This window comes from Segatella copri (assembly GCF_003465495.1).
GTDB classification, from domain to species: Bacteria; Bacteroidota; Bacteroidia; order Bacteroidales; family Bacteroidaceae; genus Prevotella; species Prevotella copri_G.
This window is the reverse complement of the sequence record NZ_QSAV01000028.1, coordinates 1-50946: the sequence shown is the minus strand read 5'-3', so window position 1 is coordinate 50946 and position 50946 is coordinate 1. Positions and strand designations below refer to the sequence as shown.

The following is a 50946-nucleotide window of genomic DNA, read 5'->3' as shown; positions in this document are numbered from 1 at the left end:
AAGGTAACTATCGCGAAAAAAACTGAATACTGAATACTGAATAACCTCTTGGGCATCATACGCCCGGGTATAATGGCAGCATTTGGGGAAGATAGTACTAGTTTCTCCACTCCGTATAGGTTGTCCTACATGGAGTGGAGAATTTCGTATCGTGTGGAGTATCTTCTATGTCATGACCAGATCCAGGTCCTTTGTGAGCTTTTTCATCGCAGGGTTCTTCTCCATAAGAAGTTCCAGAACTTCATTCTTGGTCAGAACCTTGCCTACCTCTTCCTGGTCGGCAAGGCGGTAGGTGATGCTCAGTTCGCTGTTGTGAAGACCTAAGACGAAAGTCTTGAGAATGCGGTTCTTGATGTTCAAAACGTCGTCTAATAAGAGCTGGTTGTTGATGATAACCTCTATCTGCGGATAGTTGGTTATCTTCGGTACAATACTCTTCATGCGGTTGGCTAAGCCTATGAAATCCAGCTTGTTCTGCATTCTCATGCACATACTGAACCATGTTGCTTCCACCTGCTCCTGGGTGAACTCGTTCTGGTCGCCCGTGATGGTCGCTTTTTCCTCATTGGTATCATCATACGGACTGTGCAGGCGGCGCTGGTTCTCATCCCTCTTCTTCAGGTTAGAGAAAGTCATGCCTATGCCGCCCAGCTTGATATTCTTGAGTCGTGGCTTATGAGGCGATGCAGCATCAGTAGCAGCTCCGGCAGCGGCTGAGCCTTCTGGAGAGGCAGATGCGGCTGCGGTGGCAGATGTAGAATAAGATGCAGCATTAGAGGCTGCAGAAGCGGCTGCCGGTGCCCCTGACGAAGGCACAGCAGTAGCTGTAGCAGCAGACGTTCCCGGCTGTGAAGACCGGTTTTCGCTGCTGCCGGAAGGCTCAGAACCTGCACCCTGAGAGGCAAGCTTAGACTGAGCCAGGAGTTTCTGAAACAGGGATTTTAATCTATTGGGCGTACGCCCCGCACTAGGCACATCCTGATTCTCGGGCTGCGTAATCTGGCCTATCTGTATCAGGGTGAGCTCTACCAGTAATCGCTTGTTGCTGCTGGCGCGGTAATGGATATCGCACTGGTTCATCAGTTCCAGCGCCTTATATAAGAAAGGTGTAGGAGCCTTCTGGGCCTGAGCCTGGAACTTGGCTTTCTGGTAGTCGCTGGTTTCGAGCAGAGGCAGGGTCTGAGGGTCCTTCGCCATCATCACATTGCGTACATGCTGGGCAAGCCCCTGAATCATGTTGCCGCCATCGAAACCGCGGCTCAGAATGCCGTCGAGCGTTACCATCATCTCGGGCACCTTATTCTCCAAAGCCAGATCTACCAGACGGAAATAGTTGTCGCTGTCGAGCACGTTCAGGTCCTCGATTACCTTCTGGTAAGTGATGTTGCCCATGCAGAAGCTGGCAGCCTGGTCGAAGATAGAGAGGGCATCGCGCATACCTCCGTCAGCCTTTTCGGCTATCACGGCGAGCGCCTGCTCTTCATATTGTATGCCTTCCTTCTCGGCCACCATCTTCAGGTGGTTGATGGTATTGGCTACCGTCATTCGCTCGAAGTCGTAAATCTGGCATCGGCTCAGGATGGTAGGCAGAATCTTATGCTTCTCGGTAGTGGCGAGGATGAAGATGACATGCTGAGGCGGCTCTTCCAGCGTCTTGAGAAAGGCATTGAAGGCGGCTGTAGAAAGCATGTGGACCTCATCGATGATAAACACCTTATACTTGCCCACCTGAGGCGGGATGCGGGTCTGCTCCATCAGAACCTTAATCTGGTCAACACCGTTGTTGCTGGCGGCATCCAGCTCGAAGATGTTGTAGGAACGCTGCTCATTGAAGGCACGGCAGCTCTCACATTCGTTGCATGCCTCGCCGTCTTCGCGAGGGTGCTCGCAGTTGATTGCCTTCGCAAAAATGCGGGCACAAGTGGTCTTTCCCACACCTCTCGGACCGCAGAAAAGATAGGCGTGCGCCAGCTTGCCGCTCTTCACTGCATTCTTCAAAGTGGTGGTCAATGCACTCTGTCCGACAACCGAATCGAAGGTCATCGGACGGTACTTTCTTGCAGAAACTATATACTCTTCCATTATTTTTTCTTAATTGATGATGCAAAGATAACAAAAAAATATTATCTTTGCAAACAAATTCGGAAGAAATGAGTAAAAAACTTGGTATTATATGGAATTATCTCGCTCATTATAAGTATCTTATAGTGATTGTAGCGGGTGTTCTGGTAGTTGGTGTGGTTGACGACAACAGTGTAAGACAGCACATTAAGTACCAGATAGAGATAGCTACGCTCCGTTCGGAGATAGAAAAATATCGTGAGCAGTATGAAAACGACAAGCATACCCTGCGTGATATGCAGCATGGTGTGCGGGCATTTGAGAAGATAGCCCGCCAGCGTTATTTCATGAAGGCTGATGATGAAGACATCTTTGTATTGAGTTCGGATATTCCGGAAAAAACTAACGAACAAGACGAAAATGAAACAATTGAGTAAACTGGAAAGTGTTATTTTCTTGCTGGGCGGCGTGCTGATGGTTGTCGGTGCGGCTTGCTTCGCATTTGGTTTTTCACATCCGCAGCTGGTGCAGGTAACGAGCTGGGGGTTCCTGCTGGGCACCATACTCTTCAGTGTAATGCAGGCGATGCAGGTCTATGAGGGACCTTCGCTGGTTATCCACCGCCTGAAGCGGATGCAGTATGTGGCAGACATCTTCTTCGTGCTCTCAGGCATCTCGATGGTAGATACGGTGTATGCCTTCCTGCGCCGCTGGTTTGAGAATTATGAGACCTATATCACCTATTTCTATAATAAGTGGGTAGTCTTCCTTCTCATCGCAGCCCTGCTGGAACTGTATACCACGCATCGCATCTCTCATGAACTGAAGAAGGAAAACAATCAGTAATATAGAAAGGACGAGAAAAAAGCTTTCGGTGGGCAATAGGAGTGCAAACAAAACATAAATCTTGTAAGAATGAATTAAATTGCTGCAATTTATTTCGTCAGTTCAAATTAAGATTGTACTTTTGTTCACCGAAAGTGATATAGATAGCTTATGAATAGAATATTTTACGCATTCATTGCCTTGATGGCACTAGCATCTTGTGCCAACAGTTACGATATCTCGGGTACTTCTAACGTAAGTACTCTGGACGGACGCATGCTGTACCTTAAGATACTGGAAAACAACGATTTCAAGAACGTGGATTCTTGCGATGTAGTGCACGGACAGTTCCATTTTCAGGGTTCTGTCGACTCTATGAAGATGGCGAATATCTTCATGGATGATGACCCTGTGCTGCCGCTGGTGCTGGAGAGTGGAAGCATTACGGTGAAGCTCGATGATACACAGCAGGTGGTAAGCGGTACTCCTATGAACGATAAGCTCTTCGGCTTCTTCAAGAAATACCAGCAGATTCAGAATCAATTACGCGAACTGGTACACAAGCACGACCAGGCTATCATGAATGGTAGCGATATGGTGGCTGTCAACAAGCATCTGAACGAGGAATCCATCCGCCTCTCTGAACAGGAAGACAAGCTCATCACTTCGTTTGTTACCGACAACTTCAACAATGTGCTGGGACCGGGCGTCTTCTTCCTCGTTACAATGGGCAACCAGTATCCGATGCTCTCTCCTTGGATTGAGGATATCATGAGCAAGGCTACCGACTATTTCAAGAATGATCCTTATGTAAAGGACTATTATAAGAAAGCTCAAGAAAATCAGGAGATTATGAACGGTACCCGAGATGCGCAGGGCGGCATGCAGCCAGAGATGGAAGCGGCTCCACAGGTAAATCCTGATGCGGCTCCGGCACCTACAGCCAACGAACTGGCTGCGCCTACGATTCCTGAAAAACAGGAAGGTCAGGAGTAGAAACAGGGCTCTTTCAAGGTCTTGGGCATTAACATCTTGTAAAACTCTTCATTTTATAAGTTTAGTAATATGAAATTAATCAAGAATGGAACCATTATAAATGAGGGTCGCTCTTTTGTGGGCGACCTCTTGTTGGATGGTGAATTTATCAAGGAGATATATGAAGGCGAGGCACCCCGTGGCAATTACGATGAAGTCATCGATGCCTCGGGGTGTTTTGTTTTGCCGGGTGTGATTGATGATCATGTTCACTTCCGTGAGCCGGGACTTACGCAGAAGGCTGACATCGAGAGCGAAAGCCGTGCAGCTGCCTTTGGTGGTGTGACCAGCTATTTCGAGATGCCTAATACGGTGCCTCAGACTACCACTCTGGAGGCCTGGCAGGCAAAGCGGCAGCTGGGCGCAGAGAAGAGTCATGTGAACTACAGTTTCTTCTTTGGCGCTACCAATGATAATGTAAATGATTTTGAGCAGCTCGATACGCATCGTGTACCGGGCATCAAGCTCTTTATGGGTTCCAGTACGGGCAATATGCTGGTGGATAAATATGAGGCACTGCAGGCTATCTTCAAGAAGGCGAAAGAGTTGGATTTGCCGGTGATGACCCACTGTGAGGATACCGAAATCATTAACCGCAACATGCAGCTGGCTAAGCAGAAATGGGGTGAGGACCCTGCCGTAGAACATCATCCGGAAATACGCAGCGAGGAGGCTTGCTATGAAAGCAGCCGTCTGGCGGTGCAGCTGGCTAAGGAAAGCGGGGCGCATCTCCATATCGCCCACGTTACTACGGCTAAGGAACTGGAGTTCTTTGGTAAGGATGAAAATATTACAGGCGAGGCTGTTGTGGCTCATCTTATGTTCTCGGATAAAGATTACGCTGTGAAGGGCGCACGCATCAAATGCAACCCTGCTGTAAAGACCGTTGCTGACCGCGATGCTTTGTGTAAGTCGCTGAGTAATGGCAAGATAACTGTAGTAGGTACCGATCATGCTCCTCATCAGTTGAAGGATAAACAGGGCGGTTGTGCCAAGGCTTCATCAGGTATGCCGATGGTACAGTTCTCACTGGTAAGCATGCTGAAACTTGTTGACGAAAAGATAATCAGTATCGAGCGTCTGGTTGAACTGATGTGCCATAATCCAGCCCGTCTGTTCCATATCAGTCAGCGCGGTTTCCTGCGTCCGGGTTATAAGGCAGATGTCGTTGTGGTGCGCAAGGGAGAGCCTTGGAAGGTGACCGAAGAGGTGATTCAGAGCAAGTGTAAATGGAGCCCTGTAGAGGGTGACGAGTTTGCATGGAAAGTGGAACAGACTTTCTGTAACGGTCATCTTATCTATAACAAAGGCGTGTTTGATGCCGCTTGCAGAGGAGAGGAACTGGAGTTCAGAAACAATTCCTGAAAAGGGAAATCTTACGGGGATTGTAAAATAAAATATCGTATCGGATGCGAAGAATAGTATACAATATAAGCGAAATTGAGCCATATATCAACTGGCTATATTTCTATCATGCCTGGGGATTGAGCGGCAAACCTCGAGAGGAAAAGGAAAAAATGAAGGCTGAGGCGCTCGATATGCTCCATTCATGGGAAGGCGAATATCATACCTATGCCGTCTTCGGACTCTTCGAGGCGAACAGCGAGGGGGATGATATCTGGCTGGAAGGGCAGAAAGTCCGCTTCCCGATGCTCCGACAGCAGCATCCGGCGGCTCAGGGAGAACCCAATCTCTGTCTGGCTGATTTCATCCGTCCTCTGGGCAGCGGAATAACAGACCGGCTGGGTATCTTCTGCACGACGGTAGATGGCGGTCTGGAGAAGAAATATCGCTCGGACGACTACCTCAATATGATGGCACAGACACTCTGCGACCGGTTGGCTGAAGCCACGGCAGAGAAGTTGCACGAAGAGGTGAGACGCAGCATCTGGGGCTATGCTCCCGACGAGCAGCTGAGCATCGAAGACCAGCATCTGGAGCGCTATCAGGGCATCCGTCCGGCTATAGGATATCCTTCGCTGCCCGATACCAGTGCCAACTTCATCATCGACCAGCTCATCGATATGAGTCAGGTGGGCATCCGGCTCACCACAAGCGGAATGATGACGCCTCATGCCAGTGTTTCGGGGCTGATGTTTGCACATCCCAAGTCGCGGTATTTCGAACTGGGACGGATAGGAGACGACCAGCTTCGCGACTATGCACAGCGCAGAGGAGTGCCCGTGCAGGCAATGAAAACGTATCTTCAATCAAGTTTGATCAAGAAATGATAGCAAGAATATTGATACCCGTAGTGGTATTCACCCTGTTGCCGTATCTGTGGATATATAAAAGGTACGGCAAGTTACGGCTGAAGAGTCTCTGGCAGCGGGTGCTCTTCTGGTTGCCGGCTTTCGTGGTTATCGCCTACAGCGCATATATCACGATGCTGCCCAACTTCCTGCCACGCAATCCGGTGCTCATCGACATCTGGTTTGTGATGATGGCAGTATGTGCGGTTCCGCAGTTTGTCTTCAGCCTGTTCAGTGTCTTCGGTTGGTGCTGTATGAGGCTTCTCCACGGCCATCGCAACTGGGGCAAGCTCCTCGGACTGGTAGTGGGAGCGGTGGCGTTCTTCTGCTTTATCTACGGATTTACCGAAGGTTTTCCTAAGATGCAAGTCAAGCGTATCACCATCTATGTACCCAATCTGCCGAAGTCTTTCGAGGGCTATCGCATCGTTCAGTTCAGCGACATCCATCTCGGGTCATACTATGGCTGGCGTGGTCATCTGCCTCAGCGCGATATCGACAGTATTAATGCCGAAAAACCTGATCTGATTTGCTTTACGGGTGATTTACAGAATGTTACACCCGATGAACTGCCTGAGTATCAGGCGCTGCTCAGCAGTCTGAAAGCCAGAGATGGCGTGATGAGTGTGCTGGGCAATCACGATTACACCTATTATATGGATGTAGATGACGAGCAGGAGATAGCTGCGCTCGAGAAGCGGATGCAGGACTTCCAGCGGAGTTGCGGATGGCGCCTGCTGATGAATGAGCATGTGGCGGTGCATAGAGGCGCTGACAGCATCTATGTGGCTGGTACAGAGAACTATGACAAGCCAAAGCGCACTAACGTAAGGAAGGCGCTGTATGGCATCAGACCGGGCTCTTTCGTGCTGATGCTGCAGCATATTCCGAAGCAATGGCGCGAGACCTGGCCTTCTACTATCAATAAGGAGAAGGATGAGGATGGCGATGTGATAGGACCTGACAGGAAGGATTCGCTGGTCGTAGCACCGCAGCTTACGCTGAGCGGTCATACGCATGCGGGGCAGATCAGTATTCTGGGCTTGCGTCCGTCGATGTTTACTCCTTATGATTACGGTCTCTTCGAGGAGGAGGGTTGCCAGCTCTATACCACATCGGGTCTGGGCGGTACCGTTCCAATCCGCATCGGGGCTACGGCAGAAATCGTGGTCATCACACTCAAAAGAAAATGAGGGGTGTTGAGTGTTTAATGTTAAATATTGAGTGTTAAATTATTCATTCTTAATAAAAAATGAAGTACTTATATCGTCTGTATCAGCTTGTAATATGCTTGCCAATCCTCTTGTTGGCTAGCGTTTTAACCAGTGTAACTACAGTTTTGGGATGCATGCTGGGCAATGGCCATTTCTGGGGCTATTATCCTGGTAAGTATTGGTCCTGGCTTTGGGTCCGCATTCTCCTTCTGCCTGTAAAGGTGGAGGGACGTGAGCATCTCAAGAAGAACCAGAGTTATGTTTTCGTGGCCAATCATCAGGGTGCTTTCGATATCTTCCTGATTTACGGCTTCCTGGGCAGAAACTTCAAGTGGATGATGAAGAAGGGCTTGCGCAAAGTGCCTCTCATCGGTATCGCCTGTGAGTATGCGCACCACATCTTTGTAGACAAGAGCGGACCTTCTAAGATCCGTGCTTCTTATGACCGTGCTCGTGAGGTGCTTAAAGAGGGCATGTCGCTGGTGGTATTCCCAGAGGGTGCCCGTTCGTTTACGGGTCACATGGGCGTGTTCCGCCGCGGTGCTTTCATGCTTGCCGATGAACTGCAGTTGCCGGTATGTCCGCTTACCATCAATGGCAGTTTCGATGTGAAGCCTCGTATGAAGGACATCTACTGGGCTTTCTGGCATCCTCTGAAGCTCACTATTCATGAGCCTATCGAGCCGATAGGCAAGGGAGCTGACAATATCAAGAACCAGATGAACAAGAGCTATGAGGCGATCATGAACGGACTTGACAAGAAATATCAGGGTTTTGTAGAGAATCCGGACCAATAATTTCGGTTTTTCGCTTGTTATTTCAAAAATAAGTTGTAATTTTGCATCTGTATTACATTATTTAGTATCAGAATCATTAAAATTAGAAGAAGTTATGAGTGATAGCATAGTAATCATTCCTACATATAATGAGAAGGAAAACATCGAGAAAATCATCCGTGCTGTCTTCGGTCTCGAAAAGCAGTTTGATATCCTCGTTATCGATGACGGAAGTCCTGATGGTACTGCTGCCATTGTCAAGGGCTTGATGGCTAATGAGTTTGCCGGTCGTCTGCATATCCTGGAGCGTTCGGGTAAACTCGGTTTGGGTACTGCCTATATCATGGGCTTCAAATGGTCATTGAAGCAGGGCTATGACTTCATCTTCGAGATGGATGCCGACTTCAGTCATGATCCTAATGATTTGCCTCGTCTCTATGCGGCAACTCACGATGAGGGCTATGATGTGGCTGTAGGCTCAAGATATATTTCGGGTGTGAACGTGGTCAACTGGCCTATCGGACGCGTATTGATGAGCTATTTCGCTTCTAAATACGTACGTATCGTAACCGGATTTAAGGTGAATGATACCACAGCTGGATTCGTCTGCTACCGACGTAAGGTGTTGGAAACCATAGATTTGGATGCTATCCGCTTCAAGGGCTATGCTTTCCAGATAGAGATGAAATATACGGCTCATCGAATCGGTTTCAAGATCAAGGAGGTGCCTGTCATCTTTGTTAACCGTCGTGAAGGTGTGAGCAAGATGAGTGGTGGCATCTTCGGTGAGGCTTTCTTTGGCGTGATGCGACTGCGCCTGGATGGCTGGTTCAAGAAATATCCGAAGAAGGATTAATACTCTGTAATCACTACTCAGTAATCAGTAATCACTAATCAGTACTTGGATGGAAATCCAAAAGATAGAAAAAACATACGGGCGTTCGCCACAGGCGGATGCCCTCTTTGATTTGATGGGGAAGAAGTCGGTTCATTCCATTTTTCTCCAGGGTTTGCTGTGCTCTTCGGCTCCGATGTTCTTTGCTTCTCTGCAGGGGAAGATGAGGCGTTCGGTACTCTTCGTGCTGGATGATGCCGATGAAGCAGGCTATTTTTATCACGATCTCACTCAGATGATGGGGCAGGAGAAGGTCTTCTTCTTTCCTTCCAGCTATCGGCGTGCCGTGAAATACGGGCAGCGTGATGCAGCGAACGAAATCCTACGTACAGAGGTGCTGGCGCGCCTCTCTTCGGGAGGACATTTCCTGGTAGTCACTTATCCCGATGCACTGGCAGAACTCGTTGTGGCTAAGCAGAATCTGGATGAACGAATTCTGAAACTGGCTGTAGGCCAGCAGATTGCTCAGACCGATGTGGTTCATACCCTGCGCGATTTCGAACTCAAAGAAACCGATTATGTTTATGAACCGGGCCAGTTTGCCGTGCGTGGAAGCATCCTCGATGTTTATTCCTACAGCTGCGAATATCCGTTCCGTATCGACTTCTTCGGCGATGAGATTGACACCATCCGTACCTTTGATGTTGAGACCCAGCTCTCGCAGGTGAAGCGCACAGAGATAGAAATCGTGCCCGAACTCGCCCATATCGAGAGCAACAAGCAGTGTTTCCTCAATTTCCTCTCCGAAAGTACGCCAGTCGTGGCGAAAGACCTTTCTTTCGTTTGCGACCGCATCGGTCAGATCTATACTGAAGGCTTCTCATCGCAGAGTCTTACCGAGCAGCTGGAGGGAGCTACTGAGGTAGAGGCAGAGCGCATCAGACATGACATGAAGACCGAGCTCAACCTCGTTTCTCCGCTCGATTTCAAGAAGGCAGTAGCGGCTCATCTCCGTATCGAGTTCGGCAAGGTCGCTCCGTCAGAGAGTCCGGCTGTGATACCTTTCAATATCGCTCCACAGCCTCTTTTCCATAAGAATTTTAATTTGCTTTGCCAGACTCTGGAGGATTTCCTGCTCCAGGGTTACACCTTATATATATTGGCAGATAGCCAGAAGCAGCAACAGCGCCTGAAGGATATCTTTGAAAGCGAAGAGCTGAAGCACTACGCCATCCGTTTTACACCGGTAGACAAGACGCTTCATGAAGGCTTTACTGACCATGACAAGAAGTGCTGTTTCTTTACCGATCATCAGATTTTTGACCGTTTTCATAAATATAACCTGCGCTCAGATAAAGCGAGAGCCGGCAAGATGGCACTCACCATGAAGGAACTGCAGGAGATGGAAGTGGGAGATTTTATCGTGCATGTAGACTTCGGTATCGGCAAGTTCGGCGGTCTGGTTAGGGTTCCTACGGGCAACAGCTATCAGGAAATGATCCGCATCGTCTATACGAACAATGACAAGGTGGATGTTTCTATCCACTCGCTTTATAAAATCAGCAAATATCGCCGCAGCGATACCGGTACTCCGCCTCGCCTGTCTACACTGGGTACAGGTGCCTGGGATAAACTCAAGGACAAAGCTAAGAAGCGAATCAAGGACATTGCGCGCGACCTGATCAAACTCTATGCCCAGCGCCGACGGGAGAAGGGATTCGCCTTCAGTGCCGACAATTATCTGCAGCATACGCTGGAGGCTTCCTTCCTGTATGAAGATACGCCAGACCAGAATAAGGCTACTCAGGAGGTAAAGAAGGATATGGAGAGCGGCAGACCGATGGACCGTCTGGTTTGTGGCGATGTGGGCTTCGGCAAGACAGAGGTTGCCATCCGTGCAGCCTTCAAGGCAGCGTGCGACAGCAAGCAGGTTGCGGTGCTGGTGCCTACTACCGTTCTGGCTTTCCAGCACTATCAGACTTTCAAAAAGCGTCTGGAAGGCATGCCGGTAAGGGTAGACTATCTCAGTAGAGCCCGTACAACGAAGGAAACCAGAGAGGTGCTTGACGCCCTGAAAGAGGGTAAGATTGATATCCTCATAGGTACGCATAAGCTGATATCAAAGACCGTGAAATGGCATGACCTGGGACTGCTCGTCATCGATGAAGAGCAGAAGTTCGGTGTGTCTACCAAAGAGAAACTCCGTCAGCTCAAGGTAAATGTCGATACACTCACGATGAGTGCCACTCCGATTCCGCGAACCCTCCAGTTCTCTCTGATGGGCGCCCGGGATATGAGTATCATGCGCACTCCGCCACCTAACCGTTATCCGATTCATACCGAACTGGTAACGTTTAGTAGTGAAGTTATCTGCGATGCCATCAATTTCGAGATGAGCCGAAACGGACAGGTTTATTTCGTATGCGACAGAATATCCAAGCTTCCGGAGCTCAAGATGCTCATCGAGAAGCATATCCCAGACTGTAGGGTAGCAATCGGTCACGGACAGATGAAGCCTGAGGATTTGGAGAAAATCATCATGGGCTTTATCAATTACGATTATGATGTACTGCTTTCTACCACTATTGTAGAGAACGGTATCGACATTTCCAATGCCAATACGATTATCGTGAGCGATGCTCATCACTTCGGATTGAGTGACCTGCATCAGATGCGTGGACGCGTAGGAAGAAGCAACAAGAAGGCTTTCTGCTATCTGATGGCGCCACCTAAGAGTGCACTTACTCCTGAGGCGCGTCGCCGTCTGGAGGCTCTGGAGACGTTCAGCGAACTGGGTAGCGGCTTCAATCTCGCCATGCAGGACCTGGATATCCGCGGTGCGGGTAATCTGCTGGGCTCTGAGCAGAGCGGTTTTATGGAAGATCTGGGTTATGAAACCTACCAGAAGATTCTCTCTCAGGCTGTCACAGAGTTGAAGAACGAGGAGTTCTGTGATCTTTATCAGGAGAAGATGGATGAAGGTGCCCAGCTTACGGGTGATGATTTCGTTGACGATTGTGGCATAGAGAGCGATCTGGAGATGTATTTCCCTCAGACTTATGTGCCTGGTGACAGTGAGCGCATGCTTCTTTATCGTGAACTGGACCGCCTGGAGAGCGATGATGAAGTAGAAGCTTACCGCAAGCGTATGATAGACCGTTTTGGTCCTGTGCCTCATGAAGCAGACGAACTGATGCATGTGGTAGGTCTGCGTAGGGTAGGCAAGAAGCTAGGTTGCGAGAAGATTATTCTCAAGCAGGGCTATATGCAGATGCAGTTTGTAAGCAATGTAAACAGTCCGTTCTACAGAAGTCAGATGTTTAACCGCATACTCGCTTACGTTACCAGTCATATTCAAGATTGTGTTCTGAAAGAAAAATTCAACAAGCGAATGCTTCGCATCAATGATGTGAAGACAGTAGGGCAGGCTGTAAACCTGTTGAATCAGATATCGCAGATAGATTTAGGTAATGAAAAGTAATCAGTTTATTGCATAAAAAAAACATTGGAATCCCAATATCCCTATTGAGTTCCAATGTTTTATTTTTTGTATAAGTAAAAGATGATGATAAGCGTTTCACAACGCATGTTGAATTTTTCTGTTGCAAAGATACTATTTTTCATTATAATATTGGGTGTAATATTTGGTATTTTGTGGGGTAATATTTGATTAAATTTATAAAAATGACACTGAAAATACACTTATGTAACAAATAATACCTGTAGAATGAACTATTTTATTGGATAAAAATAAAAAATAGTGGAAAAACACATAAAAAAATTCTTTATTTCATTTTTTATTTGTACCTTTGTTCAGGCATACAACAATTTTAAACATATATATAAACATGAGACAGAAAAAGTACATCTTAAGCGAGCAGGAACTTCCTACTCAGTGGTACAACATTCAGGCAGATATGCCTAACAAGCCATTGCCACCATTGAACCCTCAGACACACCAGCCAATGAATGCTGATGATTTGTCACACGTATTTAATAAGGAGTGCTCAAAGCAGGAACTTGATACAGAGCACGCTTGGATTGATATTCCGGAAGATGTGCTGGAGAAGTACACCTTCTACCGTTCAACCCCTCTTGTACGTGCTTATGCCCTTGAGGAGGCACTCGGTACTCCGGCGCATATCTACTTCAAGAATGAGAGTACCAACCCGTTAGGTTCTCATAAAATTAATTCAGCGATTCCTCAGTGCTATTACTGTAAGCAGGAGGGTGATACCAACGTCACTACAGAGACTGGTGCAGGACAGTGGGGTGCAGCCCTCTCTTATGCAGCAAAACTCTACGGCCTGGAGGCAGCAGTTTATCAGGTAAAGATTACCATGCAGCAGAAACCATACCGTTCCAGCATCATGCGTACGTTTGGAGCCACAGTAGAGGGTTCTCCTTCCATGAGTACACGTGCCGGTAAGAATATCATCACACGTGATCCTCATCATCCTGGTTCGCTCGGTACAGCTATCAGTGAGGCTGTTGAGTTGGCTACAACCACACCGGGCTGTAAGTATACGCTGGGTTCTGTGCTCAATCATGTGGCACTTCACCAGACCATCATCGGTCTAGAGACAGAGAAACAGATGGCGATGGCAGGTGAGTATCCTGATCAGGTGATTGCTTGTTTCGGTGGTGGTAGTAACTTTGGTGGTATTGCCTTCCCATTCCTCCGTCACAACTTCACAGGCGAGCGCCATACTGAGTTTATTGCTGCAGAGCCAGAGAGCTGTCCTAAACTGACTCGCGGTAAGTTTGAGTATGATTTCGGTGATGAGGCTGGTTATACTCCATTGCTGCCAATGTTTACTTTGGGTCATGATTTCAAGCCAGCCAACATTCATGCCGGTGGTCTCCGTTATCATGGTGCGGGCATGATTATTTCCCAGCTTCTGAAGGATGGTTACCTGCATGGTGTAGATATCCCTCAGCTGGAGTCATTCAAGGCGGGTATGCTCTTTGCACAGACCGAGGGTATCATTCCTGCTCCAGAGAGCTGCCATGCGATTGCAGCCACTATACGTGAGGCTCTGAAGGCTAAGGAAGAGGGCAAGGAGAAGGTTATCCTGTTCTGTCTCTCAGGCCATGGTCTTATCGATATGCCGTCTTACGATAGCTATATTAATGGCGATTTGCACAATTATTCAGTAAGTGATGAAGAAATCCAGCAGTTCCTCAAGGATGTGCCAAAGGTTGACTAATTTTCAGTTAACAGTTAATAGTTAATAGTTTATAGTTTATAGCAAACAGTTGACAATTATTCTTTGAGATATATTGAAATAACAATATCACATTATAAAAGAAGCCAGGCTGCGAAAAGCAACCTGGCTTTTTATTTAGAGATTCTATTCTCTTTTTTTAGAAATTCTATTCTCAGTTCGAGACTTCTATCTTTCATTAGAAGTTCAACCACTCTTCGATAGCCTTAGCGATGACATCGAAGCTTGTGGTAGGCTCGAAGCGGGCTACAACCTGACCCTTCTTGTTAACGAGGAACTTGGTGAAGTTCCACTTGATATCGGCACTCTCCTTGTAGTTAGGATCAGCCTCGCTCAACATCTTGTCGAGAACAGGGTAGAGAGGGTGGCTCTCGTCCCAACCAGCAAAGCCCTTACATTCTTTCAGAAATTTGAAGAGAGGGGCAGCATCGTCTCCGTTTACCTTGATCTTCTTGTAGCGCTGGAACTCTGTGCCGTATGTAAGCTTGCAGAACTGATGAATGCTTTCATCTGTACCAGGGGCTTGCTGACCAAACTGGTTGCAAGGAAAATCAAGTATTTCGAAACCTTGAGAATGATAGGTCTCATAAAGTTTCTCCAGTTCCTCATACTGAGGTGTGAAACCACACTTTGTGGCGGTGTTAACGATGAGCAGCACTTCGTTGGCATACTCCTTGAGGGAAACATCTTTTCCCTTTCTGTCTTTAACAGAAAATTCGTAAACAGTTCTCATTTTTTTTATCTTTATGTATGTGTTATCTATATTTCCGATCTCAACTTATATGATCTAGAGTGCAAAGATACTACTTTTCTCTTAGAATACTTCAATAGTTTTTTTAAAAATTCTAAAAATCGAACAAAATCATAGATGAAGGAATGAGCGTAATATATATAATGTAGATAGTATCGCAGTTAAGAGTATATAGATTCCGTAGATAATTGGGTTTGTGAATAGAAAGGTGTGTAGATTATAAGACTACATAACGGCCTGCATGAAAGATGAAAAAATAAAAAATGCAGGATTTTCACAAACCCTGCATTCCTTTTTCTTTACCTCTTTTTCCTCAAAAAAACAAAGAAAAAGAGGTTTACGATTAATCTATCATTTAACTTTTCTAAGAACTTGTTGCAAAGGTACTACATTTTCTTGTAACACCAAACTTTTTCTCAGCTTTTTTTCAGTAAAAAGGGAAAATTAATCAAATACCCCCCATTTTTATACTTTTTTGCAATATTCGGTCAAAAAACTAAGCAAAACGGCTCAATTTTATGACTATTCTGCTTTTTTCCTTGCTTGAACGTTTTGCTGTGTACGATAACGAAGAAGGCTGTGCCCGACAACAACTGAAGATATGTTCTGTATATGTATTACTTTTTTATCTGTAATGATGCGGGCTATCCCTGCGTTCTGTTTCGGTATTCAGTAGGCACGATACCCGTTTCTTTCTTGAATACCTTCGAGAAATACTTAGGGTCGGTGAAACCTACTGCGAAGGCGATACTGGTCAGAGTATCGTCTGTCTTGCGCAACATCTCGCATGCCTTCTTGATACGTATATGGCGAACGAAGTCTACCGGTGTCATTCCGGTTATTGCTTTCACCTTATTATATAGTACGCTTCGGCTCATACCGATTTCGTTCGAGATGTCATCAATCTTGAGTCCCGGGTTGCCTGCATTGGCAACAACAAACCAGAAGACACGCATCATGGTTCTGTCTTGAATCTGTGCCGCTATAAATGCCAGCTCGCTGTTTGGATCAACCGCTTCGCTCTCGGCACTAGTTTCAGCCTGGTTAAGAGCAGGCAGAGAAGCTGCTGCAGGCAGTATTCGCAGGGCTGCTATGGCATCTTTATCGCCAGTTTCCTTCAGTTTTCTGATGACATCCATCTGAATGTTGCGGCGCTGGGTGAGGATAGCCTCTATTCTGCCGAGCAGATAAGTGGTAGAGAATGGCTTGGTAATATAGGCAACAATACCTTCATCAAAGCCTCGCTGCTGGTCTTCTACGCTTGCCTTGGCCGAGAGAATCATCACTGGGATGTTGTTGAGGGTGGTATCCTGCTTGATCTCGTGAATCATCGACAAACCATCCATCACAGGCATGGTAACGTCCGTGAGGATAAAGTCTGGTATCTCCTTGCGGACCATCACTAAACCAGCCTTTCCGTTCTCTGCGAGCAGCACGTTATAGGTAGGCGAGAGGATGCTGTAGAGGAACTTGCGCAGGTCGGCATTGTCTTCTACTACCAGTATCGTCTGGTCTTTTTGTTCCGCTTCTTCCTGTGCAGTTTCCTGTTCCTTGCCCATTTCTTCCAGGCGTTCAGCCTCTGCATCCTTTTCTTCTTTCTGTTTGTTGGTTTCTTCCAGATAGTCAGATGCATTGTGGTCGTCAATCTGGCCATTCGCTTTTTCTCTTTCTGCCAGGTCGTAATCTTCCTCGGTCAGACCGCTGTTCGTATGGAAGTCTGCCTTGTTGCCGTATCTCTGAACCTTGTCCAGCATTACCAGCATCTCGTTAGCATTGTCTGCTATCATTTTCAGCAGTTCCTTGCCCTTTCGGGTGATACCCGGCTCGGTATCCAGAATGGTTCTTACCGGGGCTCCGATGAGCGTTAGAGGGGTTCTCAGACGGTTGGCAGCATCGTTGTAGAATTCGTTCTTCAGCACGCTCATCTCGTGGGTTATGTTCTCGCGTTGGCGCTGGTTGTAGGTATAGAAGATTGCGCCTACGATACCGAAGAGCAGGAGCAGCATGAGAAACTTGCCCCAGATGCTTTCCCAGAAGGTAGGGCGCACTTCGATAGGCAGTTCTGCCACATACTTGCTCCATACACCATGCGAGTTGGTGGCTCTCACCTTGAGTACGTAATCGCCATGATTGATACGGTTGAAGCCGATGACATTGCTGCTTCCGTTCGATATCCACTCGCCTGGAGCTGTATAACCATCTATGCGATAGAGGTATCTGGTCTGATACTTGCGCTGATAGTCGAGTGATGCGAAGGTGATGGTCAGACTTCGCTTGTTGGCAGGAATCACCACTTTTTCCTTGTGCAGGATAGGTTCCGACTCCTTCTCTCCGCTATAATGGAGGGAACTGAAGATGACTTTAGGCTGGTAGTTGCTCTTCTTCAGCGTAGCCGGATTGAAGGTAATCAGTCCCATCGGGGTACCTACCGAGATGTTGTTGCTTGCCGGATCGTGGTAAGGACGGCTTTGCGAGAACGACATGTAGAAGTCGAAATCGTTAGGTCCGAACACATTGCACTGGCCCGTTTTCGGGTTTACGCAGTCGATACTCGATTCTCTGATTACCCAGATTCTTCCCTGGTTGTCTTCTACCATGCCCTGTACGATGCCTTCGTTAACATCGATGGCATGGAAGTATTTCATCTTCAGGTTGTCTTGCAGGAGCGATTTGCTCACAATCTCTTCCATCACGCCGCCCTGTTGCGAGATATACATCTTGCCGCTGGTGTGCTCCATGATATTGTTCATATCGTTTGCAGCCAGACTTGTTGTATCGTTCGGTATGTAGTAGGTCTTGTGGTATTTGATCTTTCTTGCGTTTGTAAAGGCATCACTGAAGGTGATGAGACCATCTGTAGTACCTACGAGAATGGTTCCCGTAGTGGTGCAGCAGATGCGGCGTACGCGGTCGTAGTGCTGCTTCTCCCAAGGCAGTCCGTTTCGTTTACTGATGAAGCTGATACTGCCGTCTGCTGCCTCATTTACCAGGGCGATACCGCCACCATAGGTACCTATCCAGATGCGTCCGGTGCGGTCGGCTACGATGTCGAATACCTTGTCGAATGGCAGTGAAGCGGGGTCGTTTGCATCGTAGGTAAAGTGTCTTACCTGCATTTTGTCTATCAGATATACACCGTTTCCGTTGGTTCCTATCCATGTTCTTCCCTTGATATCGAAGTGGATGGCGAAGATGCCCTTCTCGGCGAAGTTTACCTGCTGTGGCACAATCTGTCCGCTTGGCGAAAGGTATCCGATACGCTGGTAGGAGGCGTTGAGTACCTGGATTACTCCATTGTGATAGCCTGTCCAGATATGTCCGTCTGGTGATGCATTTACCGAGAACACTTCGTCTTCGCCCACATCCAGCTTGTTGATAATGTAAGGGTGATATTTGAAGACTACCTGTGTCAGGTCGTGAGAGCCTGTCAGCCAGAGGATTCCCTGGTCTGAGAGTACATATTTCGTAATCTTCGGTATGCGGTAGTTGCCCGATGAATTGCTTCTCAGCAGATAAGGCACCAGTTTTCCTGCCTTGCGGTCAAAATAACTGAAGGTTCCTCCTCTTGGCACTACCCAGAGGGTCTTGTTTTCGTCTTGTGTGATGAAATTGCTTTCGCAGGTTGTGCGGTCCATCGGGTCGTCCTGATCGGCAAAGAGCCACTGCTTCTGTCCGGTCTTCGGGTTGATGAGGGTTACTCCCATACCGTCTGTAAATGCCCATACCATACCGAAATCATCGGTATAAATCTTCTTTACCTCTGCCAGAGGCTGACTCGGGCTCTGTACGTTGATGATATCAAACTTGAAGGTGCGCGGGTTGTAGATGATAACACCCAGATTGGTTACCAGCAGGAGTTGGTAACCTGTATTTTTCAGTTGGTTGATACGGGTTACGCCTTCCGGCATCGGTATCATGGTGAGTCGGTTCTGCAGGTCATATTTTGCCAGTTTGCCGTCTTCAGTTGCCAGGAACTCATCTTCTCCCACCCCTCTGAGCCATTTGAAAGGCAGTTTGCTTGGAATTTTCGAATGATATATGTATGCGCCTTTGTCGGTAAGCACCCATTCTCTTCCGTGTATATCTTGATGGATGTACCATACATTTCCGCTTCTGAGTCCCTTTTCTCCTACTTTGATGAGTTCTATGTTCCGCTCTTCAAAGGTTCTTCCTGCTGATCGGATGATGTATTTTCCATCTTCTGAAGTAAACCATGTAGCTCCGTTTTTCATTGGGTATACCTGGCTCACGCGCAGGTCGATGTTGAACAGTTCGTTGAATTTCTGTCCAACAGCAAAGAACCGGCAGAAGTGGGTATCGTATACGTAGAGCTTGTGGTCGTATGTGATACACCACACGTTGTTGTTATAGGATGGTTCTATTTGGAGTATACGGTTGGTTGACAGGACGTCAATATCATCGGGGTTGTCTCTGAAAGTATGAAACTTGTAGCCGTCATAGAACGACAGTCCGTTCCAGGTACTGAACCACATGAGGTTGTCTTTACCTTGTTTGAGGTCTGAGATGGTATTGGCAGCGAGTCCGTCTGTGATAGAGAATTTTCTCACATCGCAGTAGGGTACAGCTGCTGTCATGATGGTAGAGAGCAGTCCTAATAGGGTAATATATAATTTTCTTTTCATCATTTTTATTCGTATACGTTTATTAATCGCAACAAAGGTAGTGAAAATAAATGAGATATTGTAGTTTTAGGTGTATTTTTTTATGTTATTGCATTAAATTATTCCACTTTTCATGTTATAGGGGTAATATTTGGTTGATTTGCTGGTGGTTCCTTCTTATGTTATGCCTAACAAAAAACTCCCCCGATAAATGAATATCGGAGGAGCAGTAGGGATATATTGTTTTGAATTTGATTACTTCTGAATCATCTTCTTTCCGTTCTTGATGACTACACCCTTGTAAGCCTTGGTTACCTTCTGGCCTGCGAGGTTGTAAACAGGAGCGTTCTTTGCAGCTTCGTCTGCTGTAATGTTAGTGATGCCGGTAGTTTTACCATTCAGAGAGATGAGAATGTTGTTTTTATCAAGCTCATAAGTAGTGTTAAACTTCTTAAGCTTACCATAAACAACAACTACGTCACCCACCTTGATGTCCTCTACAGAAGTGAATTTCTGACTCTCGAAAGAAAGACCACCGTAAACCTGCAATTCATTTCCTGTTGTACCATCGTCAGAAATGTTGTAAGAAAGGCTGCCGAATGTAGCATTTAACTCTTTACTAGCCTGAGATACAGTACCCTTAACATATACACTTTCGCTCAGACCTTCACCTGCATCAATCAGTTCCTTTGCCTTAGCAATGGTATAAGCGGTTTCTGCTGTATTTGTGATGTCCACGATTACAGGAGCATCGCCTACCTTATAATATGCAATCTTAGAAACCTGAATCAAACCATTACCTGTTCCAGCCTGGCAGTCAAAGATAAACTTATAGTAATTGTTTGCAGCAGAATTAGTTGGCTTGAAGATCAGGTCTCCATCTTCAATCGTTGCAGGGATTTCTTCAGTTACATTGTTACATTCTGCATCAGTTGCTACCTGCAACTTGATAGAATTGATTTTATCTTTAGTAATTTTGTCGATGGTCAGGACAATATTGCTGATTGGCTGATCAATAGCAGGTGAAGTGATGGAAGCTATAGATGCTACTTTCTTTCTTCCGCATCTGATGTATTTCCAACCCTGCCACTGGTATGTATTGAAATTCTCAATAGTCCAGACATCTTCTCCAATTGTAGCCTTCCAGGTTTTGTCATAACCATTTATTTCCTTGCCTTCAGTACCTTCATCAGGGAAAGTCAATACTTTGTAAGGAGTTGTTCCTGCAAACGTAACGCTAGCTACGAATGCCAGAACCAATGATAATGAATAGCGTAAAAATTTGTTCATAACTTAATAATTTTAAAGGTTTAACGTATAATTAATAAACTGTTGAAACTCATTTTGTGAGCGCATTCTTAGAATTTTCTTTGTTCTAAAAGTATGTTCTTTGAATAATTACTTATTTATGATGCAAAGATACGAAAAATATCGATACGATGTGTTAAGAAGGTGTTAAATCTTTGATACAGAGAAAGAAAGACCATCAAAACCGAAAGAAATACCACTCTGGGCAAAGAAAAATACATCAAAAAAGCAGTTGCTTTTGAAAGAATAGGGATTTCCCCCTCAGTTTGTATCCTTTTCCCCTTTGATGCAGACGAAAAATCCACTACCTTTGCATCGGGTTCAAGAAAGAATGCTGTTCTTCGAGAACTCAATAATTAGAAGATATAAGAATATAAATAACTTAACTGATAAATTGATATGAAAAAGTTTACTACTCTTCTCACAATGGCTTTCATAGCTTTGATGAGCATCTCATTCACTTCATGTGATGATGATTCTGATATTGCATACACCCTCGATGGTACCTGGAAGGGTAATATGTTGGTAGAATATGGTAATCAGAAGGCTCTCTACTCGGTAATCCGCTTCGACCAGAATGATGGCATCTATTCCGGTACAGGCTATTGGATCGATTACTTTAAGGGAAATTACTGGCATGGCAACAATTATATAGCAAACCATATTACCTGGACAGTACGTAACAGAAACATCTATATCACTCTTCTTGATGAGAATAGTGATGTTGTGATTTACGACTATGCTCTGGGCGACCGCAAGTTCTCCGGATATGTAGAGGCTGATAACGGCAACCGTGCTTATTTCGAGCTTTATCGCGATTCTTACAGCTATAACTGGCGCGATTATGACTGGGGCTACGATTGGGATTACGATGACGGTTGGGGCTACAGCAAGCAGCATTCGGGCTTGGAGAACACCCAGATTGTTTCTCGCGGAGCTAAGGATTCTGTAGAGTATGTTAAGGTGGCAGATGATAATCAGAAGCCTGTTCGCCGCTTTATAGTGAAGTAAGGCAATAAGGAATTTAGTTTGAAGAAAGGAAACAAGATATGAAAAAGTTTAATCGGATATGGATGTGGATGGCGATAGCCGCAGCATCTTTCTCATTCACCTCATGTGATGATGATGATTACTGGTATGATGACTATAATCATGGTGGCTGGGGATGGAACCAGGGCGACTGGAACAATGGTTCTAACGGCTCTCAGGATGATTACCTGCTGTCGGAGGCTCAGACTCTTACAGGCGACTGGAGAGGCTCTGTGATGCTCTCTGAACTTGCTGAGGACGGCCAGTCTCGCAATAACTACAGTTTCAATGCCGAGATGACGTTCTATCAGGCGGGTGATAAGGTTAACTCGCTCAGTGGTAATGGTGTAGAAGTGGATTATGCCGATGATGGAAGCAATGAATCCCAGACTCTGAAGTTTACCTGGTATATCGATAAGAATGGTGATATTTATATCCGTTATAATGATACGGGTGCTACCTATGTGATGGATGCAGGTGCTAAGCAGTATGGTTTCCATCTGGGTGATGAAAAGGGCCAGGATGTGTTCTATGGTTTTATGATAGGAACAGGTAAGGCTAAGGGTGATGTGATGCAAATCGATTTAGTGCGCTACGATCCGAGTGGAGCCCGTAAGAAGACCCGTTCTGCTGCAACCGATTCCGTAGCTCCTAGCTTCGGTAAGGCTACCGGCAGGGCATTCATGCCACATGCTATCAAGAAGTTGCCGAGAAGATGATGATATAAACAAAAGAAATCCGCTCACTCATTGATTTGAGAGAGCGGATTCTTTGTTTGTATATAGCCTTTTATTTAAAGCCCCAAAGTTTCTTGATGACTTCTGCATCTTCGTTTTCCACTTTCTTCTCGGTTTCATCAGGGAGATTACAGAAGAAGTCGATACCGGTTTTGTCTTCCAGCGTCTTGATGTTTACGACATAGTTGCCGAGCATATCGCCCTTTTCAAATGCCTTGTCCACGTGAGGGAACCAGTAGCCGAAAGCATTGTATTTAAAACTGTCAGTGTCTTTATTATATTTCTTTTCCAGGAATGCTACAAAGAAATATTTTGGCACAGGGATATATCCATCATGAGGTTGTTTTACGTACTCTGATGGTTTGATATGGCTTCTGTTTTTAACATATTCTATTACGTTTCCGTTTTCAATAGTGCCACCCTTCACTACGAATAGCGTATCTCTTCCTGAGATGTTTTGCTTTAAGTTTTGCTGTTCCATTGCAAACCAAATACCTTTAGATTGGTTAAAGGTAGAATATTGTGGCTGCATATTGGTGAAATAGAAAGTCTGTTTGTTTGATACAGCTGAAACTTGGCGCTCATGAGATGCTATCAGGTGTCCGCGATCATAACCTGAGTTTTTGTATGGTGTTTCTGCAAATTCTGTAATTCCAGGGTAATACTTAGCCAAGTCTGGGTCATTGATAAAATCTCCTAAACGTCCCACGTTACCTCCTTTGTTGCTTTCACAATAGAAGTAGCAAGTCCAGCGCTGTGCTTGAAGATTGTCATCCCATTCAGAACTGAAGTTAACTGCATTATCTGCCATGTGAGTAACCACGTAGCTTGAACCTCCTTTAATCTTAGGAAATTCCAAACCATTGATGGCATTCTTTACTACCTCAGGCATAATGGCTGTAGGCATATTCATATTTTGGTTAGCCTTGTTGGTAGATACTCCTGGAGTATTATCTCCCAAACTGCCATCACCTGTGCTTCCACCTCCGGTATTACCACCACCCGTATTACCGCCACCGGTAGTACCACCGTTTTCAGGATAATAGAACTGCAGGGTATCGTCAGTGCCGCAGGCAGAGAACGTCATCGCAGCAACGAGCGCGAAGATAAAAAACTTAGTATGCTTCATAATTCTCGATAATGTTTTGAAGTTAAAGATTTAGTGCTTTCTATATAATAATGTATGTAGAAATCGATTGCATGAGGATAGAATAGAGAAAAAAAGTGCATTCCTACGTATATGCAACTACGCTGGAATGCACTCAGTATCTTTGCGATAATAAATATATCCTTATAAAAAAGGTATATTATTACTTCTTCAAGTTACCGTAACGGTTCATGAAGCGGTCTACGCGACCCGCTGTATCAACGAGCTTGCTCTTACCTGTGTAGAATGGGTGAGATGTGCTAGAGATTTCAATCTTAACAACTGGATAAGTCTCGCCTTCGAACTCAACAGTGTCGTTAGTCTTGCATGTAGACTGAGAGAGGAACATATCGCCGTTAGACATATCCTTGAATACTACAGGACGATAATTCTCTGGATGAATACCTTTTTTCATTTTTCTTTTTTATTTTTATTGGGTTATTAAAATTAGACGTCATGGGGATGCTTGCTGCATCATTTCGTGTCCCTTATCGGGGCATGCCCATTATAGCCTGTTATCAATTTCAGGCTGCAAAGTTACGCTTTTTTCCTGAAACCACCAAATTTTTCCTCTTCTTTTTAAGAAATATTTGAGAATTAGCGCTTTACTCCGCATAAACTATCTTGATGGTCTTCACGCGAAGCTGTACACCACCGCCTGTTGTCTCTGTAAAGAGGTTGGTGTAGGTGACTGTGGTGCCTGAGAACTCGATGGTGGCTGTGGCATTGCCCACGTAGTTGGTGCCGTTGTAGCTGTCGCAGGTCATCACAATCTGCTTAATCTTCTTGATGCCCTTGAAGATGAGCTTGTTGTTGGCATATACGCGAACGCCCTTGGTTTTGGTGTAGAACTTAGGACCATTCTTCTGACCGTTGGCATCGAAGTTTACGGTGGAACCATCTGAGAACTTTACGGTTTCTACGGCTTCCTCGTTCACCAAACCTGCTGCGTTGAGATCCAGCTCTACGCTGGCACCCGTGGTTGTGGCTGCCGCATTGCTCAATGTAACGGTGGTGCCATCGATGGTCAAGCCCTCGCCTGTGGCTGGAGTATCAGGCTTAGATGGAGTATCAGGTGTTTCTCCTGTAGCCTCTTTTACTGAGAGATTTTTTACTTCCCATGTTCCAGATGAAGCTGCGCAGGTATAGTGGAGAGCGATAACTACATTCTTCTTGCCCTTGAAGGCTGAGAGATCGTGCTTGTAGGTTTCCCAGGTTTTCCAATCCACACCTTCCTTCATTGTGCCAGTAATGTCAGTCCACTTGGTTGTTGCTGGGTCACCGGTGTAATTGTCTGTGATGAGAACCTGATTCTTTACTCCCTCAACGGCTGCACCATCTCTGGTAACATAACGGAGTATGTAAGAGAATTCCAATGTCGCGCCTTTAGATGCAGAGAGGTCAATAGCCTTAGAAACAATGTAGCTTTCTGAAGGAGTTGTTGTCTTAGAGGCAATATCGTAACCTGTAGCCTTTGCATAGCCGTAAGAGTCGATACCCCATGCTGTACCCTTGATGGTCTTGGCTGTGAATGAACCGAAGCTCTTGCTGAAGGTTTCGTTGATGTAGCCGTCTCCCGGAGTTTCTGGAGTTGAACCGCCCATTGGCTTACCGTTGAGTGTTACAACATAGTTGCCCGTGTCATACTCTTTGGTGCCATTGAAGTTTTTCGCCTTTCCGCAAATCACCACCTCATCGCCTGGCTTGAGAGCATCCTCGCCTGAGAACTTGGTGCGGTTAGGACCAGCATAACCATTGTAAACATAGAACTGGTTATTAGTAGTACCATCGTCAGAGATATAATACTTCAAGCTACCATAAGTAGCATCAAAACTGCCTGCCTTAACTGATACCACCTTACCCTTGGTGTAAACTTCCTGGTCGGCACTTCCGCCATCCTCGATATACTTAACGATACCAGCCACATTGAATGGGTCGGCAGCAGTACCTGTACCCTTAGGCTCGCCAGCACTTGGAGCTTCAGGCTTGGTAGGCTGTGTGTAAGGTTCTGGCACATCCTCGCAGCTGCTGAATGTGAAGGCAGCCATTGCCGCCATCAAAACTGAAAATATATACTTTTTCATATTATTGTCTTTTTAAATATTGTTACTATTTTGATAATCAGTAATTACTTGATAGAGATGAGATTGCCACCCTTAATCTCTTTGGTGCCGTTATAATCAAGCAGGGTGCCTGATACAACCACCTTCTTGCCCGGTACAAGGATTTTCTTGGTTTCCTCTGTCCACTTTGCACCATCGATGTTGTAGCAACGGAATACCTCGAGAGTCTTGCCTTCTGTATCCTTACCGTCGTCAGAGATAACGAATGTACCGTTACCATACTGGCCTGTATCTACATCTTTCACCTTTACGATGATACCGGTAGCATAAACCTTAGCATCGCCTGCTGTACCGGCATTGATCTTCTCAAGTGCCTGAGCCACAGTGTAAGGCTTCTCCAATGTACCGCCTGTTTCTGATGCCTTCAGATCATCCGTGCTGCGAAGTACAATCTGCCAGGTGTCGCCGAATCGGGTGAAGATACCGGTGATATCGAATACACCCTGTGGAATCACCTCGTTGGCAAACTTAGAATAACCCGAGTTGCGCACTACCAGATTGTTTTTGTTGATTCTCTTGCCCGTTTCGGCATCAATCAGTTCCAGACTCGTATTGGTATCACCTGGTGCCCATACGTTTGTACCGTTGGCAGAAGCAAACTTCACCTTCTTCAGGGTCATCAGCTTGCCCACGTTAGCCTCCATATAGGCTGCATCAGTAAGCTTTGTCAGGTCAAACTCCTCTGGCACTACCGTGCTTGCATCAGCCTCGCCAGGGTTCAGAATCTTGAAGTGCTCGTTCCAGATGGCACGCTCTATCTTGCCCATACCCAGACTTCCGTCTGAGAGCTTGGTATTCACACCGCCAATCTGAGGCAACTTCTTGTAACTTCCGATATAGAGACCCTTCAGATTTACGAGAATCTCCTGACCAACAGGAAGATAACCCGACAGACCACTTCCGTTGATGGCAATAATGATAGCGCCGGATGCATCCTGTACGCTCACCTGGTTGTAGATATTGCCACTGACATCATTGCCCGTCACTACCGCCTTGATCATCATGTCTTTCTCAATCTGCTTGTAGCCATTGTCGCTGTTGATAACCGTAGCAAACTGGGTCTTCAAATCTGCTATGCTGATCACATTCTTCTCTCTCAGGCTGTTGTTGCCCCATGGAGATGCAGGCACCTTCTCGGTCAGGTCTGGGTCAGCATAACCGTCGCCCATACACGACCCCAGAGTCAGTGCCAGGAATGCCAATGCTATGAATTTTATCTTTTTCATTGTTCTTTCTTTTTATTGTTATAGAGAAACGGGATTGCTCCCTGTTCTTTATGTTAAAGAGAAACTGCTCTTTAGAATCTGTAAGATACCTGGAACATGCCGTTGGTACCCCAGGTGTAATACTTCTTAGGATTCTTAGAGAACTGGTAGAGGCGTGGATTCTTCACGTTGCCGTTAGCATCCAGTGTATAGCTTGAACGTGAGTTCTGCTCATATCCGCCAGTTACGATGGTCTGGTTGTTCAGCAGGTTGGTAATCATGAGGTTGAAGTTGAGAGAACCCTTCTTCAGTCTCACACTCTTGCCTATGCTCAGGTCAACCATCCATCCTCCGTGACCCTTCTCCTGAGCTACAGCATCCTCAGTCCAGCTCATACCGTCGAGTGTAGTAGGAGCAAAGATTTCAGGGAATGCCTTGTAGGCAGCCTGGCGGTTGGTCAGCACCTTCTCATATCTGTAGCTTGGAGAATAAGAGAGGTAGATGCGGTCGTAGTAGTTGGCATTGAGGTTGACGAACCATCCGTTTACGTGGGCATCGAGACCGATGCTTCCCACTGTGAGCGGTGTGCCACTCTCGCGCATATTCATCACGTAAGCCTTGTCCTGGTAAACCTCAGCACTCTTTGAGAGCATGTATACGGCGTTTACATTGTTGATGTTCTTCGCCTCGCTCATAGCGCCCAGAGTCTTCAGGTCGAGCCATGATGTAAGCTTGAACTTAGCGCCCACCTCTACACCATAGTATTCCTTCTTCAGTCCGGTCATGCTCACGTAGGTGAATGAATTCTCATCATCGTTGTAGAAGTTCTGCCATTCCGTAACGTTCTCCAGTCGGCTGTAGTATCCGCTCACGTTGGCACTCAGCCATGCGTTGCGATACAGGTAGCTGAATTCAGAGCTGAAGATGCGCTCGTTCTTGAGGTTAGTCACGAAGTCGTTGCTGATTTCAGGCGAGATGAAGGCTGTGCTTGCCATCGGCGCACGCAGCTCGTATCCGGCTCCGATGCTGAAGGCATGGCCTCTGCCCATATCCACGTTCAGGCTTCCCTTTACGCCACCGTCCAGGAAGTTGGCTGTGCCGCTCTTGCCCTGACTGTTGTTCGGTGCCATACCGTTGCGCATGTAGCCTCGGCGGTTCATTCCGGTATATCCGATACGTCCGCTCAGCATCGCCTTCATGTTGTAGAATTCGGCTGTATAGGTGCTCCATGCGTTTGCCTTGTTCACGTCGAGGCGATAGTCGTAACCGAACTTGTCGCCCTCGTAAACCAGCTTGCCTGTGTTGTTAGGACCGGCTGTGTTCAGGTCGTACTGCACACGTGGGTCGGTCTTAGGATAATCGCCCAGGGCATAGGTGTTGATGTTGTGGAAGATGGCACCGCCCAGCATGTCTTCCAGTGTCTGATAGTGCTGGTTGGTACTCTTTCCGAGCATGATACCCGTGGCCAGGTTCGATTTCTTGGTCAGCTTGGTGTTCAGAACGGATGACAGGGTCAGGGTCAGGTTGTCGTTGTGCTTAGCCTGAACATAGTAGAGCAGATCCTGTCCGTTCTTGGCTGCCTGCTGGTTGGCATAGTACAGGCGGTCCCAGTTAATCTGTCGGTTCTGCTTGCTTGCCTGCCAGTAATTTACGGCGTTGTTCCAGTTTTCCCAGGTATACATGTTGTTGCCGTTCTTGTAGTCGCCCCATACATAGTAGTTGGCAGATGGCATGTTCTTCCAGTAGTCTGGCTGCGGATTCTCTGCGTTGTTGTAGTTGAGCTTGGTGCTCTTGTACATAGAGTATTTTCCGAACACCGATGTGGTGAGCTTCATCTGGTCGTTGATTTCCCAGTCCCATGTAGCGATAGCCGAAGGGGCAAAGTCGTTCACTACGCGTGAGTTTCTCTTGTGTCCGTTCTGGTATCCCCAGTATGGGTTATACTGGTAGTCGTTCGCCAGCCAGTAAGCCTCGTCGGTGGATGCTCCCTGGGTGCTTCTTTCTGTAGGGTTACCCCATGTAGAGAAGCTCAGCGAGTGGCCGTTCATCCACTTCTTCTGTACACCGAAGAAATAGGAGAGGGCGTTGTAGATGGTTCCCTCTACGTATCCCTGGTTAGCCCAGCGGTAGGTGAGACCGGCTGTAATGGCCCATCCCTTCTCGTTGAATCCGCTGGAGTAGGAGTAGAGTCCGCGCAGGGTATAGTTGCGGTTGGCAACACCTACGCTTGCATACTGTCCTTCCTGCATGCTTCCGGCACGGAAATCATAGTTGTTGGAGCCTGCCATGCCCGTCATCGAATAGCCGTTGGCTTCGAAAGGCAGGGCGAAGTCTACGTTTCTGGAGAATCGGTTCAATCCGCCGATGTTGGAGAAACGGAACTGTCCGGTCTCCATATCGTTCATGGAAGCACCATTGATATAGACATCGTTGTACTTCTGGTTGAAGGCACGGTAGCGGAAACGTGCTGGCGAGAACCGGTAACCTGCCTGGCTCGCGTATACGTTGCTGGTAGAATTGAGGATGGTGACATTGGATGACATGTCATCGTCCTCGCCCAACTGTGCCTCGGAGAAGGTGAAAGCATTTTCGTCGAGTCCCTGGGCTATGTTCTGGTCAGTCTTTTCGTTCTGAGCCATAGCCAATGAACACGAGAAGAGCGCTAACATTGCTAAGTTTACTTTCTTCTGCATAGTTTATATGTGTTAAGTTTAACTGTCGGTGACAGCAGTCTTCTTTCGCAGTGATGATATATTTATAGTCCCGTTGGATTTTGTTTAGGTAAACTGTAAGGGGGACTTATCATGATTTCTGGTCTTGTGTCTTCTGTCCCGATCAAAAATATTTATCAGTGCTGCAAAGTAACAAAAAAAATTTTTAAAAGAGAAGTTATTTATGTTAAAAATGCATGAAAACTGAAAAATTATTCGTTTTTATGGAGATATTTCCGGTTTTTTAGGTATCTTTGCTGCGTATTTCCTTATGGAGTTAAGAAATACATATATAATAAGGTATACATTAATAATTAATATTGTATGAGAAAACATTTGCTCTTGCTGGCTGCCCTCCTCATGATAGGGCTGGGCGCTACAGCACAGAAAAAGAAGTCGCAGACTTCAGGCAACAGGCAGTTTCAAGTGTATGCTGTAGGTTTCTACAATCAGGAGAACCTCTTCGATACCTGTCATGATGCCGGTAAGAATGATTATGAGTATCTCCCTGCTAAGGGATGGAATGGTATGAAATATACCAATAAACTCAAGAATATGTCGCGCGCACTTGCCGATATGGGTACCGATGTGCTGCCTAACGTGGGCTGCGCCTTCATCGGTCTGGCTGAGGTTGAGAATGCCAACGTGCTTAAAGATCTCACCGCGCAGCCGCCCCTCAAGGCACGAAACATGCAGTTCTGCCATATCGAGGGTCCCGATAAGCGAGGCATCGACTGTGCGCTGCTCTATAATCCGGCACTCTTCACGGTGAAGAACACCCGATTGGTGCCTTACGTACAGGAACTCGCCAAGGATTCTGCCTACAAGACCCGTGGTTTCCTCACTGTTCGCGGTGAGCTGGCGGGCGAGGATGTGGCGGTTATCGTATGCCACTGGCCAAGCCGTTTCTCCGGTCCGTTCTATCGCGAGAGCGGAGCACGCCAGACCAAGGCTGTAAAAGACAGTTTGCTGAAGTTGAACCCAGCGATGAAAGTGTTCGTGATGGGCGATATGAACGATGATCCTACCGACGCCAGCATGCACAAGGTGCTGAAGGCGAAAGCTGAAATCAGCGAGGTAGGTGCCGATGATATGTATAACCCATGGTATAACATCCTGGCCAAGGAGGGTAAGGGAACCCTGTTCTACAGCGGTTCATGGAATCTCTTCGACCAGATTGTCATCACGCCTAATCTCCTGAACAAGGATAGTAAGAACAAGGACTATAGTTCTCTGAAGTTCTGGAAGAACCACATCTTCCGCCGCGATTACCTCATCCAGCAGGAAGGTCAGTACAAGGGTGCTCCTTTGCGTACCAAGGCAGGCGGCAGATGGCTTAACGGCTACAGCGATCACCTGCCGGTAGTGATGTACCTTGTGAAGGAAAAGAAGTAGAAAATGGTTGAGAATCATCCTTTTGAGCCGTGGCTGCCCGAAAATGCGCGGCTGCTGATGCTCGGCACGTTTCCGCCTGCAGAGAAGCGGTGGTGCATGCCCTGGTATTATCCCAACTTCCAAAATGATATGTGGAGGATATTCGGGATTATCTACTTCCAGGATAAGTTCCATTTTGTGGATGTAGAGAAGAAAACCTACCGCCTCGATGCTATTAAGAAATTTCTCAGGGAGAAGGGCGTCGCCATCTATGATACCGCACAGCAGGTGATACGCACCAAGAATACGGCATCCGACAAGGACCTGCAGATCGTGCAGCCCGCCGATCTCGACGGCATGCTCCGCCAGCTGCCCCATTGCAGGGCGGTGCTCACAGCCGGCCAGCTTGCCACGAAGGTATTTTCAGAACACTTCGGCATCAAGGAAAAGCCTGAAATGGGAGGCTATGCAGAATTCCAGTTCGAGGGCCGCAGACTCCGTCTGTACCGCATGCCCTCCAGTTCCCGTGCCTATCCTATGGCAGTGGAGAAGAAGGCTGAATTCTACCGCAAGATGTTTGATGAAATCTTATAGAAAGAAGAAAGAATATGAAAGATAAAGTGACCGTTATTGGCATTGCGGGAGGCACAGGCTCCGGCAAGACTACTGTGGTGAAGAAACTCGTAGAAGTGCTGCCGCCTCATTATGTGGCTGTGGTGCCCCTCGATTCATATTATAACGATACCTCGCAGATGACCGAGGAAGAACGTCATCAGATCAACTTCGACCACCCGTCGGCATTCGATTGGAAGCTTTTGCACCAGCAGCTCGCTGATCTGCGTGCTGGCAAGGCGATAGAGCAACCCACCTATAGTTATATCAAATGCAACCGTGAACCGGAAACGGTTCACGTTGACCCCAAACCGGTTGTGATTATCGAAGGCATCATGACGCTGGTGGACAAGAAGTTGAGAGACCTGATGGACCTGAAGGTGTTCGTGGATACCGATGCTGATGAGCGCCTGATACGCAACATTCAGCGTGATACCATCGACAGGGGTCGCACCGTATCGATGGTGGTAGACCGATACCTCAAGGTCCTGAAGCCGATGCACGAGCAGTTTATCGAACCCACCAAGCGCTATGCTGACATCATCATTCCGCAGGGTGGCGAAAACCTCAAGGGCATCGGCATCCTCTGCAAGTATGTAGAGGGACTGATAGAGAAATAAAAATATTTTTGCTCAAGCATTGCATTTCTTTAATGCAAAACAAAGTTTAATTAGGAAACAGGGCGGCCTTCTTCGTGAAAAGAGGTCCGCCCGCTTTGTTTTTATCCCAGTCTGGCTATTCAAGTAGTTCAGTTAGCTAACTCAAGTAGTTCAGTCAGCGAATTCAGCCGTCTCAATAAGCCTACGGATACGTCTGCGCTAGCCGACGCAGTAATATCCGTACCCCGACGCAGTAATATCTGTACCCCGACGCAGTAATATCTGTACCCCGACGCAGTAATATCTGTATCCCGACGCGGTAATATCTGTATCCCGACGCAGTAATATCTGTACCCCGACGCAGTAATATCCGTAACCCGGCGCAGTAATATCCGTGAGCCAGCGCAGCACAACGTGTGGTCCGTTTTCGTCAGGTCCCATAACCATATTCTGCAAAGATCTTCTTGCTTTTTGCAAGAAGATAAGCTGAAAAACGTGATAGATGAAGGCTATTAGTGATGGATAGCGTGATGGATATTGTAAACAATTTGTCCATCCATCACGCTTTCCTAAATAGATAATTCTCTTATTATCAGATGATTAACATTTTGAGAAGAGAAAAAGTGAGGGATGTGAGGGATAAAACTTAAAAGATTATTCCTCTTCCTCCTTCTCAAAAGCCTCTACGAAAGGCTGGTGGAAACCCTGGAAGATGCGGAGATACTCGGCTCGCACCTCATCACTCTCCTCAAAAAGATTCAACTCGCCACGCTTGTGAGCCTTCAGCATACTGCTGTAACGGCGAATCTTACGCTTGTAGTTCCTTGCCATCAACGCATCTGCCTGAACAGGATTCTGACTGACATACGAAAAGGCACAAAGCTGCTTCATGAACATGTCGAATACCGGATTGTCATGACTCCAGTCGTCCTCACTCAGCCAGAACCACTGGAAATGATACTTCTGCTCCAGTGCCATCAGATGCTGGCCCAGCTCGTCAATCTCCATGCCCTTCTGCATCTGCTCCTCAGCAAAAGCTACCAGAGATGCCGCATCTACATTCAACTCAACCTCGTGAGACAGCGTGGTGCCCTCAATCTGAATGCGCCAACGGTGATTCCTATTCTTGATGAGCGCAGAATTCGTGTTCATCAGCAACTCAGAAAGCTTGCCCTCGGTAGGAATCTGATCTACTACTGAAAGACGGTCGCGCTGGTTGCGAACCACCAGCTGATGGTCCTCATGGCGCAATACACACATGTAAACCAGCCTGTTGCTGTCGAGCTGAAGGGTGAAACGGTCGTTGTTGTCATCGCCCACAAATTCGTAGGTGTAGTCATCCACCTTATCCTGCGGAATGCTCAGCTCGCCATGCACCTTGTTGCCCTCGGCATCGTAGAGCGAGAAACCGATGTAAGGAATCTGAAGACGGAGGACAACCGGATTGCCGCCGTCCTCAGGAATCAGGGTAACAGCCAGTCCGTCATCGCCGAAATCATCCTTGCGGCATACGAATCCGTCATCCGTCTTCTCGGCCTTCTCCACCTTCACCTCGCCGTGGCGCCACCAGAAATCGAAGGTGATGGTCTGGTCGTCCTCAGCGGCTACACGGATGAAATCCTCGATGTCCTGACCCAGGTAAATCACCTTGGCAGGCTCAATCTCCTCATCGTCATCGCCCAGCGCTCGCACCCACATCTCGCCCGGAACAGGATCATCTTCCCATTCGGCATCAGCAGGGGCTGCAGTAGATTTGAAAACGAGGAAAACCATTCTTTCTTCTTCCCTCGTGCCATCTTCGCGGCACGTGAAGCACTTCGCCTCCTTAGGGATGAAGAATGGGGTTAACAGGTACGGGTTTTTGCATAATGCGGTATACTCTACCTCGGTCCATGCCGGGAGAGCGTGTGTATTTGTCTTGTCTGTCATATTCTCTTGTTGCATATAATTCTTGAGTTGGTCCTATTTCTTTTCATCATCCGGCGTGTGTGGCAGGACGAGGGGGATGTTGATCCCAAAAAACGGTTGCAAAGGTAATGCAAAATCGAGACACTACAAAATATATCACCTATTTTTTTAATTATTTTACGATTCAATATTTGGTGCTTCCAAAAAATAGTTGTAGTTTTGCATCTGAAATAATGAATAGAAAGATGAAAGTCAAGACAATACTCACACTGGCGCTAGCCGCCACAACCATCGCAGCATGTCATAGGGGAAAGAAACCACCACGTATGGACAATTCGAAACTCGCCATCAGCCTCTCGAAACCGGCTAAGGGCGACAGGGCTATCTACGGACTTGCCTGCCTGGGCTGCTCGGATACCGCGCTGGTGCTGCTGCCCAACGGAGGCGGCGACCCCGTAAGATACAACATTCTGGATGCCACTCGCAACCATCAGGTGTTTGGAGATATAGAGGTGGGCGACTGGGTTTGCGTGATGCCATGCGAGGAGAAGGATGAGAAGAACCGTGCCGACATGGTGATAGACCTGGACCAGCTGAAGGCCACCTGGACCTATCCGGTGATGCCGAAGCTGCGCGATGTATCGCATCTGAGCAAGCGCCAGCAGGCGAGAATCCTTGCCAATATGCCTGACAGCATCGTAGAAACCTATATGGTGCCGCGCCAGTATGGCTTCACCCTGAAGCGCATGAGCGAGGCGATGGCCGTGGGCAGGGTGATGATAAACAAGGATGTGGATGACGACAGTCCGGTAGAATATCCTGCCGTGCCTCAGTATACGGAATGGCATGCCTATAATGGTAAGCTGATTCTGGTGCAGGGCCACCGCGAGCTGGATGGCGTGGTGCTCAATGAGAAGACGAAGCGCGATACCTTCACCTTTGTATATATGAAGGGCGACAGTCTGGCTCTCTCTGATCGTGAGGGTCGCATCCAGGGTTTCCACCGCTCGCTCAATGCGATGAAGGCCAACGCCAAGGCCCATGCTGCAGCCGAGAAGCTGAACAGCAAGATGAAGAAGGAAATATTGAAGTAAATTACATAATAAATATAAAAAAAGAGGCGAATAGGACGATTTCTCAATTTTTTTGTCTAATTTTGCACCTTGGAATTTAATTCATACATCGAATATAAAGAAAAAGAACAAGAATAATGAAGAAGAAAATTCAGTTCAGTCTCGTTTATCGAGACATGTGGCAGAGCTCTGGTAAGTTCCAGCCACGCAAGGATCAGTTGGCTAAAATTGCCCCAGTTATCATCGAAATGGGATGCTTTAGCCGTGTAGAGACTAACGGCGGTGCCTTCGAACAGGTTAACCTCCTGGCAGGTGAAAACCCTAACGATGCCGTACGCGCATTCTGCAAACCTTTCAACGAGGTGGGTATCAAGACTCACATGCTCGACCGCGGATTGAACGCTCTTCGTATGTATCCTGTGCCTGACGACGTGCGCGCCCTTATGTATAAGGTAAAGGCTAAGCAGGGTACCAACATCACACGTATCTTCGACGGACTGAACGATGTGCGCAACATCATTCCTTCTATCAAGTGGGCTAAGGAGGGTGGCATGACTCCACAGTGTGCACTCTGTATCACCAACTCTCCTGTTCATACCCTGGAATATTACATGAACATCGCCGACCAGCTCATCGCTGCCGGTGCAGAGGAAATCTGTTTGAAGGATATGGCAGGTATCGGCCAGCCAGCATTCCTCGGCAAACTCACCAAGATGATTAAGGACAAGTATCCTGAGATCATCATCCAGTATCACGGCCACTCTGGTCCTGGTCTCTCTATGGCTTCTATCCTCGAGGTCTGCAACAATGGTGCCGACATCATCGATACAGCCATCGAGCCATTGTCATGGGGTAAGGTTCACCCAGACGTAATCTCAGTTATCAGCATGCTGAAGAACGAGGGCTTCGAGGTGCCTGAAATCAACATGAGCGCTTATATGAAGGCTCGTGCTATGACTCAGGAGTTCATCGACGAGTGGCTCGGCTACTTCATCAACCCAGGTAACAAGATCATGTCTTCATTGTTGCTCGGTTGCGGTCTCCCTGGCGGTATGATGGGTTCTATGATGGCAGACCTCGGCGGTATGCGTCAGACCATCAACAACATCCGCAAGAAGAAGGGTGAGGAAGAGTTGTCTATGGACGACCTGCTCATCAAACTCTTCGACGAGGTAGAGTATGTATGGCCACGCGTAGGTTATCCTCCATTGGTAACCCCATTCAGCCAGTATGTAAAGAACATCTCACTGATGAACCTCCTCACCATGGAGCAGGGCAAGGGTCGCTTCGTAATGATGGACGACTCTATGTGGGGTATGATTCTCGGTAAGAGCGGTAAGATTCCTGGAACTATCGACCCAGAACTCGTAGAGCTCGCCAAGAAGCAGGGCCGCGAGTTTACAGATGTTGATGCACACACATTGCTCACCAACGCCCTCGACGACTTCAAGAAGGAGATGGACGAGAACGGTTGGGATTACGGTCAGGACGACGAGGAACTCTTCGAGCTCGCTATGCACCCAGAGCAGTATCGCAACTACAAGAGCGGACAGGCAAAGAAGAACTTCCTGGCCGACCTTCAGAAGGCAAAGGATGCCAAGCTCGGTACAACCCTTACTCCTGCACAGCTTGCAGAGTTCAAGCACGCCAAGGCAGATGCCATCGTGGCACCAGTAGCCGGCCAGCTCTTCTGGGAATTCCAGGGCGAGGGCGAGTGCCAGCCAGCTGTAGAGCCATACATCGGCAAGGAATATAAGGAAGGTGATGCCTTCTGCTATATCCAGGCTCCTTGGGGCGAGTTTGAAACCATCCCAGCTGCATTGGGCGGCAAACTCGTAGAAATCAATGCCAAGCAGGGCAGCAAGGTGCGCAAGGGCGATGTTATCGCTTACATCGAGCGCGATGCTGAGTAAATATAATAGAAATGAATTATCAAGCTATTATTGATAAGTATTATCCTGAGGATAATGAGCTTCGGCATATCCTCATCACACATAGCCAATCTGTAGCGCGAAAAGCGCTACAGATTGTTTCGTATCATCCCGAATTGCAACTCGATGCCCAGTTTATCGAAGAAGCAGCTATGCTCCACGACCTCGGCATCTTCATGACCGATGCCCCAGGCATACAGTGTTTCGGCTCGCAGCCCTACATCTGCCATGGACGACTGGGAGCAGAAATCCTGCGCAAGGAAGGATATGAGCGACATGCCCGCGTATGTGAGCGCCATACCGGTGCAGGCATCACAGAGGCACAGATCATAGCACAGAACCTGCCCCTGCCACATCAGGATTTCCTGCCGGAAACCATGGAGGAGAAGGTGATTTGCTACGCTGATAAATTCTTCAGCAAAACTCACCTCGACCGGGAAAAAACAATTGAGAAAGCAGAAAAAAGTCTCATGAAGTTCGGAGAGGAAGGAGTAAAACGCTTCCAGCAATGGGAACGCATGTTTGAATAGAATTCTAATTTATTGAATGAGAAAACAATCGACGATAGCTATGCTGCTGCTCGCTGCCATCTCGTGTATGATGGTGGCTAATCCGGGTATGCCCGATTCGAAAAAGAAAAAGAAGAAGGAGAAGACGGAAACCGTGGACAGCGTGGGTGACAGTGTGTTCGTAGACTCGCTGGGCAACGAAATAAAGCCCAAGCTGAAACAGGCTGACGACACCACGCAGATGGACTCGCTGCAGAAAGCTATATGGAAACATAATAAAGTGGTGGATGACAGTATCCGCCTCGACAGTATCGCCAGAAAGAAACAGGGTGGAGTAGACGCACCGGTTAACTATCAGGCGGACGACTCTCTCGTATACGATGCCAAGAACAAGGTGGCATATCTCTACGGAAACTCCAACGTGAAGTATACCAACATGGACCTCAGTTCCGACCGCATCTCCATGGATATGGACAAGAGCAACGTGAAGGCGATGGGTACACCCGACAGTACGGCGGAGGGAGGCATCAAGGGCAAACCTGTCTTCAAGATGGGTAGCGATACCTATGATACCGACACCATCAAATTCAACTTCAAGAGCAAGAAGGCCCTTATTAATAATGTATATACAGAACAGCAAGACGGATTCCTGACCGGTATGAAGTCGAAACGCGACTCATCGGGAGTCATCTATCTGCAGCACGGAAGGTATACCACCTGCGATGATCCGCATCCCGACTTCTACATCTCGCTCTCCCGAGCCAAGGTAAGGCCGGGCAAGGATGTGGTATTCGGACCAGCCTATCTCGTGGTGTGCGATGTGCCTATGCCGCTTGCCATCCCTTACGGCTTCTTCCCGTTCACCAAGAGCTACAGCAGCGGTTTCATCATGCCAACCTATGGCGATGAAACGGCACGAGGATTCTATCTCAGAGATGGCGGATATTATTTCGCCATGAACGATAAATGGGACCTGAAGCTGCTGGGTGAGATTTATACCAAGGGATCGTGGGGACTCTCGGCAGCCAGCAACTACCGAAAGAGATACAAATACTCGGGTTCCTTCTTCTTCAGTTACCAGGATACGAAGAACGGCGACAAGGGAATGCCAGACTTTACCGAGCAGGAGAGCTTCAAACTGCAATGGAGCCACCGCCAGGACAGCAAGGCAAACCCATACAGTTCGCTTTCGGCAAGTGTGAACTTCGCCACATCGAGCTACGAACGCAACAACCTCAATTCGCTCTACAATCCGCAGACGATGACGCAGAGTACGAGAACCTCTTCCGTAAGCTGGAGCACCAACTTCTCGAGCATCGGAATGTCGCTCAGCTCTACCGCCAACCTCTCGCAGAATATGCGCGATTCATCCATCGCCATGACGCTGCCCGACCTGAACATCAGCATCTCCCGCTTCTATCCGTTCAGAAGAAAGAAGATGGTGGGCGATGAGAAATGGTACGAGAAGATAGCCATGAGCTATACGGGACACATCTCTAACAGCATCAATACCAAAGAGGATAAGCTGATGCACAGTTCACTCATCAAGGACTGGCGCAACGGATGGCAGCATCAGATACCGGTGAGCGCTACATTCACGCTCTTCAAATATCTCAACGTGAACCCATCGTTCAATTTCACCGACCGTATGTATACCAACAAGGTGGAGAGATCATGGGATGAAGCCAGCCAAACGGAGAAATGTGATACCATCTATGGTTTCAACAACGTGTATAACTGGAACATGAGTGTAGGTCTCTCTACCAAACTCTATGGTTTCTACATACCAAGCCGCAAGCTCTTCGGAGATAAGATACAGGCTGTGCGCCACGTGTTTACGCCTACGGTGAGTTTCAGTTATGCCCCAGACTTCGGAGCTTCACGCTACGGCTACTGGGACACCTACCAGAAGACCGATGCCGACGGAAACGTATCGCTGGTGAGCTACTCGAAGTATGCCAATGCCCTTTATGGTGCGCCGGGCAAGGGTAAGAGCGGTAATATCTCGTTTACCCTGGGCAACAACATCGAGATGAAGGTGAAGAGCGATAAGGACTCTACCGGATACAAGAAACTCAGTATCATCGATGCGTTCGACATCAACATGAGTTACAATACCGCAGCCAAGGTTCGCCCTTGGAGCGATATGAACATCAACCTCAGACTGAAGTGGTGGAAGAACTATACCTTCAACATGAACGCTGTGTTTGCCACCTATGCCTACGAGCTGGACGACCAGAACAATGTTTATGTGGGTACCCATACGGAGTGGGGCAAGGGCAGGTTCGGACGATTCCAGGGTATGTCGCAGAACTTCTCGTTCACACTGAACCCGGAGAAGCTGAAGAAACTCTTTGGCGGGGGCGATGATGAGGACGACAAGAAGGACAGCCAGCGCAATGATGATGACGATGAAGGTCTGGATACCGACATCGAGAGCAACGTAGACGACAGCATGGAGAAGGGTAAGACGGCAGCCAAGAAGGGCGGAAAGGCTGAAACGGATTCAGATGGTTATATGGCGTTTAAGATGCCATGGTCGCTGACCTTCGGTTATGGTGTAACGATGCGCGAGGATACGCGAAGAGAGAAGTTCAATGAGAAGACGATGCGCTATGCATACAAGTTTACCCAGACTCTGAACATGAGTGGTAACGTAAGAATCAGTGATGGCTGGAACATCAGTTTCTCATCCGGTTATGATTTTGACAACCACAAGATCAGTATGACCACCGCCAGTCTGGCTCGTGATCTTCACTGTTTTAACATGAGCTGTTCTGTGGTTCTCGCTCCATATACGAGCTACAACTTCACCTTCCGTTGTAACGCAGCCACCCTGACAGATGCGCTGAAATACGACAAGAGAAGCGGTTATTCGAACGCTGTACAATGGTACTAGATGATAGTTTATAGTTGAAAGTTTATAGTTAATAGAGCTTTTCAGCTTATAGTTAAAAAAAAAACAGGCAAGTGATTTTGCCTGTTTTTTTTGTTTTTTACCCTTTTACCTTTTTACTTTTTTACCTTTAAAAGCCTTTTTTTCGCCTCCGGGTGCTCAGGATAAAGGGTGAGGGCCTTGCGGTAATTCATGATGGCAGCCTCTTTCATGCCCTCTTTTTCGCACTCCTTCCCCATAATCACATACTCCGTGGCAAGGCGCTTGAGGAACTTCTGCTGCTTCTCCTTCTCTTCATCCTTCTTTCTTATTTCTTCGCGCAACCGCTCGTTCTCTGCCTGAAGCTCGTTCACCCTGTTCAGCTTTTTGCGGATGAAACGCTTGGCAAGTGGCTGCTCGATATCATAACGGCTGTGGATGGCAAGGAAGAAGTTATCGAGAGCCGACTGCATATCGCCCCTGTCAAAGGCCTTGACGGCATCATGATACTGCTTGTCGGCCTTACTCTGGGTAAGCGCTGTATTGATGGTGCTCTGGTCGTTGTAATGACGGGCAAACTGCTTGACATCATTGCGCACGAAAACATCACTCTGACGCAACGGCTCCTGAAGACTGATGCCCTCGAGACTGGTGCAGCGGGACAAGGCAACATACGTCTGTCCGCCCGCAAAGACACCACCCGTGAAATCAATCTTCACCTGGTTGAAGGTGAGGCCCTGGCTCTTATGAACCGTTATCGCCCAAGCCAGACGGATGGGGTACTGCTCGTATCTGCCAATTTCTTCCTCCTCAATCTTTTTCTCAACCTCATTGAAATGGTATCTCATGTTGCTCCATGCCGCAGGCTCCACCATCACATCCTTGCCTTCCTCGGTGCGCACATAAATCTTGGCATCCTCATCCTCATCAAAACCGATGATGGTGCCCAGCGTTCCATTCACCCACTGATGCTCGATATCATTCTTGATGAAGATAACCTGAGCCCCCGTCTTGAGGTAAAGCTCGATAGGGGTAGGGAGACTGCTCTCCGGAAACTCGCCCTGTATGTGGCCACGGAAGAGGCAAGGCTCTCCCGGAAGACACTGGAGCTGGCTGTCGTTGATGTAATCTACCGTATCGCGGCGTGTAGAGAGGGTGATGGCAAGTTTGGAATCGCTCTCATCGAGCTGGGCTCCCACGCGCTGGTTGAGGCGCTGTAGATCCTGCATGGGCACCTGAGACGTGCGGATATGGTCGAGGATGCTGATGAAAACGGGATCGCTCTGACGGTATACCTTCTTGAGTTCGATGCTCACGAGCTTGAAGTATTCGAACACCTTGGCATCGAAGAAGAAACTGCTGCGGTAGAAGGGACTGAGCAGACGACGGTCGTCTTCCCTCACCACAGGCTCCAGCTGGAAGATATCGCCCACCAGAAGCAGCTGCTTGCCCCCGAAAGGCTCTCGCATGTTGCGGCAATATACCCGCAATACCTTGTCCAGGAAATCGATGATATCGGCACGAACCATACTGATCTCATCGATGATGATGAGCTCTACCTCGCGTATAATCTTTATCTTCTCTGAATTATACTTCAGGGTGTTGCGGATGTTGCGGACGGAATACATGCTGTCGTTGGGCAGCAGCGGGTGGAAAGGAAGCTTGAAAAAGCTGTGGAGCGTGCTTCCTCCGGCGTTGATGGCCGCAATGCCTGTTGGGGCAAGAATGATATGTTTCTTCTTGGTATTGGCGGCTATATAACGTAAAAAAGTAGATTTACCCGTCCCCGCCTTTCCGGTAAGGAAAAGCGAACGACGGGTAAACTGTATGATTTGGAGTGCATTCTGCAACTCCGGGTTGTCGAGATCAATCATTGTATTTAATTTATAGTTTATAATTTATAGTTTATAGCATAAGCCACATTAAATCGCCTTCTTGCTAAACGGCGTAGCCGCTATAAACTATAAACTATAAACTAAATTTAAAGATCATCGAAGTTGACAGGCTGCTCCGTTGGCTTAGCCTTCTTCTTCTCTTTCTTTTCTTCTGTGGTGGCTGTACCGTTGGCAGATTCGCCTTCAGCCTTCTTGGCAGGAACCTCGCGGATGATAGGGTTGCCTTCGTCATCGAGAACGATCTCTTCCTGGAAGGCGGTACTGTCTACCTTGGTGGTATCTACCTTTGGCTTTGGTGCATAGCTTGCACAGATGTACATATCGCTGGTGATATCGCTGTCCTGTGGCTTGTCAAACTTGCCGTGATACTGCTGGAAGGCTGGGTCGCCAAAGACACTCTGGAGGAAGTAACCGCACACAGGAAGAGCGGTTCTCGAACCCTGACCCAAGGCTCCGGTGCGGAAGTGGAGACAGCGGTATTCGCCTCCTACCCAGGCACCAACTACGAGCTTAGGGCTCACACACATGAACCAGGCATCGGAGTGGTTATTGGTGGTACCTGTCTTTCCACCGAACTCTGTATCACGGTAGTTGCCTACATAGCCCCAGAGACTCTGGGATGTACCTCCCGGCTCCTTCATACCGCCCTGTAAGAGCTGCTGCATGAGGAAGGCACTCTTGTAAGGTATTACCTGCTCTTCTGTAGAAGGACCCTCGTAAACCACCTTACCATCGTGGTCTACAATCTTGGTAACCAATACCGGGTCGTGGTGCTTGCCATTGTTGGCAATGGTGCTGTAGGCGCATGCCATCTCCAGGAGGTTGACATCGCTGGAACCGAGGGCGAGAGAAGGGGTGTCATCCAGCGGACTGTTGATACCCATCTTCTTGGCTGTCTCGATGATGCGCTTGATGCCCATCTCCTGTCCTAATCTTACAGCCACAGAGTTGATACTCTTGGCAAAGGCACTCTTCAATGGGATACTGTCGCCCGAGAACGAACCGTTGGCATTGGATGGACGCCAGATGGTCATTTCGTGCTTCTTCTTATCGTATACCTCCATAGAGATATATTCGTCGCGACGCTTATCACAAGGGGTTAAACCCTGATTCATCGCCTCGGTATATACAAAGAGCTTGAAGGTAGAACCAGGCTGGCGCTCGGCTGTTACCTTGTCATACTTCCAGTGGTCGAAGTCGATATCGCCCACCCATGCCTTTACTGCTCCGGTCTGTGGCTCCATGGCTACAAAGGCGCAGTGCATGAAGGTGGTCATATACTTGATGGAGTCTTCTGATGTCATGTTCATCGTGATGCTGCCCTTGTCATAATCGAACACCTTAACCGGGTGAACCCACTCCTTATAGTAATAGTTTACTGAGTCGGGATTGTTAGGGAAGCGGGCTACCAATGCCTTGTAGAATGGCTGGCGCTCGGCGATGCCCTGGATGAAGTTTGGTATCACGTTGTGGTTCTCATCCTGCCAAGGATCCTGACCCATCCAGTTGCCTTTGCCTGCCTGGGTACGGCGGATGCTCCAGTGGTTGTTGAAGTTCTGCTGTACCTGTTTCATCTGCTTGCGGGCTGCATCTTCTGCATACTTCTGCATGCGGGTATCGATGGTGGTATAAATCTTCAAACCGCTGGTATAGAGGTCGTAACCTTCGTCTTTACACCAGTCTTTCAGGTAGTTGGCTACTGCTTCACGGAAGTATTTAGCCTGTCCATCGTAGTTTTCTTCTACCTTGAAATCGAGCTTGATAGGCTCGTCTTTCAGTTCATTGTATCTGTCTTTTGAGAGATCGCCATGTGTCACCATATTATATAATACGGTGTTGCGGCGTGCAAGACTGTTCTCCGGGTTGGTGCGTGGGTTGTAGTAGGTGGTAGCTTTGAGCATGCCCACGAGCACGGCAGCCTGACCGGTGGTCAACTCCTTAGGAGTGGTGTTGAAGTAGGTCTTCGCAGCGGTTTTGATACCATAGGAATTGCTACCGAAATCTACGGTATTGGCATACATGGTGATGATTTCCTTCTTGCTGAACACCGTTTCGAGTTTTACCGCGATGATCCACTCCTTGCTCTTGATGATGAGCAGGCGGAGTACAGGAATCTTGCCCAGCAAACCGGTAGAATATTGCGAACGTACACGGAACATGTTCTTCGCCAGCTGCTGTGTGATGGTAGAAGCACCGCGCCCGTTATGATGGAGGAGTGCATCCTTCGCAGCAGCAAACACACCGATAGGGTCGATACCGATATGCTTGTAGAATCGTTCATCCTCGGTATCTACCAGTGCCTTGAAGAAATCAGGTGTTACCTCATCATATTCTACCGGAGTACGGTTTTCGTTGAAATACTTGCCGATGAGCTTTCCATCAGCCGAATAGATTTCAGAGGCCTCTGAGGTCTGTGGATCCAGGATGCCTGAGAAATAGCCAGGTGACTTGCCGAAGAGCCATAAGAAGTTGATATCTACTGCGCCCAGATACAAGATGAAGGCAACTATACAACTTGCCAAGCCAATGAGGGTCTTGGTATACCACGCTCTGCCCTGATACAATCCCTTGTACCAAGGCCAGAATGCGCGAAACTTTTGCCATAACCAGGCAAAGAGAGCTTTAATTTTATTCATATATGATGATATAATGATTTCGTTGTTTTACTCTTCGTTCTTCACTTCCTCTACATCCACATAAATCTCCTTTGAATCCTGTTTCTGCTGCTGGTTCTTCAGCCAGATTCTCTTGTTGTTGGAGACTTTAAAGGCGTTGAGAAGCTCTACTACTCCATAGATGAACATACCCCAACCGATGATGAAAAGAGGGGCAGAGGCGATGGCTGAAGGCTTGATGATGGCGAGCAGACCCAGCAGAAGAAGGGCTGAAGGGAAGAGCCAGAAAAGAATGCCTACGCGTCCCATCTTAGCTGCTGAAGCCAGATTGACAAACTGGGTCAGAGCGCCCAAAATCAGGATGAACGCCAGGATGAACATCAGCCAGGCGATAAACACCTGAGGCATCAGGGCAAGCAGCAATCCCAGGATAAGACTGCCTACGCTCACAAGCGGGAATTTAGGCATCATACCCATGATAGGCTTACCATTGGAATCAGACAGAATCTGGCCCTGCATCTTCTCTGCATTGCGCTTGGCTGCCCAATAACTGGCAAGGGAGATGACACCTGAAAGGAAAAACAAAACACCGATGGCGATGGTTATCCAGGTGACGGTCTGCTCACGATATTGGATGAGCAGGACTCCTACGATGATGGCGCATACTGCGCGGAATATTGAACTGTGTATTACCTTCATACTAAAACTGATTTTGTTATTTCGGGGCAAAGTTACGAAAGAAATCCGAAACTAGCAAGAAGTTTTTTATATAAACTTAAATTATTGCTATATTTAACGCTAATTATTGCTATATTTAACGCAAATTATTTGTTGGTCTCGATAGAAAGCCGTAATTTTGTAAGCAAAATCAGAAACATGATGTCTTGGAAAGAGACTTAGTGAAAGTAAAAACTATGTCTGGAGTATAGACTTAGGAAAAGTAAAAACTCATTTTTGATATAGACGGAAAAAGTAAAGACAATGACAAAATTATATTTGGTGCGCCATGGTGAAACGGTGGATAACAAGGCGCAAATTATGCAGGGACAAACACCGGGAAAACTCAATATGAAAGGTATTGAGCAGGCTGAGGAAGTGGCCAGGAAAATGGCGGGTACACCTATCGATGTTTTCGTATCGAGCGATCTCTATCGCAGTATACAGACCTGTGAAATTATCGCCGGCTCGCATTCTATTGTCACCACTCCCTTGCTCAGAGAGCGCGATTGGGGCGATTTTACGGGTAAATTCATCCCTGACCTGCCGAAGGACCCAAAGGATTGGCCGGACAACATAGAGACGCTGGAAAAGATGAAATCAAGAGCCCAGAATTTCCTTACCTGGCTCAAGGTTACTTATCCTGACCAGACCGTTCTTGCTGTGGGGCATGGCATCATCAACAAGGCTATCCAGAGTGTTTATTATAAACGTCCGATGAACCAGATAGAGAAAATGGCGAATGCTGAGGTCAGAGTCCTTATTCTTTAAGTGAAGAGTGAAGAATTCAATTGCTTCGCTAATCATAAAGTTCAAAGTATCAAAAGTTCTAAGTATAATTCAAAGTATCAAAGAATATGAATAAAATTGCTCTTATTACAGGCGCAACAAGCGGTATTGGCGAAGGTTGTGCACGTCGTTTTGCCCGTGGCGGCTATAACCTGATTCTTACAGGTAGAAATACGGGAAAGTTGGAAATCCTGAAGAAAGAACTCGAGGCTGAGGGCGTTGAGGTGCTTGCCTTGGCTTTCGATGTGCGTAACCGTGAAGCTGCCAAGAAAGCGGTGGATTATATCCCTGAGGAGTGGCGCAATGTGGATGTGCTTATCAATAATGCAGGACTCGCACGTGGACTGGAACCTGAATATGAGGGCGATTTTGAGGATTGGGACCAGATGATTGATACCAATATCAAGGGCCTCTTAACCATGACTCGCCTGATTGTACCTGGTATGGTGGAGCGTAATCATGGTCATGTAATCAATATAGGTAGTGTGGCGGGTGATGCTGCTTATGCGGGAGGTAATGTATATTGTGCTACCAAAGCGGCTGTAAAGGCTATTACAGACGGCTTGCGCATTGATGTGGCACATACGAAAGTGCGTGTTACCAATGTGAAACCGGGTTTGGTTGAAACCAACTTCTCTAACATCCGTTTCCATGGTGACCAGAACCGCGCAGACAACGTTTACCGCGGCATAGAGCCTCTGAACGGCGATGACGTGGCAGATGTTGCCTTCTATGCTGCAAGTGCTCCAGAACATGTGCAAATAGCTGAGGTCCTGGTTCTTGCTACGCATCAGGCTAACGGAACCGTGATACACAGAAGCTAGTTAATAGTTTACAGTTAATAGTTTATAGTTTATAGAGGCTGCGCCGTTGAGCAAGATTGTCAAAGCGGTTTATGCTATAAACTGTAAACTATTAATTATTAACTATTAATGATGTGGCAAAGCTGATTGATATCTGATTCGAATGTATCTCGATTAATCGCCTTTGCTCGCATTCCAGACTTGTAGTTATAGATGGTCTGGGTGGAGTAATGCAGCAGGGTGGCAATCTCCTGGCTGTCGGTTACACCCAGTCGCATCAGGGCAAAGATGCGAATCTCAGTAGTCAGGTCGTGCGTAGTAGGAACTTCCATTTGACATTCTGGCAGCAGGAGCTTGTTCAACTCAGTAACGAAACCCGGATACAACTCCATGAATGCCTTATCGAACCGGTTGTAGAACATCTGTGATTCCTCTTCTTCCAATTTATGGGTGTTGAGACTCTTCAGCAAATCGGCGGTCTGGTTTGCCTTGATCTTACGGCTTACCAGTTTGCGGTAATCTGATAACTTGCTGATATAAGCCGCACTGATGTCCATAAAGAGGCGCATGTAGGTCTCTCGCTTGATATTGGTCTCTATCAGCTGCTGGTTCAGTTCGGTGAGCTGTGCATTCATCTCTTTCTGCTTCTCGTTCTGTTCTTCAATCTCAGCCTTGTTTTTCTTCAGCCTGTTCTTCTGTCGGTTGTTGACTAAGGAGAGGATGAGGATGATGACCAGTGCTATGCTTACACCAATGAACCCCCAAAGAAAGCGGGTACGAGAGCGCTCGGCAGCCTGCTGGTTGGCTGAAGCGATGACTGGAAGGATGTTGGATATCTCTATCATGCGCAATTGGTTGTTGAAGAACTGTGCATCTTCCATAGTGTGCTGGATATATTTGGCAGCTCTCTTGCTGTTGCTCGCATCCTTTTTAAAGATGTAGTAGGCTAGCTTTTGAAGCGCAACAGTTTCTTTGAGTTGGCACAATCCATCGCTCACGGATGCCTCTACGAGATATTCCTCGTAAAGGTCGAATTTGCCGGTTTTTTTGTAATATCTGGCTATACCATAAGCTGACATGGCATGGATACGGGATTTGGCTGGCGACATCTTCAATGCCTTCAGATAATGGTTGAGCGATTCCTTGCTGGTAGGGTTGTGGAGATAGGCGTATTCGCCCATGAGATACTGATAGAAGACGTTATGCTTATTGTTTTCGTTGAAACTCTGTACCAGAAGGGTCATATATTGTTTCTTCTGGGCACGGAATTCTTCGGCGTAATCTGAGTTCTTGGCGTATGATTCCCAATAGCTGTAGAGCCAGGCGTATGTGAAGTAATAGTATAGCTTCAGCTGGTATGGCATCTCGTCGGGATTGAGCGATTGGAGTAAGTTTTCTGCTTTGTCATAAAACCCCCTTACCGAGAGTATGGATGCCTGGTTTATCTGGTTGCGTAAAATATAATAGGTGTTATGACATTTTTTAGCCAATTCAAACCCCTGTTTCATATATGCGTATGCTGAGTCGTAGCGGTAAGCACTATAGGCATGATATATGCTGTCAAGAAACAGTAGTCGGGTTTGGTCGTCTTCAGCTTCATAAGCTTGCCGCTTCAGATGTTTCAATTCCTTTTCCTTGATTCCCTGATAATATTGGTCGTTTTCAATCATCTTGTCAATACGATCCAATAAAGTCTTCTCGTCCGTTTTGCCTTGAGCAGCCAATGGCATAGTAAGCAAAAGAAGTAAATATATAAGTAGTTTCATCTTTAATGTTTCTTTATAATTATAACAAAATCGTCTTTTAAATGTTATTTTCGTCCTTTTGTCCGTTTTGTGGTGCAAAGATACAAATTTCCTTTCATATAATACAATTTACTTTAGATAAAAATAGTTAATATATTAAAGTGTCTGATTCTTAAGGAGTTATCTGTTTCTTTGGTAGACTTATTTTTTACCAAAATACTACTTAGGTATACAACTTTGAAAAAAATGATATAACTTTGCAACCGAAATCAGAAAACAGTAGTTTTTATGGTTTAATTACCACTTCAAGTCTTCTAAAAGTATTTAATGATAAAGAAAATTCCTTTTGTTGATTTAGTATGTTGATTTAAATAGGAAAACAGGTTTAGTTTATATTAGGGAAAAAAGGATTGGTAATAGACTAGGCTACTTGATGATTCAAGTTTGCCCTTAAAGGCAAAGCTTATCTATTATGTTTTAGGGAAAACCGCCATGCTTTTGTGAAAAAGTGTGGCGGTCTTTGTTTAATATATGTTAGTTTCTTCTCTTTTCTTTTTCTTTTCTTTGGTCAACTCAAATTATTTTTTTACCTTTGCCACATATTTATATATAGATGAATGGATTTATATATATAGGTAGTAGGAAATAGATTTCGAAAGAAAATATCAGTTTTCTTCATGTGTAGAGGGAAATGGTAAGTAGACTTTAAAATATTATATTGAATAAAATATTAAAACAATGAATATATTAGTAACAGGCGCTAATGGTCAATTGGGACATGAAATGCAAATCTGTGCCCAAAAAAGCAATCACAAGTTTGTCTTCACCGATGTGGCTGAAGGCTATGAAAAACTGGATATCACCAATCTTGACGCTATCCGAGAAAAGGTGAGGGAGAATGATATTCAGGTAATTGTTAACTGCGCTGCTTATACCAACGTAGATAAGGCTGAAACAGATTACGATCTGGCTAATCTGCTCAACAGTACTGCTGCGGGAAATTTGGCACAGGCTATGAAGGAGGTAGATGGTACTTTGATTCATGTATCTACCGACTATGTTTTTCAGGGCGACAAGAATATACCTTGCCGTGAAGATTGGGAAACGAATCCTTTGGGGGTATATGGTAAAACGAAACTTGCAGGCGAAAAGAGTATTGAAGCTACTGGATGCAAGCATATCATCATCCGTACAGCATGGCTCTACTCGCAGTGGGGTAAGAACTTCGTGAAAACCATGCAGAGTCTCACGGCAAGCCATGACACCCTAAAGGTGGTCTTCGACCAGGTGGGTACTCCAACTTACGCTGGCGACCTGGCTGCTGTCATCTCACATATCATCGAAACTGACCAGTTGGATAAGACGGGCATCTACCACTTCTCTAATGAGGGTGTCTGCTCTTGGTTTGATTTCGCTAAGATTATCTGCGAACTGAGCGGAAATACTTGCGATATACAGCCTTGCTACAGCGAGGAGTTCCCAAGCCCTGTAAAGCGTCCTCACTTCTCTGTACTTGACAAGAGTAAGCTGAAGCAGACTTTCGGATTCAAGGTGCCATACTGGACTGACAGTTTAAAGAAGTGCATCGCTGAATTGGCGGCAGCAAAATAATTATTAATTATAAATTATAAATTATTAATTG

General features: G+C 47.0%; 36 protein-coding genes. 22 read left to right on the top strand and 14 right to left on the bottom strand.

The window, feature by feature from the left end:
• Positions 1–165: 165 nt before the first annotated feature.
• Positions 166–2082, bottom strand: coding sequence for a DNA polymerase III subunit gamma/tau (locus DWV53_RS09620; protein WP_118153191.1), 1917 nt, complete (start codon positions 2080–2082; stop codon positions 166–168).
• A 68-nt stretch (positions 2083–2150) separates the two neighbouring features.
• Here DWV53_RS09620 and DWV53_RS09615 point away from each other — a divergent pair, with 68 nt between their 5' ends.
• From DWV53_RS09615 to DWV53_RS09570, 10 genes are all read left to right on the top strand, one after another.
• Entirely contained in the window at positions 2151–2498 is a 348-nt protein-coding gene (locus DWV53_RS09615; RefSeq protein WP_117691582.1) for an FtsB family cell division protein, read from the top strand.
• Positions 2482–2907, top strand: coding sequence for a hypothetical protein (locus DWV53_RS09610; RefSeq protein ID WP_118153189.1), 426 nt, complete (start codon positions 2482–2484; stop codon positions 2905–2907). Before DWV53_RS09615 ends, DWV53_RS09610 begins: the two co-directional genes overlap by 17 nt.
• Positions 2908–3057: 150 nt before the next feature.
• Entirely contained in the window at positions 3058–3882 is an 825-nt protein-coding gene (locus DWV53_RS09605) for a DUF4369 domain-containing protein (RefSeq protein WP_117727574.1), read from the top strand.
• A gap of 69 nt (positions 3883–3951) precedes the next feature.
• Positions 3952–5286, top strand: a complete 1335-nt coding sequence (locus DWV53_RS09600) for a dihydroorotase (protein ID WP_118153187.1) — start codon at positions 3952–3954, stop codon at positions 5284–5286.
• 44 nt (positions 5287–5330) lie between these two features.
• Positions 5331–6152, top strand: coding sequence for a vitamin B12 dependent-methionine synthase activation domain-containing protein (locus tag DWV53_RS09595; protein ID WP_118153185.1), 822 nt, complete (start codon positions 5331–5333; stop codon positions 6150–6152).
• Positions 6149–7366: a metallophosphoesterase gene (locus DWV53_RS09590; protein WP_118153183.1), complete on the top strand. Its 1218-nt coding sequence runs from the start codon at positions 6149–6151 to the stop codon at positions 7364–7366. The genes DWV53_RS09595 and DWV53_RS09590 overlap by 4 nt, the downstream gene beginning before the upstream one ends.
• Before the next feature lie 59 nt (positions 7367–7425).
• Entirely contained in the window at positions 7426–8184 is a 759-nt protein-coding gene (locus tag DWV53_RS09585) for a lysophospholipid acyltransferase family protein (protein WP_118153181.1), read from the top strand.
• A gap of 94 nt (positions 8185–8278) precedes the next feature.
• Positions 8279–9019 carry a polyprenol monophosphomannose synthase gene (locus DWV53_RS09580; protein WP_006847253.1) on the top strand — a complete coding sequence of 247 codons (741 nt, stop codon included), beginning with the start codon at positions 8279–8281 and terminating at the stop codon, positions 9017–9019.
• 49 nt (positions 9020–9068) lie between these two features.
• Positions 9069–12479 carry a transcription-repair coupling factor gene (mfd, locus tag DWV53_RS09575; protein WP_118153179.1) on the top strand — a complete coding sequence of 1137 codons (3411 nt, stop codon included), beginning with the start codon at positions 9069–9071 and terminating at the stop codon, positions 12477–12479.
• Between the two features lie 367 nt (positions 12480–12846).
• Positions 12847–14208 carry a TrpB-like pyridoxal phosphate-dependent enzyme gene (locus DWV53_RS09570; protein ID WP_118153177.1) on the top strand — a complete coding sequence of 454 codons (1362 nt, stop codon included), beginning with the start codon at positions 12847–12849 and terminating at the stop codon, positions 14206–14208.
• 196 nt (positions 14209–14404) lie between these two features.
• On the opposite strand, the gene DWV53_RS09565 is transcribed toward DWV53_RS09570, so the two are convergent.
• The 3 genes from DWV53_RS09565 to DWV53_RS09555 form a co-directional block, all read right to left on the bottom strand.
• The gene (locus tag DWV53_RS09565; RefSeq protein WP_006847257.1) at positions 14405–14959 is read right to left on the bottom strand and encodes a glutathione peroxidase; all 555 of its coding nucleotides are present in this window, start codon (positions 14957–14959) and stop codon (positions 14405–14407) included.
• Positions 14960–15621: 662 nt separating this feature from the next.
• On the bottom strand, positions 15622–19620 hold the full coding sequence (locus DWV53_RS09560) for a hybrid sensor histidine kinase/response regulator transcription factor (RefSeq protein ID WP_181992465.1): 3999 nt from the start codon (positions 19618–19620) through the stop codon (positions 15622–15624).
• Between the two features lie 234 nt (positions 19621–19854).
• Positions 19855–20889, bottom strand: a complete 1035-nt coding sequence (locus DWV53_RS09555) for an OB-fold nucleic acid binding domain-containing protein (protein ID WP_147468766.1) — start codon at positions 20887–20889, stop codon at positions 19855–19857.
• Between the two features lie 417 nt (positions 20890–21306).
• Between DWV53_RS09555 and DWV53_RS09550 the strand changes: the two genes are divergently transcribed.
• Entirely contained in the window at positions 21307–21918 is a 612-nt protein-coding gene (locus DWV53_RS09550; protein ID WP_147468765.1) for a hepatitis A virus cellular receptor 1, read from the top strand.
• Positions 21919–21956: 38 nt separating this feature from the next.
• Entirely contained in the window at positions 21957–22655 is a 699-nt protein-coding gene (locus DWV53_RS09545) for a hypothetical protein (protein WP_147468764.1), read from the top strand.
• Positions 22656–22725: 70 nt separating this feature from the next.
• Here the strand turns inward: DWV53_RS09545 and DWV53_RS09540 are convergent, their stop codons facing one another.
• The 5 genes from DWV53_RS09540 to DWV53_RS09520 all read right to left on the bottom strand — a co-directional run bounded on the left by DWV53_RS09540 (position 22726) and on the right by DWV53_RS09520 (position 29841).
• On the bottom strand, positions 22726–23802 hold the full coding sequence (locus DWV53_RS09540; RefSeq protein WP_118153168.1) for a DNA/RNA non-specific endonuclease: 1077 nt from the start codon (positions 23800–23802) through the stop codon (positions 22726–22728).
• A gap of 181 nt (positions 23803–23983) precedes the next feature.
• Positions 23984–24235 (bottom strand): type B 50S ribosomal protein L31, encoded by a 252-nt coding sequence (locus DWV53_RS09535; protein WP_118153166.1) that lies wholly within the window; start codon positions 24233–24235, stop codon positions 23984–23986.
• A 190-nt stretch (positions 24236–24425) separates the two neighbouring features.
• Positions 24426–25904, bottom strand: a complete 1479-nt coding sequence (locus tag DWV53_RS09530; protein ID WP_147468763.1) for a choice-of-anchor J domain-containing protein — start codon at positions 25902–25904, stop codon at positions 24426–24428.
• A 44-nt stretch (positions 25905–25948) separates the two neighbouring features.
• The gene (locus DWV53_RS09525) at positions 25949–27169 is read right to left on the bottom strand and encodes a DUF5689 domain-containing protein (protein WP_118153162.1); all 1221 of its coding nucleotides are present in this window, start codon (positions 27167–27169) and stop codon (positions 25949–25951) included.
• 71 nt (positions 27170–27240) lie between these two features.
• Complete coding sequence (locus tag DWV53_RS09520; RefSeq protein ID WP_118153160.1) at positions 27241–29841, bottom strand: TonB-dependent receptor; 2601 nt, start codon at positions 29839–29841, stop codon at positions 27241–27243.
• A gap of 342 nt (positions 29842–30183) precedes the next feature.
• Here DWV53_RS09520 and DWV53_RS09515 point away from each other — a divergent pair, with 342 nt between their 5' ends.
• From DWV53_RS09515 to udk, 3 genes are read left to right on the top strand one after another with little or no spacing between them, the layout of a single operon-like run.
• Entirely contained in the window at positions 30184–31254 is a 1071-nt protein-coding gene (locus DWV53_RS09515; protein WP_118153158.1) for an endonuclease/exonuclease/phosphatase family protein, read from the top strand.
• 3 nt (positions 31255–31257) lie between these two features.
• A complete protein-coding gene (locus DWV53_RS09510; RefSeq protein ID WP_118153156.1) occupies positions 31258–31827 on the top strand; it encodes a uracil-DNA glycosylase family protein in 570 nt (189 codons plus the stop codon).
• 14 nt (positions 31828–31841) lie between these two features.
• Positions 31842–32465, top strand: a complete 624-nt coding sequence (gene udk / locus DWV53_RS09505) for a uridine kinase (protein WP_117691549.1) — start codon at positions 31842–31844, stop codon at positions 32463–32465.
• 633 nt (positions 32466–33098) lie between these two features.
• Here the strand turns inward: udk and DWV53_RS09500 are convergent.
• On the bottom strand, positions 33099–34373 hold the full coding sequence (locus DWV53_RS09500; RefSeq protein ID WP_118253976.1) for a hypothetical protein: 1275 nt from the start codon (positions 34371–34373) through the stop codon (positions 33099–33101).
• Between the two features lie 224 nt (positions 34374–34597).
• Between DWV53_RS09500 and DWV53_RS09495 the strand changes: the two genes are divergently transcribed.
• The 4 genes from DWV53_RS09495 to DWV53_RS09480 all read left to right on the top strand — a co-directional run bounded on the left by DWV53_RS09495 (position 34598) and on the right by DWV53_RS09480 (position 40764).
• A complete protein-coding gene (locus DWV53_RS09495) occupies positions 34598–35446 on the top strand; it encodes a hypothetical protein (RefSeq protein ID WP_259318957.1) in 849 nt (282 codons plus the stop codon).
• 116 nt (positions 35447–35562) lie between these two features.
• Positions 35563–37338: a biotin/lipoyl-binding protein gene (locus DWV53_RS09490; RefSeq protein ID WP_118153152.1), complete on the top strand. Its 1776-nt coding sequence runs from the start codon at positions 35563–35565 to the stop codon at positions 37336–37338.
• A gap of 11 nt (positions 37339–37349) precedes the next feature.
• Positions 37350–37886: an HDIG domain-containing metalloprotein gene (locus tag DWV53_RS09485; protein WP_006847274.1), complete on the top strand. Its 537-nt coding sequence runs from the start codon at positions 37350–37352 to the stop codon at positions 37884–37886.
• 16 nt (positions 37887–37902) lie between these two features.
• Positions 37903–40764, top strand: a complete 2862-nt coding sequence (locus DWV53_RS09480; protein ID WP_118153150.1) for a putative LPS assembly protein LptD — start codon at positions 37903–37905, stop codon at positions 40762–40764.
• 113 nt (positions 40765–40877) lie between these two features.
• Here the strand turns inward: DWV53_RS09480 and DWV53_RS09475 are convergent, their stop codons facing one another.
• From DWV53_RS09475 to DWV53_RS09465, 3 genes are all read right to left on the bottom strand, one after another.
• Positions 40878–42614 (bottom strand): AAA family ATPase, encoded by a 1737-nt coding sequence (locus DWV53_RS09475; RefSeq protein WP_117691538.1) that lies wholly within the window; start codon positions 42612–42614, stop codon positions 40878–40880.
• A 107-nt stretch (positions 42615–42721) separates the two neighbouring features.
• A complete protein-coding gene (locus tag DWV53_RS09470; protein WP_118153148.1) occupies positions 42722–45271 on the bottom strand; it encodes a transglycosylase domain-containing protein in 2550 nt (849 codons plus the stop codon).
• Positions 45272–45298: 27 nt separating this feature from the next.
• Positions 45299–45949 carry a DUF308 domain-containing protein gene (locus DWV53_RS09465; RefSeq protein ID WP_118153146.1) on the bottom strand — a complete coding sequence of 217 codons (651 nt, stop codon included), beginning with the start codon at positions 45947–45949 and terminating at the stop codon, positions 45299–45301.
• A gap of 282 nt (positions 45950–46231) precedes the next feature.
• Here DWV53_RS09465 and DWV53_RS09460 point away from each other — a divergent pair, with 282 nt between their 5' ends.
• Positions 46232–46738, top strand: a complete 507-nt coding sequence (locus DWV53_RS09460; RefSeq protein ID WP_118153144.1) for a histidine phosphatase family protein — start codon at positions 46232–46234, stop codon at positions 46736–46738.
• An 86-nt stretch (positions 46739–46824) separates the two neighbouring features.
• Positions 46825–47580, top strand: coding sequence for an SDR family oxidoreductase (locus DWV53_RS09455; RefSeq protein WP_117587184.1), 756 nt, complete (start codon positions 46825–46827; stop codon positions 47578–47580).
• A gap of 98 nt (positions 47581–47678) precedes the next feature.
• Here the strand turns inward: DWV53_RS09455 and DWV53_RS09450 are convergent, their stop codons facing one another.
• A complete protein-coding gene (locus tag DWV53_RS09450) occupies positions 47679–49325 on the bottom strand; it encodes a DUF6377 domain-containing protein (protein ID WP_118153142.1) in 1647 nt (548 codons plus the stop codon).
• Between the two features lie 717 nt (positions 49326–50042).
• On the opposite strand from DWV53_RS09450, the gene rfbD reads away from it, so the two are divergent.
• Positions 50043–50915 carry a dTDP-4-dehydrorhamnose reductase gene (gene rfbD, locus DWV53_RS09445; RefSeq protein WP_118153140.1) on the top strand — a complete coding sequence of 291 codons (873 nt, stop codon included), beginning with the start codon at positions 50043–50045 and terminating at the stop codon, positions 50913–50915.
• Positions 50916–50946: the final 31 nt, after the last annotated feature.

What these genes read in the sequence shown, in the direction of transcription:
- DWV53_RS09610 (WP_118153189.1), top strand. Translation starts at nt 2,482, where the DNA reads ATGAAACAATTGAGTAAACTGGAAAGTGTTATTTTCTTGCTGGGCGGC.
- DWV53_RS09605 (WP_117727574.1), top strand. Translation starts at nt 3,058, where the DNA reads ATGAATAGAATATTTTACGCATTCATTGCCTTGATGGCACTAGCATCT.
- DWV53_RS09460 (WP_118153144.1), top strand. Translation starts at nt 46,232, where the DNA reads ATGACAAAATTATATTTGGTGCGCCATGGTGAAACGGTGGATAACAAG.
- DWV53_RS09585 (WP_118153181.1), top strand. Translation starts at nt 7,426, where the DNA reads ATGAAGTACTTATATCGTCTGTATCAGCTTGTAATATGCTTGCCAATC.
- DWV53_RS09545 (WP_147468764.1), top strand. Translation starts at nt 21,957, where the DNA reads ATGAAAAAGTTTAATCGGATATGGATGTGGATGGCGATAGCCGCAGCA.
- DWV53_RS09565 (WP_006847257.1), bottom strand. Translation starts at nt 14,959, where the DNA reads ATGAGAACTGTTTACGAATTTTCTGTTAAAGACAGAAAGGGAAAAGAT.
- DWV53_RS09500 (WP_118253976.1), bottom strand. Translation starts at nt 34,373, where the DNA reads ATGACAGACAAGACAAATACACACGCTCTCCCGGCATGGACCGAGGTA.
- DWV53_RS09525 (WP_118153162.1), bottom strand. Translation starts at nt 27,169, where the DNA reads ATGAAAAAGATAAAATTCATAGCATTGGCATTCCTGGCACTGACTCTG.
- DWV53_RS09595 (WP_118153185.1), top strand. Translation starts at nt 5,331, where the DNA reads ATGCGAAGAATAGTATACAATATAAGCGAAATTGAGCCATATATCAAC.
- DWV53_RS09550 (WP_147468765.1), top strand. Translation starts at nt 21,307, where the DNA reads ATGAAAAAGTTTACTACTCTTCTCACAATGGCTTTCATAGCTTTGATG.
- DWV53_RS09530 (WP_147468763.1), bottom strand. Translation starts at nt 25,904, where the DNA reads ATGAAAAAGTATATATTTTCAGTTTTGATGGCGGCAATGGCTGCCTTC.
- DWV53_RS09515 (WP_118153158.1), top strand. Translation starts at nt 30,184, where the DNA reads ATGAGAAAACATTTGCTCTTGCTGGCTGCCCTCCTCATGATAGGGCTG.
- mfd (WP_118153179.1), top strand. Translation starts at nt 9,069, where the DNA reads ATGGAAATCCAAAAGATAGAAAAAACATACGGGCGTTCGCCACAGGCG.
- DWV53_RS09455 (WP_117587184.1), top strand. Translation starts at nt 46,825, where the DNA reads ATGAATAAAATTGCTCTTATTACAGGCGCAACAAGCGGTATTGGCGAA.
- DWV53_RS09495 (WP_259318957.1), top strand. Translation starts at nt 34,598, where the DNA reads ATGAAAGTCAAGACAATACTCACACTGGCGCTAGCCGCCACAACCATC.
- DWV53_RS09465 (WP_118153146.1), bottom strand. Translation starts at nt 45,949, where the DNA reads ATGAAGGTAATACACAGTTCAATATTCCGCGCAGTATGCGCCATCATC.
- DWV53_RS09615 (WP_117691582.1), top strand. Translation starts at nt 2,151, where the DNA reads ATGAGTAAAAAACTTGGTATTATATGGAATTATCTCGCTCATTATAAG.
- DWV53_RS09475 (WP_117691538.1), bottom strand. Translation starts at nt 42,614, where the DNA reads ATGATTGATCTCGACAACCCGGAGTTGCAGAATGCACTCCAAATCATA.
- DWV53_RS09590 (WP_118153183.1), top strand. Translation starts at nt 6,149, where the DNA reads ATGATAGCAAGAATATTGATACCCGTAGTGGTATTCACCCTGTTGCCG.
- DWV53_RS09535 (WP_118153166.1), bottom strand. Translation starts at nt 24,235, where the DNA reads ATGAAAAAAGGTATTCATCCAGAGAATTATCGTCCTGTAGTATTCAAG.
- DWV53_RS09620 (WP_118153191.1), bottom strand. Translation starts at nt 2,082, where the DNA reads ATGGAAGAGTATATAGTTTCTGCAAGAAAGTACCGTCCGATGACCTTC.
- DWV53_RS09520 (WP_118153160.1), bottom strand. Translation starts at nt 29,841, where the DNA reads ATGCAGAAGAAAGTAAACTTAGCAATGTTAGCGCTCTTCTCGTGTTCA.
- DWV53_RS09570 (WP_118153177.1), top strand. Translation starts at nt 12,847, where the DNA reads ATGAGACAGAAAAAGTACATCTTAAGCGAGCAGGAACTTCCTACTCAG.
- DWV53_RS09450 (WP_118153142.1), bottom strand. Translation starts at nt 49,325, where the DNA reads ATGAAACTACTTATATATTTACTTCTTTTGCTTACTATGCCATTGGCT.
- DWV53_RS09580 (WP_006847253.1), top strand. Translation starts at nt 8,279, where the DNA reads ATGAGTGATAGCATAGTAATCATTCCTACATATAATGAGAAGGAAAAC.
- DWV53_RS09485 (WP_006847274.1), top strand. Translation starts at nt 37,350, where the DNA reads ATGAATTATCAAGCTATTATTGATAAGTATTATCCTGAGGATAATGAG.
- DWV53_RS09555 (WP_147468766.1), bottom strand. Translation starts at nt 20,889, where the DNA reads ATGAACAAATTTTTACGCTATTCATTATCATTGGTTCTGGCATTCGTA.
- DWV53_RS09480 (WP_118153150.1), top strand. Translation starts at nt 37,903, where the DNA reads ATGAGAAAACAATCGACGATAGCTATGCTGCTGCTCGCTGCCATCTCG.
- DWV53_RS09470 (WP_118153148.1), bottom strand. Translation starts at nt 45,271, where the DNA reads ATGAATAAAATTAAAGCTCTCTTTGCCTGGTTATGGCAAAAGTTTCGC.
- udk (WP_117691549.1), top strand. Translation starts at nt 31,842, where the DNA reads ATGAAAGATAAAGTGACCGTTATTGGCATTGCGGGAGGCACAGGCTCC.
- DWV53_RS09510 (WP_118153156.1), top strand. Translation starts at nt 31,258, where the DNA reads ATGGTTGAGAATCATCCTTTTGAGCCGTGGCTGCCCGAAAATGCGCGG.
- DWV53_RS09540 (WP_118153168.1), bottom strand. Translation starts at nt 23,802, where the DNA reads ATGAAGCATACTAAGTTTTTTATCTTCGCGCTCGTTGCTGCGATGACG.
- rfbD (WP_118153140.1), top strand. Translation starts at nt 50,043, where the DNA reads ATGAATATATTAGTAACAGGCGCTAATGGTCAATTGGGACATGAAATG.
- DWV53_RS09560 (WP_181992465.1), bottom strand. Translation starts at nt 19,620, where the DNA reads ATGAAAAGAAAATTATATATTACCCTATTAGGACTGCTCTCTACCATC.
- DWV53_RS09490 (WP_118153152.1), top strand. Translation starts at nt 35,563, where the DNA reads ATGAAGAAGAAAATTCAGTTCAGTCTCGTTTATCGAGACATGTGGCAG.
- DWV53_RS09600 (WP_118153187.1), top strand. Translation starts at nt 3,952, where the DNA reads ATGAAATTAATCAAGAATGGAACCATTATAAATGAGGGTCGCTCTTTT.